This window comes from Enhygromyxa salina (genome assembly GCF_002994635.1).
Classification (GTDB): Bacteria; Myxococcota_A; Polyangia; order Nannocystales; family Nannocystaceae; genus Plesiocystis; species Plesiocystis salina_B.
Genome location: NZ_PVNL01000046.1, coordinates 1 through 57671 on the forward strand (window position 1 = coordinate 1; position 57671 = coordinate 57671).

Below are 57671 nucleotides of genomic sequence, written 5' to 3' on the forward strand. Positions count from 1 at the left end.
GGGGGGCCCCATGACGACTTCGTCGGCATGGGGGGAGGGGCTGCGAAGCCCCTCCATCAAAACCAGAGTAGTTCCCTGCATCTGGGTTCCGCAGGAACCCAGATTCAGTGAACTACGGATAGGTGCACAGGCCGACGCCTGGCTGGTTCGGGACGTCCTTGCAGGTCGCGCCGGGCGAGCAGGCGTCGTTGGCCGGATCACACACGAGCGCGCAGTAGGTCATCATGTCGGGGGTCTGCAGCGCGCAGGCGGGGTTCGTGCCCTGCGGACCGCCGGGGCAGTCGCCGTCGACGGTGCACGGCTCCGAGCAGAACGAACCCTCGATGCCGTCGACACCGATCGGCTGACCGGGCGGCGCGCACATGTTCGGGTCCCACGCATCGCCATCGCCGCCGGTGGGATCACCGTCGCCGTCGCCGTCGCCGTCGCCACCGAGACCGCAGATGTCGTTGGCGTCACAGGTCAGGCCGACGTCGCACTCACCGTCGCAGCACGGATCACCGATGCCACCGGGCGTGCAGCCCGTCGGATCGCCATCGCCGTCGCCGTCGCCGTCGCCGTCGCCAGCGGGGTCGCCGTCGCCGTCGCCCGTGGTGTCACCGGTGTCCGCCGGATCGCCGTCGCCGTCGCCTTCGGCGGATGCGTTGGTGGTCGGGCCCAGGGAGGTCAGCGTGTCGAATGGATCGCCGGGGTCTACCGTGCAGCCGATGAGTCCGGCGGTGAGCGTGAGAGTCGCGCAGGCAAGCAAGCTGGAAAAGGTTCGCATCATGGGTTCTCCAAAATTCTGGGTTGGGTCCGGTCGTGGCCGAACAGGCGTCATGTGACTGTTACATGAGCGAACCCCGTGCGGTCAAACAGCGCAAATGGCTCCCGGAGCCACGCCTGGAGCCTACTGTGGCGCTGCAGCGAAACGGGTCGCACAGCGGTACCGGCTGGACGCAGCCGGCCAGATCGGTCAATGCTGCGCGTGGACCGTGGATATTCGCTGCTTCACCGTCGGCCTGTTTCAGGTCAACACCTATCTGATCACGGATCCGGCCACGGGCGCGGCGGCGATCGTCGACACGGGTGAGTCGGCCGAGCTCGCCGAGCGCCTCGCGGCCCTAGATCCTGCCCCGGACGTGCGCGCGATCTTGCTGACCCACGGTCACGTCGACCACGCGGGCGCGCTCGGGCTGCTGCAGGCGCGCTACGACGTGCCAACCTACCTTCCGCGGGCCGAGCTGCCGCTGTTCGAGGCGCTGCCCCAGCAGGGTGATTGGTTCGGCATGCCCGAGCTCAACCGGCCGTGCGGGCGCATCGATCACCTGCTCGACGACGGTGATCATGTCCGCGTGGGTGAGCTCGAGCTGCGCTTCCTCGCGACGCCGGGCCACACCCCGGGCCAGGGCTGTTACTACGACGACACCGACATCATCGTCGGCGACACGCTGTTCGCCGGCAGCGTCGGCCGCACGGATTTTCCCATGAGCGACCCCGATCTCGCCCGCCGCAGCCTCCGACGACTGCTCGATCTCCCTGGCCAGCTGCGTGTCCACAGCGGCCACGGACCGGTCACGACGCTCGCGGCGGAGCTTCGCAGCAACCCGTTCTTGGGGTTCTTGCGGATCGAGCGGGGGATGCTGCGATCATGACTCAGCGGCGACCGTGCACGGCGCTGGTGTTGTCGGGCGGTGGCGCCCGCGGTGCCTACGAGGTCGGGGTGCTTCGCTATGTCCGTGAGCGGCTCGGCGCCGCCGACACCCGGTTCGACGTGATCACCGGGACCTCGGTCGGCGCGCTCAACGGGGCCTATATCGCGGCCACCTGCGACCGGCCCAAGGCCCAGGCGCGCGCGCTGCAAAAAATTTGGTCGCAGTTGACCGTCGACCGCGTCTACGACTTTGGCTGGACGCAGCTGCGCTCGCTCCCCCGTGTGCTGTTTGGGCGCAGCTTGCCCAAGACACCTCACGGTGGTCGGGTCGGCGGCCTCGTCGACTCGTCGGCGTTCGAGCAGCTCGTGCGCAAGCAGATCCCGTGGCGGGGGCTCACCGAGAACCTCGCGACCGGCAAGCTCGCGGCGTTCTCGGTGACCGCGACCGAGGTCGCAACGGGGATCTCCACGGTCTTCATTCAGTCGGGTCGACGCCGGGTCGAGCCGTGGCCCGAGGGCCCGAACGAGACGGTGGTGCGCACGGGGATCACGGCGGCGCACACCCTGGCTTCGGCGGCGATCCCAGTGTTGTTTCCGGCGGTCAAGATCGGGGATCAGTTCTTCGTCGACGGGGCGCTGCGCCAGAACACGCCGCTGCGTCCGGCGATCCGGCTGGGCGCCAAGCGGATGTTGGTGATCGGCCTGCGCCACAGCGAGACGCCCGCGCAGCGGCGGGTCCGGCAGCGCGCCGAGGCCGAGACCGCCTACCCCAACGCGTTCTTCTTGCTCGGCAAGCTCATGAACTCGCTGATGCTCGACAAGGTCGAGACCGACCTCGAGCGGATCGAGCAGACCAACCGGATCTTGCGGGCGGGGGCGCTCGAGTTCGGGCCGGACTTCGCCCAGCGGCTCAGCGACGCGGTCGGTCGCGAGGCGCCGTGGCAGCCGGTCGAGACCCTGGTGATCCAGCCCAGCGAAGACCTCGGGCGGATCGCGTGGGAGGTGGCCCGCGACGCCCGAGTGCGCGGCTACGACGGGATCATCCCCAGCTTGCTTCGGCGCTCGGTCGAGGCCGACGAGCGGACCGAAGGTGGCGAGAGCGACCTCGCGTCGTACCTGCTGTTCGAGCCCGAGTTCATCAACCGCCTGATCGAGCTTGGCTACGCCGACGCCGCGCGGCACCACACGCAGCTCATGCACCTGTTCCGAGACTGACTCGACGTCGGGTCGTACTGAAGTGGGCAAGCTCACCCGCGAGGGGGGTCCTGCGCGTCGCGCCATTAACTAACGTCGAGCTGATGCCCTACAAGCTCGTCACGCTCGGTGGAGACGGAACTGGTCCCGAAGTCATGGCCGAAGGCCTGAAGGTCCTGCGCGCGGTCTCGGTGCCGCTCGGGATCGAGTGGGACGTCGACGACATCCCCTGCGGCGGGCAGTACTACCTCGAGCACGGCGACCTCGACTGGCCGGCGGACTCGCCCGAGCGCTGCAAGGCGTCGGATCTGATCTTGCTCGGCGCGGTCGGCTGGCCCGACCCCAAGGGCACGGGCGGACCCGTGCTCATGCGTGACGGCAAAATGGCCGGGTTCTCGCCGGTGATCGGCAACCGCATGCGCCTCAACCTCTACGCCAACGTGCGGCCGATCAAGCTGTACCCCGGCGTTCAGCACCGCATCCACGGCGGCCACAAGCAGGTCTGGGAGCCCGGCAAGGTCGACATGGTGATCATCCGCGAGAACACCGAGGGCCTGTACGCGCCGACCGGCGGCAAGCTCAGCCCAGGTGGCGTCGCCGACGTCGCGATCGACACCCGCGTGATCACCCGGCGCGCCTCGATGCAGGTGATCCGCCACGCGTTCGAGCTGTGCAAGCGCCGGGGCGAGCTGGGCACCGGTGGCGCGCCCAAGGACGGCAAGCTGCGCGTGACCGCGATCATCAAGGACAACGTGCTGCACGGCTGCCAGCTGTTCCGCGACGTGTTCTTCGAGATCGGCGCCGAGTACCCGGAGATCGAGAAGGACACGGCGATCGTCGACGCGTTCACGCAGTGGCTGATCGGCCAGCCCGAGTACTACGACGTGTGCGTGACCACCAACATGTTCGGCGACATCGTCACCGACCTGGCCTCGACGCTGCAGGGCGGCATGGGCATGGCCGTGGGGGCCAACACGGGCAAGCACCACGCGATGTTCGAGCCGATCCACGGCAGCGCGCCCAAGCACGCTGGCAAGGACAAGGTCAACCCGATCGCAATGATCCTCTCGGTCAAAGAGGGGCTCGAGTGGCTGGGCGGGCAAAAGAGCGACCCGCGGCTCAACAAGGCCGCCGCCGCGGTCGAGGGCGCCGTCATCGAGGTGCTCGAGGCCGGCAAGCCGCTGACCTACGACCTGGTCGGCAACGAGGCCGCCGCCGCGTGCAGCGAGGTCGGCTCGGCGATCGCCGAGGCCGCCGGGCGCCGCGTGGGGTGAGCGCCCGCGACGATCCGCGTCTGCGTCCGTATCGCAACCTGCAGGCGGGCGCCGACCCCGATCGCTTCATCGTCGAGGGCGCGCTCGCGGTCGCGCGGCTGCTCGCGACCGGTGGCGTCCGCACGCCCGGCGTCGCGGCGCTGGAGGTCGAGTCGGTGGTGTGCACGCCCAGTCAGCGCGCGAGGCTCGAGCTGCCTGCTGGGCTGCCCGTGGTCGAGCTTTCAAAGCCCGAGATGGCCCAGCTGGTCGGCTTCGCGTTTCACCGCGGGGTGCTGGCCTGCGCGCGACGACCTCGGCCGAACCGGGAGCTCGACCCTGCGCTCGTCGAGCAGCTGCGCGCGCGCGAGCGGGTGACGGTGGTGGTCGCCGAGGGCCTCGCGGACCCGCGCAACCTCGGGGCGCTGATCCGCAACGTCGCCGGGTTCTCGGCGGATCTGCTGATCGCCGACGCGCGCGGGGCCGACCTGTACTCGCGGCTCGCGATTCGGGCCAGCGTCGGCAACGTGTTTCGGGTGCCGTGCGTGGTCAGCGACGCGCTGCCCAGCATGATCGCTTCGCTGGCCCGCGAGCTGCCAGCGGAGATCATCGCCGCGACCCCCGAGCCCACCGCCGAGCTCGTCCAGCGGTTCGAGCCGCCAGCCAAACAAGTCCTGTTGGTCGGCAACGAGGGCGCCGGGCTCTCGCCCGAGCTGCTCGCGTGCGCGGATCATCGCGTGCGGATCCCCGTCGCGCACGGATCAGACTCGCTCAACGTGGCCGCCGCCACGGCGGTGCTGTTGTACGCGCTCACCTGCGCGCGTGGCTGAGACTTCCAAGCGAGCCCGCGGGCGTGCACTATTAAAACTCTCACGGAGCCAATTCGATGTTCGAGCAAGCCAAAGACCACTACGCCCAGATCCTGACCGAGATTGAACAGGCCGGCCTGTACAAGCACGAGCGGATCATCAACTCCCCGCAGGGCGCCGAGATCTCGGTCGCTGGTGATGGTCAGCAAGTCCTCAACTTTTGCGCGAACAATTATCTGGGCCTGTCCAGCCACCCCGACACGATCGCGGCCGCGCGCGCGGCCCTCGACGAGCGCGGCTACGGGATGTCGAGCGTGCGCTTCATCTGCGGCACGCTCGACAAGCACAAGCAGCTCGAGGACGCGCTGACCAGCTTCTTGGGCACCGAGGACACGATCCTCTACAGCTCCTGCTTCGACGCCAACGGCGGGCTGTTCGAGACCCTGCTGACCAACGAGGACGCGATCATCTCCGACGCCCTCAACCACGCGTCGATCATCGACGGGATCCGGCTGTGTAAGGCCGAGCGGCACCGCTACGCCAACTCCGACATGGGCGAGCTCGAGCAGGCGCTGAAGGCCACGCAGGGCAAGCGCCTGCGCATGATCGCGACCGACGGCGTGTTCAGCATGGACGGCAACATCGCCAAGCTCGATCAGATCTGTGATCTCGCCGACAAGTACCAGGCCATGGTCATGGTCGACGACAGCCACGCGACTGGCTTCATCGGCAAGACCGGCCGCGGGACCCACGAGTACAACCGGGTCATGGGTCGGGTCGACGTGATCACCTCGACGCTCGGCAAGGCGCTCGGCGGGGCCTCGGGCGGGTTCACCTCGGGCCGCAAGCAGATCGTCGAGCTGCTCCGCAACCGCTCGCGGCCGTACCTGTTCTCGAACTCGCTCGCGCCGATGATCGTCTCGGCCAGCCTCGCGGTCATGCAGACCCTCAGCGCCAGCACCGAGCTGCGCGACAAGCTCGAGGCCAACACCAAGCAGTTCCGCGAGGGGGTCACCGCGGCCGGGTTTGCGCTACAGCCAGGTGACACCCCGATCGTCCCGATCATGCTCGGCGAGGCCCGGCTCGCGGTCGAGTTCGCCGACAAGCTGCTCGGCGAGGGCATCTACGTGATCGGGTTCTGCTACCCGGTGGTCCCCAAGGGCCAGGCCCGGATCCGCGTGCAGCTGTCGGCCGGGCACTCGAGCGCACAGATCGACCGGGCGGTCGCCGCCTTCACCAAGATCGGCCGCCAGCTCGGCGTGATCTCCTGACCCGCGCTCGTGGTCCGAAGCCAGCGTCGCGCCCGCAAAGCGGCTCTGGGGGGTGCCAGGTGCTATTCTGCGCGCGTGGGACTGCTCGACTCAGTGCTCTCGGCGCTCGGCCTCCGCAAGGGCGCGTCGGCGTCCGACGACCCGTCCGCGCCCGTGGATCCCGAGCGCGACCCGGCGCTCGAGCAGCGAGATGGCGCCGGCAGCTTCGACTTCGAAGCCGACATCGCCCGCTACTTCACGGCCGAGTTTCGGATCGACACACTGTGGGCCAACCTCGAGCGGCGCGACGAGTTGTTCGTCGAGTACGCGATCCGCGACGTGGCGCACTGGTACCAGATCAAGGCCACTTTCGAGCGCTGGCTCGAGACGCCTGCAGGCAAGGCCAGGTTCGCGACCCCCGCGGCGCTCATGCAGGCGCGGATGACCACGACCCAGACCATCAGGCTCGACGATCTCGAGCGACCTCCGTGATGGCAGGATTGGGCGGCTCGTTGGTCCCGGATGAGCGCTGAACATATCAAGCCTCACGGTGGGTGAGCGCCCGCCATCGCGGTCGGTGTGCGTGCCCGCGCCTCAAAAAACTCGACGTTTGCGAGCACGCGACTGTGCTAGTTTCCGAATTGATGAATAGGACGATCTCTAGCTTGAGTGTGTTGAGTTTGGCCCTTTCGCTCGGCTGCTCGGACAGCGGCAAGAGCGAGGAGAGCGGCTTCATGTCGGTCGGCGGGACCGAGACCGGCGAAGAGACCACCACCACCATGGGCGACGGCGACGGCGACGGTGATGGCGACGGAGACGGAGACGGCGACGGAGACGGCGACGGTGATGGCGATCCTGCGGGAGACGGCGACGGCGATCCGACTGGCGACGGCGACGGCGATCCAACCGGCGACGGTGACGGCGATCCAACCGGCGACGGCGACGGCGAACCCGAAGGCCCGATCCCCTGTCAGATCCCCGAGGCCAACCTCGCCCCCGCGATCCCCCAGGTCATGTTGGTGCTCGACAAGTCGGGCAGCATGCTGACGACCTGGAACCACGACAACAACAACAACACCCCCCAGATCACGCGCTGGCGCAGCCTCCACAACGTCGTCACGTTCATCATCAACAACTTCGACGACAAGATGGACTTTGGCGCGATGCTGTTCCCGTCGACCCAGGCGGTCGCGTCGTACAGCGCGGCTGGCTGTGTGACCTCGAACGAGCCCGAGATCCCCGTGGGCGTCGACGGCCAGGCCGTGCTCGATGGGATCCCGGCGGCCAACACCAACAGCATCGCTGGGGGCACACCAGGCGAGGACGCGGTCGATGTCTCCGGCGCGCACCTCATGACCCTCGATCCAAATCGGCCGCGGGCGATCATCTACATCAGCGACGGCGCCGCCAACTGTGGCGACGACGCCATCAACGCTTCGCAGCTGTTCGAGAACTACGATCTCAAGCTGCCCCAGACCATCCAGGGGCTGTGGGACAACGCGGGGATCTCGACCTACGCGGTCGGCATCGACATGAGCACCGAGCTGTCCAGCGGCACGCCGGACGGCTCGCCCAACAACATCGTCCCGTGGTGCAAGATGGACGAGGTCGGCGAGCTCGGCGGCAAGCCCAAGGACCAGGCGCCGGGCATGGCGTGCATGGAGACCAGCACCGAGAACCAGGACTTCTACTCGGCCAGCAACGAGATCGAGCTGCAGGCCGCGCTGCAGGCGATCATCGAGGACGCCGTCAGCTGCGTGGTGTTGCTCGATCCGGTCCCGCCGTTCCCGGAGCTGCTCGCGGTCGAGGTCGACGGCGTGGACGTCCCCAAGGTCGACGACTGTGAGACCGAAGACGGCTGGGTGTACGTCAACCCCAACGGTCCCTTCGACGCGATCGAGCTGTGCGGGCAGTCCTGCGATGAGCTCAAGGTGTTCGGCACCGCAGACGTGAAGTACTTCTGCGATCCCGGCTAGAAGCGGATGAAGCCCCCTAGACGGGGGCTCTCAACCCATCTGGGCAAGCTTGGGCTGCGCTAGAAAGTTCGCTGCCCAACGGTGAACCAGTCTACCAATGGCGCCTGCAAGCGGGTCAGAAGCCTGACCCGAGCTGAAAATAGATCTGGCGCAGGTCCCAGGCGTCGGCGGCTTCGAGGTCGAGCTCGCCGAGCGGCGCGCCGCTGTCGAGACCCTGGAGCGCGCCGCCCAGCAGCGGCTCGTCGGCGGCGAGATCCTCGAGCGAGTCGTCGACGTCTTGCGGATCGATGACCCAGTCCTTGCGGCTGTACATGGTCATGCTGCGGCCGTTCTTGTTGGTCACCTTCATGCACAGCTCGAACGGCTGCGGGGCTTCGCCTTCGCAGGCCCAGGTCTCGATCTCGACCTGGCCGCGGGTCCGCTCTTGCGGGAAGTACATGCGCAGGTCGCTGCCCTGCAGCTGCCACCGGAACACCTCGACGCCGATGCGCCACTGTGACGAGCGGCCGATCACACCGAACTGGCCATCTCGATGGTCGACCAGCACGAAGTGGGTGACCATGTCGCGGTCGTCGGTCGGCACGTGGTCGATCCAGACCTGGTTCACCGCGTGCTTCGTGCCCTGCGCTTCATCTCCGAACAGCGCGTCTGCGGCCTTCCAGACTCCGAAGCTACAGGCGCCCACGAGGGCCAGTGCGATCAGCTTGCTCTGTGTTTTGGACATCACGCGAAGTGTGTCAGGTGCGCGCAGCCACGTCACGCGGCAGCGCGCGAGCGCCGAAAACCCGTGAAATTCCGCGCGGCCGAGGGAGTATGCTGCGCGGGTGTCCGGCCCTGTCGAGCATCTGCGTCGAGCCCATACCAGGCTGCTCGCCTCGCTCCGCCAGAATTTTCGCGCCGATCTGCTCGCCGGAATCACGGTGATGGTCGTGCTGGTCCCCCAGGCGTTGGCCTACGCGATGCTGGCGGGGGTTCCGCCAGTCTACGGGCTCTACGCGGCCACGATCCCGCCGCTGCTGTACGCCTTCGTTGGGAGCAGCCGGTTCATTGCGATCGGCCCGGTCGCGCTCACGGCCCTGATGATCGCGTCGGGGCTCGAGAGCTTGGCCGAGCCGGGCAGCTCGGAGTGGGCGGAGCTGGCGATCTTGCTGAGCTTCGAGGTCGGCGTGCTGTTCGTGCTGCTGGGCATGGTTCGCGCCGGGTTCGTCGTCAACTTTCTCGGCCACCCGACGATCCTCGGCTTCAACGCGGCGGCGGGGTTGATCACGGTCGGCAGTCAGCTGCGGCCGTTCCTGGGCATCCCTCGCGAGCTGCTCGTGGATCTGTCGGCGACCAAGCCGTGGCCGGTCCTGATGCACCTCGGCTCGGTCCACCTGCCGACCTTGGCGGTGGCGTCTGGGTCGTTGCTCGCGCTGGTGTTGATGCGTCGCTACGCCGAGCGCTGGCCCAACTATTTGCTCGTCTGCGTCGCTGGGATCGTGCTCGCTTGGGCGCTGGATCTGCCGGGCCACGGCGTCGAGGTCGTCGGTGAGGTCCCGCGTGGGCTGCCGATGCCGACGATCCCCCAGTTCGAGCTCGACACGATGGTCTCGCTGCTTCCGGCGGCGCTGTCGATCCTGGTGGTCGGCTACGCGTCGTCGATGACGGTGGTCAAGGCGCTCGAGGCCAAGGCGCGGGGCACGGTCGAGCCCAACCGCGAGCTGCTCGCGTTCGGCGTGGCCAACCTCGCGAGCGGGCTGTTCGGCAGCTTTCCGGTCAGCTCTGGGCTCGCGCGCTCGACGGTCGTCGCCCAGGCCGGCGCGCGGACCCGCATGACCGGGTTGATCGCCGCGCTCGGGGTGCTGTTCGCGTTGCTCGTGATCGGCGGCGTGTTCGCGTGGCTGCCGCGCTCGGTGCTCGCCGCGATCGTCATGCTCGCGGCGTCCAGCTTGATCGACGTGAGCGGCGTGCGCGAGGTGTTTCGGGTCAAGCGGGCCGACGGGGTGACCGCGGCGTTGACCTTCTTGGCGACCCTGGTGATCGGCCTCGAGGTCGGCTTGTTCATCGGGGTCATCGCTGCGCTGGTGTTCTTCGTCGGTCGGACCATGCGACCGCACACCGCCGAGCTCGGGCGGATCCCCGGGACCTCCGTGTACCGCAACGTGGATCGGGTCGAGGTCGCGCAGACCTGCCCACAGGCGGGGCTGCTGCGGATCGACGCGCCGCTCTACTACGCCAACGCCCGGTTCCTCGAGGATCGCATCGCGGCCATGATGGCGACGCACGAGTCCATGAAGCTGCTCGCGCTCGACTTCGCCGCGGTCAGCGACATGGACGCGACCGCGGTGATGTCGTTGGAGCGGCTGATCGAGGCGCTGCGCGCTGGTGGCAACGATCTCCACATCATCGGCGCGATCGGGCCGGTTCGGGATCTGTTCGTCCGCAGCCGCTTGCACGAGCTGCTGGGCCAGGATCACCTGCATCGCAACCTCGCCGAGGCCGCGCCCAAGCTGGTCGAGGCCGTGGATCGCCGCTACTGCGAGGGCAGCTGTCGGGTGTCCGCGTTTCCGAGCTGCACGCTGATCCCCCGCGCGGCGCTGGTCCGCGAGCAGGGCAAGGCCGCCCGGTTCACTCCGCAGATCTAACAGGGAGACCGGTCTTCGCGTCCGCAGGCGGCGATGTGTAAAATGTGGTGTGGGGGTCGGGACCAACCCTGGGCTTCGGGTCGTGGTCTTGCTGATCGCGCTCTCGGTGCCGATCATGCTGGGCGTCGAGACGCTGCTGCGTGTGTACGTGCTGGGGCCGGTGTACGGGCCGCTGATCGCCGAGCTGCGCGGGATCTACTGGCCCGAGCTGACCGACGAGGTGATCGCGGGGCGGACCACCAACGCGGCGTGGATCCTGATCGGCGTGACCGTGGTGGCGGGCTGCGTGGGCCTCGTGTTGCTGCGCGGCGTGATTCGGCGGGCGTCGGCGGCGACCGGCGAGCGACCCACAGCCGACAAGATCCGCGACACCCTGCTGCTCATGACCTCGATCCCCCAGGTGCCTGGCTTGCTCAGCACGCTGTGCCTCGCTGGCGGCGCCGAGCTGATGCCTGTGTTGATCTGTGTGGGGGTGTCGACCTCGTTCGTGGTCCTGCAGGGGTTCATGGGTGAGCGCGCGATCGAGGGCATGGGGTAGCGGGTAGCCGTCGCGGCGCGTGCTAAGATCGCGGCCGAACGTGACCCAGGGCCCTCTCATGCGCAGTGTCGGTGAGCTGCTCGACGCGCTCGATCCAGCGCTGCGCGCCGAGGCCGTCGGCTGCGATGCCGACACCGTGATCGGCTCGCCCAAGATCGACTCGCGGGCGGTCGAGCCCGGCGACTGCTTCATCGCGATGCCCGGGCTCACGGCCGACGGTCACGACTTCATCGATCGAGCGGTGGCCGCGGGCGCCAGCTTGTTGGTCGTCCGTCGTGATCGCGCGGTCGCAGGCCCATGCCCAAGGATCATCGTCAATGACGTCGCCCGGTTGCTGCCGACCTTGGCGGCGGGCTGGTACGGCTGGCCCGGCGAGCGCCTGCAGCTCGCGGGCGTCACCGGCACCAACGGCAAGACCAGCACGGCTCACCTCGTCGCGTCGGTGCTGCAGCAGGCGGGGCATCGGCACCTGCGGCTCGGTACGACGGGCGACTGGATCGTCGATCACGAGTCGTCGGCGAGCTTCACCACCCCGTTCCCCATTGATCTGCAGCGGCTGTTGGCCGACGCGTGCGCACGCGGGGCCACCCACGGCGTCATGGAGGTCTCGTCACACGGGCTCGACCAGGGCCGAATCGCCCCGCTGAGCTTCGCGGCCGTGGCCCTGACAAGCTTCAGCCAGGACCACCTCGACTACCACTCGAGCATGGCGACGTACCTGCAGGCCAAGTGTCTGCTCGCGGGCGCGCACTGTGACGCGTCGGGCGTGGCCATGGCGCCGCTCGATCAGGGGCAGGGCCACGCTCAGGCCGTCGCCGCGTTCTTGCGCGCGGCGGCGGAGGCCGGGGTCGAGCGGCGCTGGCGAAGCTCGCGTGTGCCGGTCGCCGAGCGCGACGCCGAGATCTGTGTGATCGAGCGTGACCCCAGCGCGGTTGGCCTGGCGGCGCAGCTGCGGACGCCCGTCGGCCCGCTCGCGCTGCGCTCGCCGTTGGTCGGTGAGTTCAACCTCGACAACTTGATGGCCGCCGTCGGTCTCTCGATCGGGCTGGGGGTCGCGCTCGAGCACATCGAGGCCGCGCTCGCGCAGGCCCGCGGCGCGCCCGGGCGGCTCGAGGCGGTGAGGTCCGACGGGCACGCGGGTCCGGCGGTCTACGTCGACTACGCCCATACCCCAGACGCGGTTGCGCGGTCGATCGAGGCGTTGCGCCCGAGCGCGGCTCGAGCTGGCGGCAAGCTGATCGTGGTGCTCGGCTGTGGTGGCGACCGAGACACGAGCAAGCGACCGCTGATGGGCGAGGTCGCCAGCCGCGGGGCGGATCGCTTCATCGCTACCTCCGACAACCCCCGGACCGAGGAGCCCGAGGCGATCCTCGATCAGATGATCGCGGGCGTCGTCGACCAACACGGCGGCGGAGCCGAGCTGATCCGCGAGGTCGATCGAGCCCGCGCGATCAGCCTCGCGATCGGCGAAGCCGGCGAGCACGACGTGGTGCTCTTGGCCGGCAAAGGTCACGAAAATTATCAGGTGCTTGGCACCACGAAGATCCACTTTGACGATCGCGAGCAGGCCGAGCTCGCGCTGCGTGCACGAGCTCGGTCTGGGTGACGCGCGTGCTTACTTCTTCTTGGCCGCAGCTTTTTTCTTGGCGGCCGCGGGGGCGGGCTTGGCCGCGGATGCTTTCTTGGCCGCAGCTTTTTTCTTGGCGGCCGCGGGGGCGGGCTTGGCCGCGGATGCTTTCTTGGCCGCGGGCTTCTTGGCCGCAGCGGGGGCGGGCTTGGCCGCGGAGGCTTTCTTGGCCGCGGGCTTCTTGGCCGCAGCGGGGGCGGGCTTGGCAACTGGCGCCTGCTTGGCAGCCGACGCCTTCTTGGCGGGGGTCTTCTTGGCGGGGGTCTTCTTGGCGGTCGCCTTCTGGGCGCTGCTGCCCTCCGCTGGTGTCGGCGCGGCCTCCCATGCGGCACACACGGCGCCGGTTGGATCGGTGAAGACCGCCAGCGTACCCATGCCGGCCACCTCGGTCGCGGGGACCAGGATGCGACCCCCGTGCTTCTTGATGGCGGCGATCGTCTTGGTGATCGACGCGACGCCAACGTAGCCAACCCAGCTGCTGGGTGCGTCGGGCATCGGGTTCTTGTCGATGCCCCCGATTCCTCCGGTCGGGGTCAGGATCATCGAATAGGCGCCGTCGGGCATTGGGACGTCTTGGTACGTCCACCCGAACACAGCCGCGTAGAATTTTTTCGCGGCCGCGGGGTCGGAAGTGTTCAGCTCCATGTGGACGAAGTTGCTCATCTTGCGTGGTCCTCCTTCATGAGCCGTCGCGGCTCCGGCGAAATATCGCAGCAAAGCTCGCCGGTGGGGCGACAATCAGCGGACCGGACCACGCTTTCGTAGGTGCAAGAGCCTCAACCCCTCGAGCATCAGGTTGTCGTCGACGACGTCGATCGAGCTGGTCTCGTGGGCGACCTTGCGGGCCAGACCCCCCGTTGCGATCACCCGGGCCTCCCAGCTCAGCTCCCCCCGGATCCGGGTCAAGAGACCTTCGACCAGACCGACGTAGCCATAGAACAACCCCGACTGGATCGCGCCGACGGTGTTGCGCCCGACCACCGAGGCCGGCTTGGCCACGTCGACTCGGGGTAGCTTGGCTGCGCGCCTGAACAGCGCGTCGGCGCTGATCCCCACGCCCGGGGCGATCACCCCACCGAGGTACTCGGGCGTCGGCGAGACCACGTCGAAGGTGGTCGCGGTTCCAAAGTCGACGATGATGATCGCCGTGGTCTGTGGTCCGGTCCCCGCCACCGCGTCCGGACCCGCGTCAAGTCGCGCGTAGCGCTCGTGGGCCGCGATCGCGGCCACGATCCGGTCAGCGCCCACGTCCTGAGGCGGCTCATAGAGGACCGGCATCCCGGTCTCGAGCGCGGGGGTCACTACCAGCGCCTCGACGCCCACATAGCGGGCGAGCGCAGCCACGATCGGCTCTGTCACCGGGGGCACCACGGAGGCCAGGACCGCGTCGTGAATGCCCGCGAAGCCCATCCCCTGCAGCGCGAGCGCGCGCTCGAGCTTGATCGCAAACTCGTCACGGGTCCAGTCGCGGTGGGTTGCGAGGCGCAGCTCGCAGCGCAGGTGTTCACCTTCGAACACGCCGATCGAGCTATTGGAGTTGCCGACATCGATCGCGAGCAGCATCACGCGGGACTGTACCGCGCCCGCTGCTAAATCCCACTGTCGCCGACCAGCATCTGCTACCGTGGCGGCCCGTGACCGAGGGTCCGCAGCCAGGTGATCACGCCGAAGATCGGCCCAAAGATCTTGCCAGGGATGGGGTCGAGTCTCGGGGCCGAGCGGGCCGCGGCTGGACGCCCCCGGTCCGCCCCGACCCCGTGTCGCTGATCGAGCAACGCCAGAAGGACCTCCGCCTGCCGCTGCGGGGCTGGGTGGTTCCGTTTGCGGCCCTCGGCACGGTCGCGGGGCTGTTCTTCGCGCTCTCCACGGTCTTCGATCTGCTGCTCGGCGCCAATTTTACGGGTCGTGGTCTGGTCGACGCCCTGCTGTCGATCGAGCCCAGCCAGGCCACCAACACCCTGGGCAGCCTCGGCGAGATCATGGCCGCGGTCTTGGGGCTGGCGCTCACGGTCTCGAGCATCATCGTGCAGTTGGCGGCGACCCGGTTCACGCCGATCGTGACCTCGCTGTTCTTGCGCGACCGCACCAACCAGCGGGTCCTGAGCTTCTTCGTGGTCTGCAACATCTACGTGCTGTGGATCAACTTCGTCGTCGGCCCGGCGTCGGTCCCCAGCTGGGGCGTGCTCGTCTCGATGCTGCTGATGACGGCCAGCCTGCTGCTGCTGTTTCCGTACTTCGTGTTCGTGTTCAACTTCCTCGAGCCCGACTCGATCATCTCGCGGATCACCACCGACGGCCTGGCCGCGTCAACCCCGTACCGCGGTCGCGGCCGGTCCTCGATCGGCACCCGCCAGCGCGAGGCGACCCAGGGTGTCGAGCACCTCGCCAACATCGGCCTCAACGCGGTCCAGCAGCAAGACAAGAACATCGCCTCCAGCGCGACCAACGCCCTGTCCAACTACGCCATTTATTACGGCGACACCAAGGCGGGGATGGTCAATACCTGGCACTCGATCCCCGACTGGAACCGCCAGAGCCCCGACTTCGTCAGCCTCTCCGACGAAGCCGTCGATGATCTGCGCAACCGCGGGATCTGGCTCGAGTGGAAGATCCTGCGCCAGTACCAGATGTTGTACGGCGAGGGTCTCGAGCGCATGAAGGACCTGTGCTACCTGATTGCGATCAACACCCGGCGGCTCGGTGAGGCCGCGGCCCGGCATGGGGACCTGCCGGCGTTGGATCTGTCGATCAAGTTCTTCAACACCTATCTGCGCGCGACGATCAACGCCAACGACATTCGCACCTGCTACAACATCCTGCATCAGTATCGGCAGCTCGGGGAGTTCGTCATCGAGCACCTCGACACCAACCCCGAGGATCTGATCCTCGATGAGCCGATGAGCATGACGTCCACGCTGACGGTCACGATCGGGGCGCCGGCCGGGGATCTGAGCGAGCTCGAGCGCCGCGGCCTCGAGATCGCCCGCTACATGCGCTACTACAGCGGCATCGCGTTTGGCCGCAACATGGCGTTCATCACCGAGGTGATCGCCCATGATGTGGGTGCCCTGTGCGCCAAGGCGTTTCACACCGACTCGCAATTTCATGACGAGCTGCTCGCCACCTTCTTGCGGGTCGACGACAGCACCGAGACCGCCGCGTCCGACACCACCTTGCAGGGTGTGCGACGGGCCCAGGTCAAGCTCGCCACCACCTACATGCTCAACGGCGCCGAGTCGCTGGCGCGCCGGATCCAGGCCGACATGAAGGACGAGCCGGCCGAGCGCATGATGGGGATCTGGCAGCTGCTGGCGGCCCTGCGTACCCGTGAATTTTGGGAGGTCAACGATCGGGGCTCGAACTTCGACTACCTGACCGATGAGCAAAAGGGCCAGCTCCCCGTGTTCTTCTCGTGGTTCCCGGCCCTCAACAAGGTCGCCCTCGAGGCCCTGCGCACCGGCGCCTTCGAGCCGCCCGGCGCCCCGAAGATCGTCGCTAATACGCCCTGAGCTTGGCCCTGAGTTTGGCCCCTGAGTTTGCCCCTGAGCGTGCGTTGGTCTGGAGCTCGGAGCGCTTGCCTCGAGTTCGAGCAGAGCTAGCTGACGACTCAGCCCTGCTCGAACAGCTGCGTGGGCGCCTGTACGTCGCGCGCGAGTCGAGCCCATCGCTCGAGGGTGCCGAGGTGGTTGCAGCTGCGAACCTGCGCCTCCTGCTGGTCATTCAGGCGAACGCCGCGGACGTCGAACACCGTGAGGATCAGCTCGACGAGGGTCGTGCGCCGACCCTCTGCCCGACCTTCTTCCCGACCAACCAAAAATGTTCCGCTGCGTCGCTCGATGTCCCAGAGTTCATCTTGATGTTCCATGTTCATCTCTCCGATCAGTGTGTGCCTGTGTGGCTCGTGGAGCGCCGACAAGATGGTCGCCCGATACGAGACCCGCCGCTCCACAGGCAGCCCCAGTGTAGCGCAGATGCCCATTCGAGCCGCCTCAATATCGCCCCGGCATCCGTGCACGGTAGCAGCCAGCACCGATGCGGTAGGCCACTGTCGCGCTCGCTCGAGATCAACCATACGCGGAACGGTCTTGGCGTTGAGCACCAACGCGTTCACGAGCGGCGGCGCTCCGATCTCCCACGCCGCCAGCGCCGCGGACATCCGGTCGCAGTACGAGACCACCACGAGCCAGGTCGGGAGCTTGTGGTCTTTGGCCACGGCCGCCTGGTAGTAGGGGAGCATCCAGCGCTTGAGGCGATCGAGCTTGCCCTGGGCCTCGACACAAATGACGACGCCACCGAGGGGATCCTCGTGGACCAGGACCAGGTCCGGGTAGTTTGACTCGACTTGACCCGGTCGCGCTGGATCGCCTCGCTCGACCTCTGCGCGACGATCGATGGGTGTCCCCGCGACCGGCCGCTCGATACCGAGCAGATCAAACGCGAGCCAGGGATCGTGTCGAAACAGTTCGAGCGTTCCTTGATGGAGCGTACCGGGCATGCACACGGTGTCGGCCCGCGACGAGCCGGTTTGCAGCCAGCTCGCAGAAAAGATCAGCGTGGCTCGAGCGCCGCGATCTCCCGCCACCATGGATCGACCTGCTCGGCCCGCGCGGGCTCGACGGCGGCGCCGAGCTTGGGCATGAGCAAGCGCAGATCACGGCTCGGCGCGAGCTCGATCAAGCGCTCGGCTGGCTCGTCCCACGGGTGCAGGCCCAGATCGAAGGTGCCCCAGTGGACCGGCAAGAAGCAGCCGCCCCCGAGCATGGCCAGGGCCTCGACGGCGTTGTCGGGACCGAGGTGGATCTGCCCCCAGGCCGGATGAAACGCGCCGACCTCCAGCATCACCAGATCAAAGGGGCCGAGCCGAGCTGCGATCTCGCGGTACTCCGGCGTCAGCCCGGTGTCGCCGCTGAAGAACACGGCGTGTCGTGGCCCCTGCAGCGCGAACGCTGACCACAGCGACGCGTTGCGATCGGTCAGCCCCCGCCCTGAGAAGTGCTGCGAGGGCGCGGCGGTGATCCGCAGCCCCGTGCGCGGGAGCTCGACGCTGTCCCACCAGTCAAACTCGATCACGCGCTCGGGCGGGATCCCCCAGGACTCGAGGTACGCGCCCACACCCAGCGACGTATAAAAGTTGACGTCGCGCTTGCCGAGCTCGACGACGGCCCCGCGGTCGAGGTGATCGTAGTGATTGTGGGAGATCACCACCGCGTCGAGGTCCGGCAGCGCGTCAATGCTGATCGGCACCGGTGAGAAGCGCTTGGGCCCGATCAGCTGCGAAGGCGACGCCCGACCCCAGACCGGGTCGGTCAGCACCCGGCTGCCGTCGATCTCCAGCAGCATCGTGGAGTGGCCCAGCCACGTCACCCGCAGCCCAGTCTCTGCCGGCCTCGCCCACCCCGGCCGCGGATCCACGGCTGGCAGCGGCGCCGCCGGAGCTCGTCGTTCGCGCCCAAACAAGAACTCGCGCAGCACCGTATTGGTGGTGCCCGGCTGCAGCGTTGACCCGATCGGCGCGGTGTTGCGAAACGCTCCGTCGATCCAGCGCGGCGACGCCTCGATCCGTTCTTTTCGAGCTGGGTTAGCTACCCGCATACGACCTGCACTTTGCCATGCAAGGTCGTCTGAGGCCGGAGCTAAAACCGAATGCCGAGCTGGGCCTGGACCGACTGCGCGGCCCGGGCGTCGAGGCGGCGGATCAGCGGATCATTGTTGGAGTCGACGCCCTCGATCTCCGGGTTCCACGCGCCGAACGGGAACATCGCGCCGTACTGCAGCTGGAAGAAGATCGGCTCTTCGGCGTCGTGATAGCGGACCGCGCCCGCGATCTCGAGGCCCCACAGCGAGCGGTCGCCCGACAGCGTCCCGCGTGGGTCGACGGCCCCGGCGAACTCGACGTCGGCGCGGGCGCTGACGTTGTTCTGGAAGAAGTAGAACGCGGCCCAGGGCTTGACGTAGGACGCGTTGGCAACGGTCCCCAGCAGCTCCTTGAACAGCAGCAGGTCCTGCATGTACGCCGGGTTGAAGCGGAACGTGCCGAACCCCGCGTAGTCGCCACCGTTCGTGGTCGGCAGCGGCGACTGGTACTGGTTTTGATAGGGCTGCGAGCTATCGCCGCTGGCGAACCCATGATCGATGCCGATGTGGAAGCGATCTTTGAACAGCCCGTACTTGAACTCGAGCGCGTAGCCGAACTGCAAGACTCGGGTGAGATCGCTAGCGACCGCGGCGTTGACGTTGAAGTCGTCGGAGCTGCGATCCTCGTTGAGGTCACGATGGCGGAAGTTGCCGACGACCAGCGCGCCCTCGGCCTCGATCCGCATGGTCCGCCAGTTGATGCGCAGCCACAGGTCCGGGGTCAGCAACCAGCCGCGGCGATGGACCAAGCTGGCGGAGTAGTTGTTGAGCCCGCTGTTGCCGTCCTCATCGAGCAGGCCGTTGCCGAGCGGCACGCCAGCGTGGGTGAGGCCGTCGAGATCACCGACGGGATCGGTGTCGTCCAGCGAGGGGTTGCCGCCGAGCCCGTCACCGAGCCCCGGGGTCCCGATCGCGCGACCGATCGTCTGCCACCGCAGCCAGGTCTTGAGCCCGTAGTTGACGACTGGCGTGCCGGACGACAGCTTGCGCTGCAGCATCCCGGCGTCGTCGTGGCGCTCGATCCACACGCCGAACTGGTGGACGTTGTCGTAGAGCTCGGCCGAGAGGGTCTGGGCCACGAGGTTGCCGCTCTCCCACTGCGGGCCGAGCAGCTGGGCGGTGGTCGGCCCGCTGGCGGCCCAGTCGTAGCTGACGCCGAGCGTGATCGCGTTGCGCTTGTCGGGCCCAAAGTCGAAGGACAGCCGCACGCTGTCGCTCGAGTCGCCGTAGTCGGTGTCGACCATGCGAACGATGTCGGCTTTCTCGCCGCGCGCGTAGCCGTTGCCGTCGTTTTGGACGATGCCGAGGCCCCAGTGGTTGGGCATGCGACCGAACTCGAGGGTCATGCCGAAGCCGAACCGGATCTCACCCCAGGCGCGCTTGACCGTGATGCTGTCGTTGAACGAGTTGACGCCGTCTTGCGGCGCGAACTGGGTCCGCGTGAACAGATCCGTGGGCGCCCACGGGGTCTCGCCCGCGAAGCTGTCGGGGGTGCTGCCGAGCACCAGGTTGTCGAGCAGATCCACCTGCGAGTGGATCTTGACCGTGTCGGTCACGTGAATGGTGGGCTCGAGCCGCAGGCGCATGTTGCCCCCGGCGATGCCCCGACGGCGCTTGCACAGCGTGGCCTGCCGGGCCGGCGAGACCCCGCGGGCCGACAGCTGGGCCGCGCACCCGGCGTCGTTGGCCCGCAGCGCGCCGGTCTCGGAGAACTCGTCCATCTCCGAGGGCGGCACGAAAAATTTGTTGTCGAGGCCGTCGTCTTCGGTGAAGAACAAGTCGAGATCGAGGCGGTGAAAGAAGTCCGCCCGCATGCGCAGGTTGCCGTGCAGCTCGAACAGCTGCAGGCGCCGGCGCCCCTCGGGCTGGGCCGGCACGGGGACCACGGGAGCGAGCGCGCCCTTGTCCTTCGGCGCGGCCTCGGCCGGGCCCTCTTTGTCTTTGTCGCCGCCAGTTGGCGGGGCAGGAGCACCGCCCCCAGGCATGCCCCCTCCGCCCATGCCACCCGGAGGTGGCTGCATGGCAGACGCGGTCGCAGGGATGCCGACCGCAAGCGACAGCGCGAGGACCGGTCCACCGAGGGTGAGGAGTCGCCGTGGTTGGGGCATGAAAGCGGGGCACGATAGCCATCGGGCCTAGCAGCGTCAACTCGGCTCAAATGGTCTAGAACCGCCAAAATCTGCGTGTTTCTTGGAAATTTCATGATTCGGACAGGCGGTGAAAGCGGGCTTGGGGCGCTGCGTTGGCAGCTCTTGGTCACCGGTTGACGTAGAGTCTCGCGGGTGAGCGCCAGCACGTGGCAGCCGGGTCAGCTGTTGTTCGTCGGGTTCGCGGGACTGCAGGTCCCGCCGGATCTTCGCCAGCGGATCCGCGAGGGCCGAGTCGGCGGGGTCGTGTTGTTCAAGCGCAACATCAGTGATCCCAAGCAGCTGCGCGCGCTGACCCGCACGCTGCACGAGCTCGCGCCGGCCGACGCTCCGCTCACGATCGCAATCGATCAAGAGGGCGGTCGGGTCCAACGCCTGCGGGATCCGTGGACCGAGTGGCCAGCGATGCGCACGCTCGGCGGCCAGCGCCCGGAGGACACGGCCGCGTTCGCCCGCGCGCTCGCCCTCGAGCTGCTCGACGCCGGGCTCGACCTCGACTTCGCCCCGGTCGTCGATGTCGACAGCAACCCCGACAACCCGGTGATCGGCGATCGCAGCTTCGCCCGCGACCCGGCCACCGTTGGCCGCCACGCCGCCGCGTTCATCACGGCGATGCAAGAGCGCGGGGTCGCAACCTGTGCCAAGCACTTCCCCGGTCACGGCGACACCGATCTCGACAGCCACCTCGCGCTCCCGCGGCTCGAGCTCGAGCGCGACCGGCTCGAGCGGACCGAGCTGCCGCCGTTTCGAGCCGCGATCGCAGCCGAGGTCGCGTCGATCATGACCGCCCACGTGCTGTTCCCCAAGCTCGATCCCAAGCGCCCAGCCACGCTCTCGCCCGAGGTCATGGGCATGCTGCGCAGCGAGCTGCGCTACGACGGCCTGGTGTTCTCGGACGACATCGAGATGAAGGCCGTCGCAGACCACTTCTCCGTCGAAGATCGCAGCCTCGGGGTCCTCCGCGCCGGGGTCGACGTGATCTTGGCCTGCTCACAGGCGGATCTACGCGACGAGGTGCTCGCCAAGCTCGAGCGCGCCCCCGATGATCTGCTCGAGCATGGCCTGCGCCGGCTCGCGGCGTTCAAGCAGCGCTACGGCAAGGCTGTCCACGTGGTCCCGCTCACCGAGGTTGGGCCCCCGTTCGCCAGCCACCAGGCCCTGGCCGAGCGCCTGCGGGCCGACGTCGGGAGCGCGCAGGACCAAGCTGACCCGACCGAGCGCGCGTGAGGCTCGTGGCTCGGTCGCCGGGGTCACACGTGGTGCTTGGGGTCGACGGGCTTGACCAACGCGTTCGCCACCAGCGCCAGCACCAGCAGCCCCGCCATCAGGAACATCGTCGAGTTGTACAGCCCGGCAGTGGGATCCTGGGTCCCCGGCGGCGCGATCGCCATCAGCTTCGCCAGCGTCACGGTCTTGGCGTCGACCAGCGTGGGCAGCTGCTCGAGCCCCGCGCCAAAGCTCTGCTCGAACTGCGCGGGGTCGACCTTCGCAGCCAGCTCGCTGATCCCGTCTTGGACCGCCCGGGCGCGCAGCGAGGTGATCGCCAGCGGCCCCAGGATCCCCGCGGTGCTCCACGCGGTCAGCAGTCGGCCATGAATGCCGCCGACGTACTTGGTCCCAAAGATGTCCGCGAGGTAGGCCGGGATCGTGGCGAAGCCGCCCCCGTACATCGTGAAGATCAGCATCGTCGCCGCGTAGAACACGATCAGCCAGACCAGCTCGGGCGAGGCGCTGACCCGCGCGGCCGCCAGCGGGATCGACAGATACAGCGCGACCCCGAGGGTGAAGAACACGTAGTATGTGTTCTTGCGCCCGATCTTGTCCGACGCGCTCGCCCACATGAACCGGCCGGCCATGTTGAACACGCTGATCATCGTCACGTAGGTGGCCGCGAACGCGCCGTCGACGATCGTTGGCAAGGTCGTGCCAAAGATCTCGGTGATCATGGTCTTGGCCACGCCGATCACCCCGATCCCCGCCGTCACGTTCAAGCACAGCACGATCCACAGCAGGTAAAATTGCGGGGTCTTGTGGGCCTGATCAATGTGCACGTCGTGCGTGGTGATCATGCGCTCGGTCGCGGTCGACTCGTCGGGGGGCGTCCAGCCCTCGGGTTTCCAGCCCGGCGCAGGCACCCGATACGAGAACGCCGCGATCAGCATGATCACGAAGTACACGGCCCCCAGCGCAAAGAAAGTCTCGGCCACCCCGGTGCTGCCGGTCCCGACCTGGTAGACACCCGCGTCGGCGTGGACGAGCAGCTTGGCGCCCTCGTCGGCGCTGATGACCACGACCTCGCGCAGCTCTCCCCTGAACTCTCCGCTGAACTCTCCCCCGAACTCTCCGCTGATCCGGGCGAGCCGGCGCCCAGCCTGGGTGACGAGCTCGAGATCGGCGACCGCCCCGAGTCGCTCGGGCGCGCGGTAGAACAGTTTTAGCAGCGCCTCTTTCATCGGCGCGGCGATCATGGCGCCGCCGCCGAAGCCCATGATCGCCATCCCGGCGGCCATGCCCCGGCGATCCGGGAACCACCGGATCAGCGTGCTGACCGGCGACACGTAGCCGAGCCCGAGCCCACAGCCGCCGAGCACCCCATAGCCGACGTAGACCAGCCACAGCTGATGCGTCAGGATCCCAAGCCCGCCAACCGCGAAGCCGCCGCCCCACAGGCACGCCGCCACGACCCCGACCATGCGGGGCCCGACCTCCTCGAGCCACTTGCCCGCGATCGCGGCCGACAGGCCCAGGAACACGATCGCCACCGAGAAGATCCGCGTGACGTCCTCGAGCGCCCAGTCGCCGGCCGCCGCCCCGACCACGCCGAGCGCCTTGGTCAGCGGCGGATTGAAGATGCTCCACGCGTAGACCGAGCCAATGCACAGGTGGATGGCGATCGACGCTGGCGGCACGCGCCAGCGGTTGAACCCCGGCGCGGCGACGATGTGGTCCTTGTTCAGGCGGAGGCGGGCCATCCCGACGGCACGCTAACACGCGCGCGGCGGCCGAGCTTGCGTCAGCCCCACTTGACCGGCAGTCCCTGGGTCAGCACGACCGTGGGGAACTGCTTTTGGGTCGCGAGCATGGCCATGACCACGTCGTTGATCGTCGAGTCGTCGCCGACGTCGATGATGATCGTGCCCTTGTTGGGGTGGCGCTTCTTGATCAGCACCATCTGCGCGGCCAGGTCCTTCCAGCCGACGCCCGAGATGTTGGACCCGAACCGAGGGTGCGCCGCGCTGATCGTGAACGCCTCGCCAGCCTCCAGCGTGACCCGCAGCGCCAGCGCGTTGTCACCCGGAGCCACCCGCATGCCGCCGGGCGGCAGCAGGTAGAACGGTCGCGCGCGCAGGCCCGCGTTGCTGCCGTTGACCAGCAGCGAGAAGTTGGGCGGCTCACCCGGGCGGGTCTCGGCGACCGCGTAGGCCAGCTCGACGAGGGTCTTGGCCGGGACGCTGGCTTCGACCCCGAACAACACCCGGCCGGGGACCTCGAGCACGTAGGTCTGGGCCTCCTCGAGGGCCTCCAGCCACACCCGCCGAAACGGGCTCCACAGCGAGGTCTTGCACCCGCTCTTGCACTCGCGCGAGGCCGGCCCTGGCGGGACGACGCCGTCGCTGAGCGCGAGGAGCTCCTCGTCGAACACCAGCAACTTCTGGGGCGTCACGGTCACGTAGATGCCCGCCTCGACGCTGCCGCCGTTGGCCAGCGGCAGGTTCTCTGAGCCAAACAGCGCGTTGATCTGGGTGAGCACGACCGTGTCGAAGCCCTGCAGGGTCTGGGGCGCGACCTGGGCTTGGATCAGATCCGCGAGCGAGGGCGGCTCGGGCAGCTGGGTCCCGGAATTGTCGAGCTCCACGTCGACGACCGCGGTCGCGTCGATCGTGTTCACCATGTCGATCATGCCGCCGCTGAGGGGACTCGCAGCCAGGAGCGCCGTGGTCAGTATCGCCAGCTTCGCCATGTTAAAATTCCTCGATCGGGATGGGGATCCAGCGGGTGTCGACGGTGCCCTCGCGGATCACCCCGAGCGTCGTCGTGTTGCTGACCGAGCGGTTGCGAATCCGGCCTTCGACGTGCTCGTCGACGAGCGGGCCGCCGTCGAGCCAGGCGGGCAGGCTGGTCAGCATCCCGACCACGACCTGGCGCTCGTCTTCCTTGGCCGTCGCCACCCAGATCTCGTAGGGATCGCCAAAGCAGGTCATGTGCACCAACCAGCCGTCGGCGAGGCCGTCGTCGGCTTCACTGGCCAACCCGTTCACCAGTTGCTCGAACTCGTCGCGCCACAGGCCGAGGCTCTTCATCCGGGTCTGCACATGGCTGACCACCCGCGGCAGCAGCTCGGCGATCGGCCGGGCCGACTCCGGGCTGCACTCGGCGCCACGCAGTGGTTCGCGGTAGCGCGCGGTCACGTTCACGAACCGATTTTGGACGGCGTAGGGATCACGGTGATGCTCGAGCTCGCGGCGCAGAGCCTGCAAGATCGAGGTTGGGGACCCCGCGCCGAGCCAGTGCAGCAGCGCGAACGCGTCCCACGAGCCCAGCTTGGGATCCAGGGTCACGCACCCGCCGCCCTCGCTCTCGACGCAGTGGACGAACGACGTGGCGGCCCGCTGGGCAGGCTCGGCCGGTCCGACGGTCTGGACCTCGCCGGTTTTGGGTTGACAGGCGGTGGTTGCCACCGCAGCGGCAACCACCAGGCCCATCGTGAGATGGTTTCGAGCTCGCCGCGCGAACCTATGCATGCTTCCTCCAGCCGCGTGAGCGGCTCCGTTCACGAGTAACAGCCGCACCCCAAATCCAGCAACAAAAGTGCTTTCAGGCTGGGTCCTTGGCGGGCCGCGAGCGGGTAGCCGTTGCTAGCCCATGAAGGGGTAGCGCCAGTCTCGCGGGGGGGCGAAGTTCTCTTTGATGGTCCGGGGTGACACCCAGCGGATCAGGTTCCACATGCTGCCGGCCTTGTCGTTGGTCCCGCTGGCCCGGCCGCCGCCGAACGGCTGCTGACCGACGACGGCGCCGGTCGGCTTGTCGTTGATGTAGAAGTTGCCGGCCGCGAACCGGAGCTGCTCGACCGCGGTGACCACGGCCGCCCGATCCTGAGCGAAGATCGCCCCGGTCAACGCGTAGGGGCTGCTCTCGTCACACAGCTGCAGGGTCTGCTCGAACTCGGCCTCGGGGTAGACGTAGATCGTCAAGATCGGACCGAACAGCTCCTCGACCATGGTCGGGTAGTCCGGCTCGTTGGCGACGATGATCGTGGGGCGCACGAAGTAGCCCTCGGAGTCGTCGTACTCGCCGCCGAGCACCTCTTTGACCTCGGAGCCGACGGCGGCCTTGGCCGCGTCGATCGCCGCTTTGTGATCCGCGAACGCGTTCTTGTCGATCACCGCGCCCATGAAATTCGAGAAGTCGCGGATATCGCCCATCGTCAGCTCGGCGATCCCGGCCGCGAGCCGCTCGCGCAGCGCTGGCCACAGGTTGTCGGGGATGTACGCGCGCGAGGCCGCCGAGCACTTTTGGCCCTGGTACTCGAACGCCCCGCGCAGCAGCGCCACGCTCAGGGTCTCGAGCTCGGCGCTGGGGTGGGCGACGACGAAGTCCTTGCCGCCGGTCTCCCCGACCAGCCGCGGGTACGCGCGGTAGCGATCGAGGTTGTCGCTGGCCTGGCGCCACAGGGTCTTGAAGGTGCTCGTCGAGCCCGTGAAGTGGATCCCGCCGAGCCGCGCGTCGCCCATGATGGTCGGCCCGACCACGCTCGACGAACCGGGCAGAAAGTTGATGACGCCCGGGGGCAGCCCCGCGGCCTCGAGCAGCTCCATGATGTAGTGACCCGAGAGGATCGCGGTCGAGGCTGGCTTCCAGATCACCGTGTTGCCGCACAAGGCGGGCGCGGACGGGAGGTTGCCGGCGATCGAGGTGAAGTTGAACGGCGTGATCGCAAACACGAAGCCGTCGAGCGGGCGGTACTCGGCGCGGTTCCAGACCGCCGACCCCGGCGAGTTCGGCTGCTCGGCGTAGATGCGCTCGAGGTAGTGGACGTTGAAGCGGAAGAAGTCGATGAGCTCGCAGGCCGAGTCGATCTCCGCCTGGTACACGGTCTTGCTCTGCCCGAGCATGGTCGAGGCGTTGAGCTGGTCGCGGAATTCGTCCTCGAGCAGCCGCGCCGCTCGCAAGAAGATCGCCGCGCGGTCCTCGAAGGGCAGCGCCGCCCACGGGCCGCGAGCGAGCTCGGCCTCGTGCAGGGCCTTGGCGACGTCGGCCTCGCCAGCCTGGTGGGCCAGCCCCGTCACGTGACTGTGACGGTGGGGCAGGACCATCTCGCGGGTGTTGCCGGTCCTGACCTTCTCGCCGCCGATCACCAGCGGGACTTCGATCTGCGTGGCGAGCTGCCGATCGAGCTCAATCTCGATGCGCGCGCGCTCGCGGCTGCCGGGAGCATAGTCACGCACCGGTTCATTGGCGGGCGTGGGGATCGGGGAAGAGCCGAACGACGACATACCCCCATGTACCAGGGTTTGACGCCCGCAGACACCTCGGTGGGCGTCGTTCAGCTACAGCTCGAGCTACCGCTACCGCTTCCGGCGGCGGGAGAACGCGAGCAGCAGGCCCAGGCCGAGCAGTGAGGCGAGGCCACCGCCGTGTGAGTCGGACACCGAGCAGCCCTTCTTGCCAGGGTGGATTGGGCCGGGCTCGGCTGGCTCGGGGCCGTTGGTGGCTGGCTCGACCGGCTGGATCGGCTCGGGCTCGGGATCGGCGGGGCCCGGGTCGGTGGTGGGCGTCTCTTCGTTGGGTTGATCGAGGGTGTCCGCGTTGGCGTCGAGCAAGGCGATGTCGTCGGCCGCGTCGGCCAACGCGGTGGTCCGCGAGCACAGGTTGTCGCGGGCCTGGCCCTGGTCGTCGATCCGCGCGTAGATCAACCACTCGCTGCCGGGATCTCCATACGCGCGGCCACACGCCGCGCTGTTGTCGGCGGTGTCGATGTTGATCTTCGCGTCGAGCTGGCCCTTGAAGGTGCGGATGACCTCGAACGTGAACACCTTGGTCTTCATCGCGTGTGGGCCCCCCTGGGGTCCGTCGGCGACGGCGAGCAGCTTGGCAGTGAACACCGCGTCCGAGTCGCGCGCGGCCTCGAGCGCGCCGGGCGTGCGAATGCAGGAGCAAGCCGTCGCCTCGGCTGGGGCCAGCAACAACGCGGGCGGGATCAGAGCGAGGGCGAGCACGCTAGCAGCGAAGAGTCGGCGCAGACGCATGACGGCAACCTACCACCTCCATGGCGAGCAGGCCCGATCTCCGGGCGGATCGTGGCCTGCGCCGGGATCGAGATCCGCGCGGACCGCCGTGAGCTGGCGCGGCACCACAGCGGTCCAGAACGAAGGGGCCCATGTGTTCGGCCTCGCCGGGCCTCGCGCGGCGGGGGGCGCCTTGAAACCGGTCGCGCCTTGACCTAAACAGGCCCCCGCGTGGACCCGCCGCGCACGAATGTCGTCCGCACGCGGGCCAGAGATCTGGTCTGCGCCGACAACAGAGTGAATTACTATGCTCACGGTTTCCGAAGTCACTAAGGCCTACGGCGGCAAGACCCTGTTCGAGGAGGTCTCCACGACCTTCGATCCGGGCAATCGTTACGGCCTGACCGGGGCCAACGGCGCCGGCAAGTCGACGTTCATGAAGATCCTCTCGGGCGACGTCGACCCGGACAAGGGCCACATCTCCGTGCCCCACAACGCGCGCATGAGCGTGCTGCACCAGGACCACTTCAAGTTCGAGGACTTCAGGGTTCGCGACGTGGTGATCATGGGCAACGACGTGCTGTGGAAGGCCCTGTCCGAGAAGGAGCAGCTGCTTCAGACCGTCGACTACGACAACCTGTCGGAAGAAGACGGCATGAAGCTGGCCACGCTCGAGATGACGATCGCCGAGCAAGAGGGCTACGACGCCGAGAACCGGGCCGAGGAGCTGCTGACCGGGCTCGGGATCCCCGCGGAAGATCACACCAACACCCTCGCGCAGGTCCAGGGCGGCCTGCGCCTGCGCGTGTTGCTGGCCCAGGCGCTGTTCGGCGATCCCGACATCCTGCTGCTCGACGAGCCCACCAACCACCTCGACATCGAGTCGATCCGGTGGCTCGAGGGCTTCTTGCTCAGCTACTCCGGCGTGCTGATCGTGATCTCGCACGATCGCCACTTCCTCAACCGCGTGTGCACCCACACCGCCGACGTCGACTACGAGAACATCATCCTCTACCCCGGCGGCTACGACCGGATGATGCAGCAAAAGGTCGCCTACCGGATCGCCGAAGAGAAGCAAAACGCCAGCAAGGCCAAGAAGATCGGCGACCTGCAGGAGTTCATTCGTCGGTTCGGCGCCAACGCCAAGAAGGCTTCGCAGGCCAGCTCGCGCAAGCGCGAGGTCTCGAAGATCAAGGTGTCGATGGCCGACCTCAAGCGCTCCAACATCGCGCGGCCGTTCATCCGGTTCGAGGTCGCCCGGCCCTCGGGCAAGCTCGTGCTCGAGGTCGAGCGCCTGTCCAAGAGCTTCGACGACCAGGTCGTGTTCAGCGACGTCTCGTTCACGCTGATGCGCGGCGACAAGCTCGCCGTCGTCGGCCCCAACGGCGTCGGCAAGTCGACCATGCTCAAGTGCCTGGCCTCGTTCTACGAGCCCGACCGCGGCAAGATCCGCCTGGGTCACGAGGTCACCGTCGGCTACATGCCGCAGGACCACGAGGACGGCCTGCAAAACGCCGAGGGCAAGACCGCCTACGAGTGGCTGCACCAGTGGGACATCAAGGCCTCCGTCGAGGAGGTTCGCGGGCTGCTCGGGCGCATGCTGTTCCCCAGCGAGGACGCCGAGAAGCCCGTCAGCGCGCTCTCGGGCGGCGAGACCGTGCGGCTGTTGATGTCAAAGCTGACCTTGACGCGCGACAACCTGTTGTTGCTCGACGAGCCGACCAACCACCTCGACCTCGAGTCGATCCGCGCGCTCGAGGAGTCGCTGGTCAAGTACGAGGGCACCCTGATCTTCGTGGCCCACGACCAGTCGCTGCTCGAAGAGGTCGCAACCTGCGTGCTGGACCTGCGACCCGACGGCAGCTGGGACTTCTTCCCCGGCGGCTACGCAGACTTCCTGCGCAAGACCGGCAAGGGCTAGGCTACTTTACCCCCAGACGGACCCGACTCGACACGTGCTCGGCTTCGCCTCCGCGCGCGTCGCCACCCTCGCTGCGCTCGGGTCCGTCTGGGGGTCTCACAACTCGCAGACGCTGAGCTGGTTGGTGAAGCCCTGCACGACCGGGGGCGTGCGCCGGACCTCGAAGGCCAGCCCGCAGCGGGCGGTCAGCGGGGTGCCATCACTGGCGTCGAGCACCACGCCGCCGCCGAGCGTCGCCGGGATCGCGAGCGCCTCGCTGGCGTCGGACCACGACATCCCGTTGATCGCGGGGATCGGCTGGGCCCACGCGGGCTGCAGACTACTGGCGTCGTAGACCGTGATCACCTGGCCGGGATCGCGCTGCTGGACGATCGCGATCCGCCGACCATCGCGGCTGGGGACCATCATCGTCACGAATCCGGCGGGCAGCTGCAGCTCCTCGCTGGTCTCGCCGCGCTCGATGTGCAGGGTGGGTCGGGAGCCGGTCGTGCGCACCCAGTAGACGGTCTCGTCCGCACCCACGCTGAACTGCTCGGGTACTCCGAAGCTCAGGGCCTCGCCGGTCGCCAGCGCAGCTTCGGTGTCGAGGCCGGGCCGCAGCTCGGCCAGGGTGAAATTGCGAAGCTTGCCGCTGCCGTCGATCGTCCACGCGCCCCAGCTGTCGAGCGGCTCACCGCGTGGCGCGAGCAGCCCAGCGAGGTTGGCGCTCGCGTGGGTGAGGTAGCGACCCCCAAACCGCCCGTCGGTGAGCTCGACGACGCTCGGGTTCTGCCACAGGTTGGTGCGGACGAACATCACGCCGTCGCCCTCGCCGTTGCGCCCGAGCTCCGCGAGCTGGATGTTGTTCCCGAGATCTGCCGCGCTGATGATCTCACCATCGCGCCAGCGCACGACCTGGGCGCCACCTGCCCAGTCGAGCATGACCAGCCGCTCTTCGTCGAGGAACTCGATGAAGCGCTGACCGAGCCCGCGGGTGCGGGGGATCTCCACGACCACGCGATCGCCCTGGCGGGTCTGCTCGACCGCGACGCGGTCGGTCAGCGCCCACGCCACGGTCAGCGCCGAGGGTGAGAGCGCGGCATCGGTCACGCTGATCTGCTCGTAGCCGAGGTAGGCGAGGTCGTCGGTGTCGAGCTGGTGGACCGCCAGCCAGTTGCTCGCAGGCGCGACCCTCAGGCCGGCCACGAAGGTCGCGGCGAGGTGATTGATCGTCGGGGTGCTGCGCAGGGCGACCAGCTCGACGTTGCGGTCTTGCAGATCCACGACGCGGCCGAGCCCGGTGCCGTCGTCGAGCAGCACCCGACCGCGGGGCAGCAGCCCAAACCGCGGCTGCACGCCGTTTGGGATCTGGCTGTTGACCGAGACCTGGCGGCCGTCCTCGAGCTGGATCGCGATCACCGTCCAGGTCGCGCCGCCGAGCCGCTGGCGCTGGATGAACACGGCCGCGCGCCCGTCGGGGGACACGCTGGGGTTGTCGCTCGTCGGCGGGGAGTCGAGGTGGATGGTCTGGCGGGGGCCCGCGAGCGCGAGCTTACCGTCGGTGATCGACAGCGGGAGCAGCTCGACGGCGAACCGGCCCTCGGCGCGGTCGAACTCGCCAGCGGTCAGCGCGATGACCTGCGGACCGCCCTCGGCGTGGGGGGCGATCCGCAGCGCGGCCGGCCGCAGCGAGGGCTGATCGAGGCGCGCGAGCTCGGTGCCGTGGTGGTCGAGCAGGCGCAGGACGTGGTCTCCGCCGACCGCGACGAGCTGCTTGCCACCCGGCATCACCACGATCTCCGTGATCGGATCTGTCGGCGTCAGGCTGGCCAGCGGCTGCATCTTGCCGGCCTTGTCGACGCCGACGATCCGCCCGCCGCCCGCCGCGTCGAGCAGCGCGAGCGTCCACCCACCCGCGCCGTCGGACGCCACCGCCATCGACCGTGGATCCTGGATGGGCACGATCAGGGGCTCGCGCGAGCCATCGAGGGCCGGCCACAGGCGCACGCCGCCGGTCGCGTCACGCGTGATCGCGGCGCCGCCGAGCGGATCGACGGCGACCATGGTGATCGCGGCGCCGTGCGGGACCCCGACGCTGGCGAACACGATCGGATCGCCGGTCGGCTCGGGCAGGTTCGCGTCTGGATCAGCGCCGTCGGGTGTGGACGCGTCGTCGGGATGCCGGCTCGCGCCGTCGCGCTTGCAGCCGCCGAGCAGGGTGGTCGCGGTCAGGGCCATGCAAGCCAGGCGAGCCAGGCGTGCGCGTGTGCGGACAGACGTCGAGGTCATCGTGGATCTCCGAGGATAGCGGCGCGCTCGCGGGCGCCCCAGCGTACCGGAGCGTCAGCCAGCGGAGAAAGCCAGGTCCCGGACCGGATCCCAGCCCAAGTCCCGGACCAGTTCCCAGCCGGGGATCGAGTCCCGCTCAGAGGCTCTCGAGGTAGGCGATCAGATCACCGAGCTGCCGCTCGTTCAGGTGGGCGGTCTGGCCCATGTCGTGGACGCTGCCCTTGTCGGTCAACAGCGCCCGCAGGGTTCGCGCGCTGCCATCGTGATAGTAGGGGGCGGTGTGGGCCAGCCCGATCAGCGACGGCGTGTCGACGCTGCCGATGTTGGTGGCGAGATCGTGCAGCTGTCCGTCGGCGAACTTGGGGCCGTCGTGGCAGGCCGAGCAGGCTGCCTCGGCGCTCTCGAACACCTCTTTGCCGCGCGCGATGGTCTTGGCGTCGTCGGCCGCGGGCGGCACCGGCTGCGGCAGGCTCTCGAGGAAGGCCTGCAGATCCGCGACCTCGCGGGGCCCGAGCCCCGAGCCGCCGAGCCGCCCGACGGTGTTGCTGAGGCTGGTCGGCAGGTCCGAGTCTTTGCCGTCCCACTTGAACGGATGTGAGCCCGCGACCCGGCCGGCGAGCAGCGGCGTCTGCAGGTTGTGCCCCTCGATCCGCCACGACAGCCCGTCGGTGCGACCCTCGGCGTGGCAGCTGGCGCAGGCCATGACCCCACCGGTGGAGATCCGGTGATCCTGGCCGCGGCGGAACAGCTCGGCGCCACGCTGGGCCGCCGCCGAGCGTGAGCTGGGCCCGAGCGAGTCCCCGAGCGGCATCGACGAGGGCACGCCCACGCTCTCGACCGTCGACAGATCCACGCGGACCAGCGAGCGATCGAGCTCGCAGTGAACGAACAGCTCCGCGCCGTCGACCGCAAGCCCGTCGGGCCCACACGCCCCATTCGCGCTCTGGGCGACGGTGATCCAGCTCATGTGGATCGACGACTGCGAGACCTCGGCGACCGCCATGATCTGATCGTTGCCGTAGCCGGCCAGGAACAGGGTGTCGGAGCCAGCGTCATAGGCGAGCGCGCGGGGCTGGTGCACGCCGATCTCGGCGAACGCGAGGCTGGGGGCGAAGCTGTTCTCGGCGTCGATCATCGCCATGCGGTGGGTGATCGGGGCCGTGAACCCGCCGCCGCCGCCGTAGGATCCGGTGTCTTCAAACCCATTGGACGGCAGGTGCGGGGTGCTGAGCTGGTGGGGCGCGATCGCCAGGTCGTTGCCGATGTAGCCGACCGCGTAGGTGTTGCGAGCGAAGCGAAGCCCCACGTCCTTCAGATCCGCGAGCGAGGGATCACCACCCATGAAGCGCGGCGCCTCGAAGCCTGCGTCGGCGTTCATGAACTCACCCGAGAACGGATCGGTGCCGACCCGGTGGGCCGGATCCAGGGTCACGTAGTCGACGCTGGGGCTGGTCCCGAGATCGACGCTCGCGACCGCGCCCGTGGTCAAGAACCCGACGATCGCGTGCTTGCCATCGGCTGCGACCGCGACCCCGCGGGGCTCGGCCGCCAGCGCGACGCGCCAGCGCGGGTGCATGGTCTGGGTGTCGAGCGCGACGAGCTCGTGATTGGCGACCGACGTGATGTAGATCGTCGCGCCGTCGGGGCTGAGCGCGAGGCCGTGCGGCTCGCGAACCGCCGCGCTGTCGAGCACCTCGAAGCTGCGCGCCCCGGCCCGCACTCGCACGACCTTGTTGGCCTGCCGATCCGCCACGTAGACCAGCTCGTGCTTGGGATCCGAGACCAGCTCGCCCGCGCCAACGCCAAACTCGAGGCTCGCGAGCTGCTCACCCGCGCGAGTGGTCCGAACCAGCTTGCCGCTGTCACGGTCGAGGGCCAGGACACCGTGCGCGTCGAGGGCCAAGGTGCCCCCGTGGCTGCCCGCGTGCGGCGTGACCGTGGGTGCCGTGGTCCCGCCGAGCGGCATGTCATCGAGGCGGAACTGCGCAACGCTGAACCCGAACCCTCCGTGGTCCATGAACGGCTCCTCGAACATCATGTCGTCGAATTCGACGTTCTGCATCGGCATCCGGCGACCCTGGGCCTCGTCGGGGTGGCCCAGGCCAAAGCCAAACGCGAGCGCGGCGAGGGAGAGGAGCGACACCGAGACCAGGGGCTTGCGCAGACTCATCGAGGCCCGTTGACGCTCCTGTGGCCGGTTTGTTTTCAGTTGTTGGTGCAAACTTGCACAGACAATTTGCGAGTTTTACACGCCCGTTACCGCGGACGCGCGAAACCGCGCAAAACCGCGTGGATCTCGTGATCGCGAGATCGGGGGCGCGTGAATTGCGGGCTGCGAAAGCGCGTTCGCGGGTGACCGCGGCAGGGGCATCGGGCAGGCTTTCGCGGTGGCAGACAAGGACGACGAGGCGGCACCGAGCGGGGGTCCACTGGCGTGGCTGAGCAAGCGCGCCGGACTGGTGATCCTGGTCATCATTGGCGCGATCGTCGGGCTGCGCCTGATGTCCTCGTGGATCAAGTGGCTGTTGATCGCGATGGTCGTCGGCGCGCTGGTCTATCTGGTCAAGAGCGCCATGGGTGACGAGTCGAGCTCGGATCAGTCCGAGTAGTCTGATCAGGTCTGATCAGGTCTGATCAAATCTGATCTGATCAGGGCTGATTCGGCAGCGCGCGCTGGATCGCAATGTGGGTCCCGACCGCCGCGGCCGCGGGTACACCCCACAAGATATTGCCGCGGAAGCCGACGAACACCTGCCCGCCCGCAGACACGCGAAATTTCTCGGGGATCTCCTCGCGGGCGAGCGGCGAGTCGTACTGACCGCCCACGATGATCGCCCCCCAGCCACCAATGTTGAGGCCGATGTCAGCCGTGATGCCGACCGGCGAGCGCCGGGTGCTGGTGATGTCGTTGTCTTCGCCAACGAGCTTGAAGCTGAGCGCCGAGCTGAACTCGAGCGCGGGCGACCACTTGCCGGTCCCAAACCAGTAGCGCAGCGCGACGCCCATGTTGCCCCACAGATCCTGGTTGTCGCTGGCGACGATCGCGACCTTGGGACCCAGGCTCAGGCGCGTGAATTTGTAGCTGCCGAGCGTCTGCACGTGGGCCGGGAAGTTGAGCCACAGATCGTAGGCGACGCGGGCCGAGTTCCAGTCGAAGAAGGCGCCGTTGACCGAGATGTTGCCCTGCCGCGCTCGGTAGGCGTAGGCCGTGGTCGCGACCAGCTCGACGCCGAATCCACAGCTGGGATCGGGGATCAGGCAGCGCCACTTGGGCTTGCGGGGCTCGACGCGTGGATCCGGCGGGACGCCGTAGCGCTCACGCAGCCGATCGATGTCGGCCTCGGTGTAGTAGGGCGGGCCGCTCGGACCCTCCACCGGGGTCACCGTCGCCGAGACGGCCGGCTCGTCGGGGGGCTCGTCGGGGGGCTCGGCGGCCGGCTCGGCGGCCGGCTCGACTGACGTCGGCGGCTCTGGTTGATCGAGCGGCTCGGGGGCGTCGGCAGGCGCGGCGTCGGAGGGCGTCGCGTCGGCAGGCGTCGCGTCGGCAGGCGGCGCGAGGCTGAGCCACAGCGGCAGCAGCCAGCCGATCACAGCGCCACCCCCCCAGCCACGAGGCCCAGCACGATCAGGGCGATCATGGGCCCGGTCGCGATCGCGTGACCACGCATGCCCATGAACACGCGGGTGTCACCGTCGAAGAAGTCGCCCGCCAGGTACACGCCACCCCAACCGCCAAAGCCGAGGCCGAGCTCGGCCTGCGTGCCCCAGTAGCGCCCCGTGAAGTCGAGCACCGAGCTGTTGGCGGCGCCGAGCGTGAAGTCCACGTGCAGCGCGTTGCGTTTTTGCGAGAGCCACAGCTGGTTGATCAGCCCCACGCGGTAGGTTCGGATCGCGTCGGTCTCGGCCACGCCGACGTTTGGATCTTCGGGATCGCGGTTGGTCGCGGTGATCGAGCCGGACGCCAGCGACCAGCTGCCGACCGCGCCGACGCCCCACTTGTGCCAGCGCTTCTTGGCCAGCACGACCGGGCGGAACGTGAACCCGCCGCGGACCCGGAACTGGGTGTAGGGCACGTCGAAGCCGCGCGCGCTGGTGATGACGTTGAGGCCGACGCCGACGTCGGCGTCGGCGATCAGCGAGGCCCCGCAGGCGCTGTCTTCGACGAAGCAAAACGTGCCGCCTGCGACCGACGCAAACGGGCGGTCGCGATCGGGCCGGTGGGCGTCGCCGGGGAATCGGACCTCGCTGACCGGCTCGGGCTCGTAGAACGGCCCGAAATCTTCGGGGACGATGAAGCCGACCTCTGGCTTTGGCCGGGGCGCGACGACGACGGGCGGCGGCCCGGACTCGTCTTCGGGCGGCGGCGCCTCGGTGTGGGTTGGGAGCGGCGCGAGGGCCCCGAATCCACCCGACGATCCGTCGTTGGGATCAGGCTCGGCGTTGGGGTCGACCTCGAGCTCACCGAACTCGCTGTCACTCGGCTGGTCTCTCGAGCTTGGCTCGACCGGCGTCTCCGGCGGAGCGAGCATGAGCGAGAGGCTGAGCAGTGGCGCGAGCAAGATCGTGGTCCCCCGATCGGGTCGGATCCGAGCGGCCGGGGGATACTACAGGATCTGGCGGCTCTGGGCACAGCCGGTCGAGATCCCGACCCCTGTCGAGCGCGGGCCAGGTCTCGAAGCTCGCGCGTGAGCGGCCCATCGAGCTCAGATCAGCGCGACGGCGAGCAACACGCCCCCGCCGGACTCGAGCGCCTGAGCGCTGGCCTGGTCGGCGCGGTCGATCGCGGCGCTGCCGGGCTCCTCGCCGCCAACTTGGGCCACGCCGAGGCCGACGCGGTTCAGCTCGATGCCCGCGAGCCGGGTCCGCACTCGGGTCGCCACGATCTCGCCGCCCGCGAGCGGGGTGTGGGGGAGCACGAAGATCCAGTGCCGCAGGTCCGCGCAGCCGAGATCGTCGACGCCGCGGACACAGCCGATCAAGGTCTCACCGACCGTCTGAACCAGCTCGTCGTCGTGCGCCTCGGATCCCGCTGGCATCTCGATCTGGACCGAGATGCACGACACGTCGTGCTTGTAGCGGCGGCCTCGCATCAGGGCTTCTTCGAGCCGGCCGTTGAGCTCGGGCATCGAGCGGATCCTCGAGCGCTGGGGCTGGCGTTGGCGCTGGGCCAGCTGGGCTTCGAGGTCGTCGATCTCGCGGTTGAGACGAACCTGCCCGCGACGCAGCCGGGCCTCGCTGCTGCGGTCGACGAGGACCAGCACGCCGCCAGCTGCACCGCCGACGTCGGGCACGTAGGCAGCGGCGAGCTCGTGGCCGACTCCATCGGCGCCGACGTGGCGAAACACGGGCGTCTGCGCGTCGACGGCCGCGCGCAGCTGATCGAGGGCCGGGAGCTCCTCGATCAACGCGGACGGCAGCTGCCCCGCGACACGCGGGGGCGCGCCAGCCAGGGCCAAGAACCCAGGCGACGCCGCGTCGATCGTGCCGTCCGCACGGATCACGCAGCACCCCCCTCCGGTCGCATCGATTAGCCTGTGCAGCTCTGCGCTCATGGCCGGCAGCGTAGCCCAGACGAGCGGGCCTTGGCGCGATCCATTACGCGCCCGCGCGAACTCGCGCCACGCTTCTGAATCACTCGGCGTCGGCCGACTCGCGCCTGTCGAGGTGCGGCACGAACGGGATCAACACCATCATCGGGATCGTGGCCAGGAACGTGAACCCGAAGTAGGTCGCAAACCCGAGCGCGTCGGCCAAAAACCCGCTGAGCACCCCGGCGACCGTGAAGCTCACGCTCATCAGCGCGCTGACGATCGCAAAGTGGCCAGCCTTGTGGCGAGGGTCGCAGGTCCGCATCAGGTAGACCATGAACGCCGCGGTCCCCAGCCCGGAGCCGAAATTCTCGGCGGCCAGCACCGCGGTCACGATCGTATCGGAGGTGGCGCCCGGGTCGGTGCTCATCGCCAGGCCCATGTACAGCAGGTTGAGCAAATTTTGCGCGAGCACGAACGGCCAGATCCACCGGCGGAGTCCGTCGCGGGCGATCAGGCGACCGCCGATGATCGTCCCCAGCAGCATCGCGATGGTCCCGGCCCCGCCCTGCATGGCCGCGTAGGACTCGAGCTCGAGCCCGACGACGTCGTCGAAGAACGGCCAGCTCATCTTGAGCAGGAACGACTCGCCGGTTCGAAACAGCAGCACGAAGGCCAGCATCAAGCCGATCTTGGGTTGCTCGAGGAAGCTGACGAAGGTGCTGGCGTAGCTCGACAGCCCCGCCTCGCCCGCCTCGCCCGCGGTCCTCATGCGCCGACGCAGGGCCGGGAGCGCGGCGAGCAAGGCCAACAAGCTCGCGAGCAGGGCGATCCCGATCCACCCGCCGACGCTGATCTTGGTCAGCCACGCGGGCGCGAGGCTCCGCCAGGCAGCCAGCAGCTGGGTGCCCACCGCCCACGAGCGCTCGAGCCCGTACAGGAGCGTCGCCGCGAGCAAGAACGGCAGCGTCCGCCAGCTCGCGAGCTTGGCCAGGGTCGTCCACGGCCGCCGCCGGGTCTCGCGATCGGGCAACAACCAGGTGTGGATCCCCAGCAGCAGCGCCATCACCAGCGCAGCCCCGAGCAGCCCCGCCGTCCATCCGAGCAGCGCACACAGGGCGATCAGCGGCCCCTTGACCAGCAGCCCGGCCACCTTGTAGGCGGCCGCGCGGTAGCCGACGAAGGTCGACTGATCCCGCTCGGACAGCAGCTCGAGGTAGTAGCCGTCGATCGCAATGTCGTGGGTGGCCGACAGCACGGCCAGCAGCAAGAACCCGGCCGCGAGCGCGGGCAGCGACGCCGAGCCGGCTGCGGCGAGCAGCCCGAGCAGCACGATCACGATCGTGATCGCGACCTCGCTCGCCAGCAGCCAGCGACGCTTGGTCTCGTAGTCGTCGACGAACGGACCCCACAAGAATTTGAGGTTCCACGGCAAGTGAAACAGCGAGGTCAGCCCCACCACCTGCAGCGACGCGCCGAGCTCCTTGAACAGGATGTCGGCCAGGTTGTTGACGATCGAGTAGGGGTAGCCCTCGGCGAAGTAGGTCGTCGACACCCACGCGTGCGCGCGACGCAAGCCGGTGGGCGCGGGCGCGGGTGCCTGTCCTGAACCTGTGAGCTCGTCGTTCACGCCCTCCGCGGGGGCTCGCACCCCTCGCAGGGGCTACCACGAAGCTCAACCGGCTCGTAGTTTCCGGCGCAGCGCGGCCTGTCCCGCGGCGATCGCCAGGACCAGCGCGGCGGCGGCGGCTCCGAGCGCGGGCCGATCAAAGGCTGGGGCCTCGTGCCAGGCCAGGAAGTGCCGCCAGACCAACAGCGTCGAGGCCAGCGCCAGCGCGGCAAGGGCCCCGCGGACCAGCGGGGTCGCGCGGGCCCAGGCGAGCCCGAGCCCGAGCGCGGCGAACGGGAGCAGCGGGATCAAGTAGCGGTGGTCTTCGGTGTTGCCACCAAACGGCGTGCGGTGCAGGGCCAGCATCACGATCCACGGCGAGAAGCCTGCGAGCGCGCGGATGACCGCGACCCGGGTCCGCGCCGTCGGGTCGCTCGAGCCGCGCTCGCGCCAGGCGATCAGCGGCACCGCGAGCAGCCCCGCCAGCGCGATCGGTGACTGGGCGAGCAGCCCCGCGCCGCGGCCGAGGCCCCACAGCGTCCAGATCCCGTCGAAGAAATTACCCGAGAAGGTCGAGCCGCGCTCGCGCGCGAACTCGAAGTTTTGCTGGTGGTCGTAGCCAACCTCGAGCACGCCGCCGAACGCCGCGTGGTGGTACGCGAGGGTCGCGACCACGACCGGGGCGGTGCCAAGCAACACCGCTGGCCACGCGCGGAAGTTGATCGCCAGCAAGCTCGCGGGGACGATCGCCAGCAGCAGCAGGTAGTCACACGAGATCGCCCACGCGCCCGCGAACCCGGTCAGCGCGCCGATCACCGCACGGCGTCGCGCGGCCCCGGCCGCGGGTCGGTCGTGGTCCGCGGCGAGCACCACGACGCCCAGCAAGAACCCCGCGACCGCCGTCGCGGCGCTGACGTGAGAGTAGAGCGCGCTCGAGTAGGGGCCCCACGCCGAGCCCAGGCCCAGGCACGACAGCGCGAACAGTCGCGGGCCGAGCCCCGCGAGCGACTCGTCAAACCGGCGCAGCATGGCCGCGACGAACAGCAGCCCGACCACCCCCACCAGCGCCGCGTGGATCGAGATCGCCAGCGAGGTCCCGATCAGCTTGGCGAGCTGCGGGCCGGCGACCCGAGCTCCCGCGCTCCGCTTCGCGTAGGTCGCGATGTAGGGGCCGGCGGCGGGCAGCGGCTCGACCGGACGGTTGGCCTGGGCCTGTCGCATCGCTCGCTCGAACATCGCGGGGTCGAGCTGGTCGCCGATGAAGACCCCAGCCAGGGCCGCGAAGGCCGTGCCGGGAGGACGGTCGGAGTAGGTGTGACCGCCGCGTTGGGCGAGATCGACCTCCAGCGTCAGCGCGCGATCGGGATCGATCTGCGTGTGTCCGCGGAGCACCAGCGCGCGGGCCAGGGCCAGGTGTGATCCGTCGTTGCTGCTCAGCAGGCCCGAGCTGTTGGCGAGCCACACGAACACCAGCAGCGCGAGCAGGGCTGGCAGGCGCCACGGTCGATCGAGATCTGGTTGGTCTGCGTTCATCGGCCGCGCTCGCAGATCTGTCACAGGCCGCTCGCGGTGCTCACCGGCCCCAGTATGCCTGCGAAAATTGAGCGTTTTTGTCCTGGAGACTTGGCGTGACCTGCGGACCCTCGCGCGGCTCACAATTCGGTCGGCTCGCGCAAATTTTTTTTCGAGCGCGAGCTCGCGGACGCCTGACCAAGCGTCCCGGATCGACCCACTAGAGGGCGTCGCAAACCTCCCCAGTCCGCGCTCGGTCCCCGCGCAGCCCCGTCGAGCGGCGCGGGAGCTGGCGCGATGGGTTTAATCGCTGCGCGACGGCGAAGATCGTTATCGTGCTCGCGTGACCGAGGGAGCCGACGCGCGAGCCCCAGCGATCCGGACCAGCGACGCCGAGGCTCGCTTCGATCGCACCCGCGCGAGGGTGGGGTTGGTGCTCGCGCCGCTGGCGCTGATCGTCCTGCTGTCGGTCCCGATGCCCGGCTCGAGCCCGGCCGCCCAGCGCGTGCTCGCGATCGCCGGCATGACCGTCGTGCTGTGGATCTCCGAGGCGATCCCGCTCGCGGTCTCAGCCCTGCTCGCGCCCGCGCTCGCGGTGATGATGGACGTGGCTCCGGCGCAGCAGGTCTTCGCCCCGTTCGCGCATCCGCTGATCTTCATGTTCATCGGCGGCTTCATCCTGGCCGAGGCGCTGTCCGTGCACGGCTTCGACCGACGTGCGGCGCTGTGGCTGCTGACGCGGAAATTCGTGCGGGGATCGCCTGCACGATCGATGGTCGTCGTCGCAGTCACCGCGTTCGGGTTCTCGATGTGGATCAACAACACGGCGACCACGGCCATGATGATCCCGATCGCGGTCGGCTTGTGCACGAGCATTCGCAAGCTGTGCCCCGCGGACCCCGAGGTCCTCGCCAAGCAGCGCCGGTTCGAAGAGGGCATGTTGATCTCGCTGGCCAGCGCCGCCTCGATTGGGGGTCTGTGCACCCCAATCGGCACGGCCCCCAACATGATCGCGGTCGCCGAGCTCGAGCACTTCGCCGGCGTGCGCATCGATTTTCTGCAGTGGATGAGCTTCGCCGTGCCGGTCAGCGTCGCGTCGCTGATCGTCATGCTGATCCTCGCGCGGCGCCGATGGCCGCCCGCGCTCGACTACGTGGAGGGCCTGACCGACTCGGTCGCGCGCGAGCTGGCCGCGCTGGGCCCGATGAGCCGAGCCGAGCGGCGGGCGGTCTGTGTATTTGGTGTTGCGCTGATCGGGTGGTTGACGCCTTCGTTGCTCAGGCTCGCGCTCGGCGAAGCCGCGCTGGCGACGGCCTGGGCCCAGCGGGCCTTGCCCGAAGGTGTTGTCGCCATGATCGCGGCCAGTTTGTTGTTTGTGGTCCCGTCGGACCCGCGCGCACGAGGCGACGCACCCGCGCTGATGACCTGGGCGAGCGCGACCAAGATCGACTGGGGAACCGTGTTCTTGTTGGGGGGTGGGCTGGCGCTCGGCGGCTTGGCGACCGACACGGGGCTCGCGGGCTCGATCGGGACCGCGGTCGACGCGGGGCTCGGTCAGAACGCCGCTCCGTTCCTGGTGCTGCTGGTGATCACGGCGGTCGTCATCACCCTCACCGAGCTGGTCAGCAACACGGCGACGGTCAGCATGCTGCTGCCGATCATCATCCCGCTCGGTGCTCAGGCTGGCGGAGATCCGGTCCCGTTGGTGCTCACGGCCACGTTCGCCGCGAGCTTCGCGTTCATGCTCCCCGTTGCGACGCCACCCAACGCGATCGCGTATGGCACCGGGCTCGTGCGACTGCCGAGCATGGTCAGCTTCGGCGCGCGCCTCAACCTCCTGGGTCTGGTGCTGCTCGTCGCCGCTGGGGCTTGGTTGCTGCCCGCGATCCGGATGTTGTGAGTGACGCGTCGCCACGCTCGATTTCGATCTGCGCGGTCGCGAAGTGCGACTCTGAACACACACCAGCGCCGAAGGTCCTACACCATAAAATGTGGTCAATGCAGGTGTGGCGATTTGCCCCACGCGAACAGTTGCTGGTCATTCCCAACAGAAAGCGATAGCATCCCGATATCCGGCGCGTAGCGGCAACCTGTGGCCGTACAGTCGCCTGGTCGCGTAAGGACGGAGAGATCCGATGAGTATCAATTCCTCCCACAAATTCGTGCCGCGAGCGGTACCCGCACAACGGGAGACCCGAGTTGCCGACCAGATCGCCGAGGTCCTGCTTCGTCACCGGATTGACCGTGTGTTCGGAATCCCGGGAGGCACCATTTCTCCGGTATTCGACGCCCTGTACGGTGCTGGCATCGAAATGGTGACTTGCCAGCACGAGACCATGGCCGTGTACGCAGCGGCCGGATACGCGCGGGCGACTGGCAGCCCCGGGGTCGTCGCGGTGACATCGGGCCCAGGTGCTCTCAATGCACTCACTGGTCTCGCATCCGCGGGTCGCGATGAGCTCCCAGTGATGGTGCTCTCGGGTGAGTCGGACATGGGAAATTTCGGGCGCTCACCGCTGCAAGATGGCAGCGCGTCGGGCCTCGATCTGATGACAATGGTCCGGCCGCTCACCAAGTTCGCCGAGCTCGCGCTGCGGCCCGAGCGGGCCCCGACGGTCGTCGATCAGGGGCTCTCGGTGATCAGTCAGCAACCGCACGGCGCCGCGTTCGTCAGCCTGCCCGTCAACCTCACGCACTCCTCGGTGCTGCCCTCGCGCATGCCCGCGCTGATCAGCCGCGGGCTCGAGCCAGACCTCGCCACGTGTCGTCAGATCGCCAACATGCTCGGCGGTACGGCCGACAGCGCGACCCGTCCGGCGATCATGCTGGGCATCGGCGCCAAGCGGGCCGGGGTCGGCCAGCTGGTGCTCGAGATCGCCGAGACCCTGCGGATCCCGGTGTTCACGGATATCGAGGGCAAGGGCGTGTTCCCCGAGAGCCACCCGCTGTCACTCGGTGTGTTCGGTGTCGGCAATCGCGGCAACGCCCACGCGTACATGTCCGAGCCGGTCGACTTGCTGCTCACGATCGGCTGTCGGTTCGACGACACCACGACCGCGGGCTACGCCGAGGTGCTGCGGCCCGAGTACGGCCAGATGATCCAGCTCGACCACGACCCGCATCGCATGGGTCGGTCCTACGCGCCGGACCTCGCAATGTGTGCAGACCTCGGTCGCACGCTCCAGCTGATTCAAGAATTACTTCCCACCCCGACGCCGCAGCTGATCTTGCAGCGCGATCGCGGGGCGCGGATGTTCCGGCCGCGACCCGAGCCGCCCGCAACCTTCGACAGCAAGGCGCCCCACGATCCCCGCATCATCGCGCCCGCGCTCAAAGAGGTCATCGGCCCCGACGCGGCCTACTGCTGCGACATCGGCAACCACATGTTGTTCACCGCGCAGAACCTCGCGGTCGAGCGGCCCGACGCGTTTTGGGTCTCGCTCGGGCTCGGCGGCATGGGCTCGGGCATCGGCACCGCGATCGGCATGCAGCTGGCGTACGGTCACCTCAGCCAGGTCGTGTGCGTGTGCGGCGACGGCAGCATGATGATGTGCGGCAACGAGCTGGCCACCTGTGCGCGCTACGGGATCCCGCTGATCGTCATCGTGTTCAACGATCGGCACCTCGGCATGGTCGACCAGGGCTTCCGCAGCCTCTACGGTCGCTCGCCCAACTTCCAGAACCCGGACATCGACTTCTCGTCCTACGGCCGCTCGCTCGGGCTCAACGCGGAGCGCCTGAACGACCTCGCGGATCTGCGCGGGATCATCGAGCAGTACCAGGGCAAGCCGCTGCTGATCGACGTGCCGATCGATCCGAACATCAGCACCTCGAACCCGCGGGTCGACATCCTCAGCAGCGGGCATGACTGAGCGGCCCGCCGCCAACAAGCCGTTCGAGGACGGCCCCGCCCAGCTGCTCCCGGCCCCCGACACGCTCGCCGGCCACGTGGTCGACTGGCGCGACGGGGGAGCGATCCACGGGGTCGGTGTGCTCGACGATCTCGCGGTCCACTACGCGCCGCACGAGGTGCTGCTGCTCGGGCTGACCGGCACCGAGCCCTCGAAGATCCACGGCCGGGCGTTTGGCGTCGCGCTCACGCTGATCTCGGCGAGCCACGTCGGCACCGCGCCCACGCACTCGGCGGTCCTCGCCCGGGTGTCGGGCGCCCCGACCTCCGGGATCATCGCAACCGCAGGGCTGGTCGCCGCGCGCGAGGCTGAGCACGTGCTCACGACCCACGAGGCGTTGATCACGTGGCTCGATCAGCACGATGGCCAGCTCGACCGCACGCCCGGCAGCTTCAGCGGCTGGGCGCAGCGCGACCCAAGCTGGCGGCGGCGTGTGCTCGACGCGAGCGGGCTCGATCTCCCCGCGCTGGATGTCGCGCGCGACGAGGCCTCGGCCGCGCTGATCGTGTTTCACCAGCTGGGCTTGCGAAGGCCGGCGCAGCTGGTCGCCGCCTGGTCGTGGGCACGGATGATCGGCTCGCTGGCCGAGTCGCTGGCCGAGCAGGGTCTGGACATTCGCAGCTACCCGCTGCGGCTCCCACACTATGACTACATTGAGGACGACACTGAGGACGTCATTGCGGACTCCACCCCAACCGACACCGACGACATTGGTGATTGCGCCGAGGTACCATGAGTCGACTTCCCACGCGGGTAGCGAAGACCGGTTGGGGTGACCATCGCTTTCAGGGCTACGCCGTGTATGCCGAGCTGCTGGGGCACACCTCGATCGGTCAGGTGCTGGCGCTGTGCATGGGCGTGCGGCTAGACGCCGAGCAGGGCGCGGTGCTCGACGAGATGTTCGTGAGCAGCTTGCTCGCTGACCCACACATCTGGCCGCTGAAGCTGTCTCGCGTGGCCGGGGCGCACGGCGGCTCGACGATGACCGGCCTCGCGGCCGGTCTGCTCGCCCTCGAGGGCAAGGTGACAGGCTCCGGGCCGGCCGGCCCCATGTCGGCGTGGCTGCACCGGCTCGTCGAGCTCGAGCCCAGCGCGGCGCGTGACGAGATCCAGGCGAGCGTGAGCTCGGGCCAGCGGCTGCCGGGCTTCGGGGTCCCGGCGCGAAAGGCTGACGAGCGAGTCATCGCGCTCACGCGTTGCCTGGTCGCGCGTGGACGCCACACGATGCCACATTGGGCGATGTGGGCGCAGATCGCCGAGCTCAGCCGCACGCGCGGCGTCGAGCCAAATATCGCCAGTGCCTTCAGCGCGGCCGCGCTCGATCTCGGTATACCCCCCGGTCGGGTCGAGCCGTTGTTTGCGATGGCGCTGCTGCCCTGTTTCTTGCCCAACGCCGTCGAGGGTGCCGAGCAACAGCCAGAGATCTTGCGCGAGGTCCCGCGTGAGGATCTCGAGTATCGGGGGGCACCCCGGCGACCAAGCCTTCGGGCCGCCGCGACGGGTGACCCAACATTGGATCCGCGAGTGTGAACACCACGCGCCTCGCAACATTGTCACCGCGGTCTGGGAATTTGGTAGCTATATACCAACCTGCAGGCTAAGGTGGATTCCCGTGGGCCCCGTGACCATGTGCCTCACGGGTCACGCTCATCGAGTCGGGGTTCGGTGTTGGTGTGCGCAATCTAAACCAGAAAGTCATCGTACTCACCGGAGCGAGCTCTGGCATTGGTCGCGCGACTGCCCTCGCGCTGGCAGCTGAGGGCGCCGTGCTGCATCTGGTCGCGCGGCGTGAGCAGCGGCTCGCAGAGGTCTGCAGCGAAGCGAACGCGCGAGGTGGCACCGCGACCGCGCACGCCTTTGATGTCCGCGACACCGAAGCGTTCGCGCGCATGGCCAGTCGAGTTCACGCCGACCATGGCCGGGTCGACGTATTGATCAACAACGCGGGGGTCGGCGCGACCAAGGCATTCCTGGAGACCACCGACGACGACTGGGCGTGGACCTTCGACACGAACTTCCACGCCGTCGTCCGAGGGATTCGCATGTTCCTTCCCACCATGATTGAGCATGGAGGCGGGACGATCGTGAACGTGGCCTCGCTCGCCGGGGTCATGGCCAACACCCTGGCAGCCTACTCCGCGTCCAAGTTCGCCGTCGTGGGCATGTCCGAGTCGCTGCTGCTCGAATACGGCGACAAGGGACTGAACGTCGTGGTCGTGTGCCCTGGTGTCATCTCCACGGAGATCGCCACCGCGTCAATCGACGCGGGGCGGACCAACGGCGTGATCGGGCCGTCGTTGCAGAAGTTGCTGGCCGCGCATGGAGCGGCGCCCGAGCAGGTCGCTCGGGATCTGGTCCGGGCGATCCGGCACCCACGCTTCATCGTTCCCACGCCGATGCATGCGACCGTGCTGCGCAGGGTTCACCGCATGTTCCCAGACCTGGCCCGGATGTTGACGCGCCGCCTGAGCTAGCGCGTCAGAGCTGCTAGAGCGCCGATCAGTTTGGAGTCGCGTCGTCAGGTGCGTCTGGGGCCGTTCCTGCCTAGGAGCGAGGCCGAAGCTGTATCCGGCATACTGCAAGCGCCGAGTCGACAACGGCAGGAGCGGCCCCAGATGTGCCTGGCGTCGTGAATTCAAACTGGTCGGTGCTCTAGAGCACGTACGAGCCGAGTGCGTCTTCGAGATCGGACGGCGAGCACGGCACCCGCAGCGTCGCGTACTCGTAGCTGGCCGGCTCAGCGCCATGCTTGACGAGCTCCACGATGTGCAGGTTGAGCAGCGGCTCGAGCACGGTGACCGGCTCGATCGAGGTGCCGTCGGCCAGCAACACCGCGTTTTGCTCGAGCTTCGTCGAATTGAACTGGTCCGGGTCGAACACGCTGTAGTTCGCGCCCAACTCGTCGAGCGCCGTGGCGATCGAGGCACGGACCTCGGTGTCGGGGTGAACGACCACGACGCGACGCGCGGACTCGGCCTGCGACGCGGGCTTTTGCCCGAGCGGGAGTCGAGCACGCAGCGCGACCTGCTTGCGGTCCGCGTTGGCGTTGAGCTGACCGCCAAAGCTCTGGACCAGTCGCTCGCAGGTGGAGAACGCGCCCAGGACCGGCATGCGAGAGACCGGACTCGGCGCGGAGACGCGGATCATCAAGTGGCTGCCCGGCGTGGGTCCGGCGGCGTCGGCAAATCCGGCGTGTGACTTGTTGCCGACCGACAGCTCCGCTGCCTCGGCGTCGACGGCGATGACCGCGGTGATCGGGGCGTCCGGGCCGACCGCGTCGTGGCACGCGAGCACGAGGTTGATCAGCACGACCTCGAGATCCGCGGACGCGATCGGGACCGAGAGCGTGGGGTCGATGCAGCGAATCTCGAGTGACTCGTCGCTGATCGACCCGCTGACGGCGTCGCGCACGGGAGCGATGAGCTGACCCAAGATCGTGTGGGGCGAGGCGGTCGAACCCAGGTCCCAGGCCTCGAGGACGTCAGTCTGGCTGGCGAGGGTCGGCGCGGTGGAGCGACGTCGCCGGGGCTTGCTGCCGACCGCGGAGGTCAGCATCCCGGCCGCGGGGATCTCGTAGCCCGAGTCTTCGAGCTTGTTCCGCGACCCGGTGTCGATCGCCAGCAAGCTGTCTTCTTCTTCGATCTCGGTGAAGTCGCTGAGCAGCACTTGGTCCTGCAGCCCAAGTCGACGGCCAAGGTTGCGGGCGACGCGATCGTGCTCGGCGGCGGCGAGCACGTTCTCGCCGGTCTGCAGGCGCGACAGCGCCACGTGGGCCTGTCGGGCGATGTAGAGGTTCTCGTGGGTCTCGAAGTCGGCGACGATCTTCGCGGCGATCGTGCGGGCGTGCTCGTTGTTCCCGGCCTGCAGCGCGAGCCGGACCTCGAGCAGCTCGCCGTGGACGCGCAGCCGCGGCGACTGCTTGGCGGCGGCCCGGGACTTGCGAATTGCCTGGCGCAGGTACTTCTGGTCCTGGACGCTCGTCGGCGGCCACTCGAGCATGATCCAGACCGTGACGAAGTGGATCTCCGAGCAGTACTCGGGCACCCCCGGCAGCTCGCCGAGGATCGCCTTCGCGGCGCTGACCTGTGCCGTCGCGATCTTGCGAGACTTGTGCTCGAGCGCCGCGTAGGCCAGGTGCACGCGGGCCATCAGGCGCTCGACGCCAGTCATGTCGGCGGTGTCGAGCTGCGCCGAGAGGGCGATGAGCCGAGGCTGGAGATCGGTCCGACCCTGCCGCGCGAGCACGTGGAGCTTGAGCGCCTCGAGCGTGGCCGTTGCGACGAACTTGCCGTTGCGGCGGGCGGTCGCCGTGGCCTCGTCGAACCACCCGAGCACCATCTCGGCGGGCTCGCGATCGCGCCCGTAGAGGCCCTTGAAGGTGATCGAGAGGATCGAGATGGACACGTCGCCGGTCTCGCGGAACGCCGCGATCGCGTCGTCGAGCATGTCCTGACCCTCTTCATAGCGGTCCGACGGCAACAGGCTGACGTGGCCCCACATGTGCTTGGCCCAGCCCTGCGCCCAGTGGTCCTTGGCCTTGACCGCGATCTCGAAGGCGAGCCCGAACAGCTCGTTGCCACGCTGGTACCGGCCGAGCGAGGCCCACATCGCAGCCTCGACGCTGTGCACCATCGAGGCGGGTCCGCTGTCGAGGCCCTTGGCGATCCAGTGCCCGCGCGCGATGTACATGGGCATGCCGGCGACGTCGTCGACGAGGCTCATGATCGCCATGAACGGGTACAGGCGACACAGCGCCTCGCGAACCTCGACGCTCATCTTGGTCGGCTTTGGCGGGCCGAACCACGATCGCAGCATCGCGCCAAGCATGGCGGCGAGCTTGCCCAGCGGGCTGGCTGGGGTGGGCTCGGCGACGACCTCGAGCGCCATGTTGCCGAGCTGTCGGGCCTCGATGTTCGCGGCCTTCGAGAACAGGAACGAGACCGCCTTGGCGCCGGTCTGGACAGCCCGGGGGCCGTCGCTCGTTGCGATGATAGCGGTGTAGAGCGAGACCGCGGTGTCGAGGTCGTCGCTGAGCAGGCAGATGTCCGCGAGCCCCTCGGCGGCCTGGCTGCGCTGCTCGGCGTCGCGGCTGTGCTCGAGGGCGCGCTCGAGGTGCCAGCGGGCGCGCTCGAGGTCATAGACGGCGAGCCGCTCGCGGCCGGCGTCGACGTGCAGACGCGAGAGCCGATCGAAGCTCTCGGGGTTGGTGTCGCCGCTGGGATCGAGGGCGAGATCGCGGTGGTAGGCGATCTGGGCGACCGGGGCGTTGCGGGCGGCGACGAGCACGGCGACCGCGGCGTGGGCAGCACGCCGCTCCGCTTCGGTGAACGAGTCCAGGACCAGCTCGCGGATCGTGTCGTGGGGAAACCGGACGCCCTGGGCATCCTGGGCGCCCGGCCCGGTCTGGGCCAGGATCCCGCGCTTGATCAGATCCGCCAAGCTGGTCTCGAGGTCGTCGGTCTCGAGCTCGCGGATGGTCTCGATGTCGACCTCGGCGCCCATGACGGCGATCCGCAGCGCGAGCTCGCGAACCCCCGACTCGGCGGCCGCGAGCCGAACGCCAAACACATCCTCGATCTCGACGCCGCCGTCGCGTCGGTCACGGAGCGACCGGCGTGCGCGCCAGACCCCGTCCTCGGTGTTGCGCGCGAGCTGGCCCTGGTCGATCCAGGCCCGAAGGTTGTTCCACGCGGCGAGCGGCAGGCCCTTGCTCATTGACCACAGGGTGTGGCTGAGCGCGTCGGCCTCGACGATCCCACCGGTCAGCGTCTGCGCCAACAGCTGGCCGATCTCGGGCTCCGAGAGCGGGTTGAGATCGACCGGCTCAAACTCGAAGTCGGGGGTGAACCCGCCGCTCTTGCTGCGCAGGCCCATGACCAGCAGCGTGTGGTGGGCCGGGCGACGCTGGGCGAGGATCTTGAGCACGATCGCCGAGCTGCCGTCGATGGTCTCGAGGTTGTCGAGCACCAGCACCAGCGGGCGCTTGGAGGTGCCGATCGAGCGGAGCAGATCCGCGATCACGGCGGTGTGACGGCTGAAGTCTTCGCCGAGCTCGAGCCGCGGCAGCTCTTCGACGTTGCGCAGGACCTCGCCGAGCGACGGCGCGCTGCGAGTGACGATTGCGCCGAGGTGCCGGGTCGCGCGGTTGATCCGACGCCGAACGTCATCTCGCTCGTCCGCGTTGAGCCTGGCGAGCGCCTGCGGGAGCTGCTCGAGGGCGTTGAGCAGGCCACCGCGGCTGTCGGCGCTGTGCTCTTGCCACGCACCCGTGAGCACGATCGCGTCGTCACTGTGCGCGCGGGCGTCGACGAATTCGGCCATCAAGCGCGACTTGCCGACGCCGCGGGGGCCCTTGATGATGATCGCGGTGGGCTGGGCGATCTGGGCCTGGTCGAGCCCACGCCGGAGCTCGACCAGCGCGACCGCACGCCCAATGAAGGGCGGATCAGCGGGCAGCGCGGGGTCTGTATTCGCGCCGCCGGCCTGCGCGAGCGCCTGCAGCCGCTCGCGCAGCTCGAGCGCGGTGGCGGGCGGATCGACGAGCGCGGCGGTCATGGCCTCGTCGCCGAACTCGCGGACGAGCTCGCACAGCGCGTCGATGTCAGCCTGCGCGCTGGCGGGGCCTTCGGTGGTCTCGCCGAGCAGGTGCGTGAACGAGTCGAGGAAGAAGAACAGGTCGTCCTCGACACAGATCCGCTGACGGTCGAACCGGACCCCGTGGACCCGGGCCGCGTGGAGCTGCGTCAACAAGCTGGCGTGCTCGTACGCGAGGGCCCACAGCTTGCGCTGTCCGACCGCTGACGCGAGCGCCGGGGAGCTGGCCGCTTGCTCGACGGTGACCTGGCAGGCCAGCACGATCCACGCCGGGGTCCGACCGATCGCGACGGCCCGCGGCTGAAACCGGCTCTCGACCCGGAACGCGCGGACCAGTCGCGCGTCGGCGTCAGGCCCGGCGGGGGCGGGGAGCAGGTGCAGCTCGAAGCCGCGGGCGACGGGAGCACCCAACGACTTCTCGAGATCCTTGACCGCGACGACGACCGTCTCACCGAGCGCGCGTGGCTTACCCGTGACATGGAAGCGGTCCCACAGGATCGCGCCTTGCTCGAGTGTGCTCGGGTCGACGTCCGCGAGACGTCCGAGGTCCCTGAGCGCGGTGGTTCCTGTCGCCATGATCTAACAGCTTGACAGTTCTACGGCTCGGCGAGGACTGCCGATCAAGCTCGCGGGACTCCGAAGGTGAAGCGCGTGCCTTGGCCCATGATCGATTGCAGCTGGAGGTTGCCGCCCCACCCCTCGACGAGGCGGCGGCAGGTCGGGAGCCCGACGCCCGATCCTTTGGCTTTGGTCGTGAAGAACAGATCGAAGATCTTCGCCTGAAGCTCGGGCGGGATGCCAGGGCCATTGTCGGCGACCTGCACGAACACGTCATCGGTCGCGACCCAAGCCGAGAGCGTGATGCGGCCCTCGGGGCCGTCGGGGATCACGTCGATGGCGTTGTTGATGAGGTTCGCGAGCACGCGGAGCAGCGCCCCGCGGGGGGCGAGCACGTCGGTGCGCGGCGGGTCTTCGAGGCGCAGGCGGCCCTTGGAGACCCGTCGGTGCATTCGCGCGGTGGTCTTGAGCAGGTCCGGCAGATCCACGACGGTCCCGGCGCCGGCCCCTCGCTGGACCGCGACGCCATCGCGGGTGATGTTGGCCATCGTGACGGCGACCAGGCGGAGCTCGTCGATACTCCGCAGCACCCCGGTGACCTTCTCGGGCTCGGAGGCGGTCGCGGCCATGCCCAGCAGGCCGTGGCGCGAGTGATCGATGTGGGCGATGAGGACCTGCAACAGCGAGCGTAGATCGTGCATCGCCCCGGCCGCGAGCGTGGCCGTGGAGGCTCGATCGAGCTGCTCGGCGAGCAGCTCCACGAACGAGGTCGCGCCCTTGTCCTCGGCGGTGAGTCGCTGCGCCTGCGAGTCCAGGAACCCCAGCAGGCAGCGCCCGAACTCGTCGGGGTCGCCCGACTCGGCGTAGAGTCGTTCGAGTTCGGCCGTGAGGTTCACGCCGCCCTTGCTGTGCGCCGGTGTTGTCATCCTGTGGTTGGCGCGGCTCGTTCTTTGGTGCAGTGATTGGTCGCCCGACCAAGCCCAGACGACCAGGTGCACTGTACAAAAGAACGATACGTGAGCGCTACTACGGGGCTGTATGCTTGTTGCGCGGGTCTGGCTGCCACTTGCGCCTGTTCGATCGAGCAGCGAACGATCCACCCTGCTGAATTGACCACCGTGCGCGGATCACAACATCTGATGATCGCGCAGCCATCGGACCGTGTCTTCGAGGCCCTGCTCGAGCGGAAAAGTGGGCGACCAGTCGAGGTCGGCGCGGGCCCGGCTGTCGTCGCACCACCAGCCGCTCGACAGGCTCCCGCGGGCCTTGTCGAGCGTCAGCGCGGGGACCTGCCCGCGCAGTCGCCCCAATCCCTGATTGAGCAGACCGACGGACCGAACGGCGAATCCTGGCAGCGGGATCGTCAACGCGCGACGCCCGAGCGCCGCCGCTGCGACCTGCCCGAACTGCGCGACGCTCGAGCGCTGGCCATCGGTCAAGTAGTAGAGGCCGGCGCCGCGGGGGTCGTGGGGGTCACCGAGGACCTCGGGGTCACCGCCACCCCCGGCGTGGACATGACCGGCCGTACCCTCGCTCGGGATCGGTGTGCCGCGCTCACCCGCGAGCGCGATACCCAGCGCGAGATCTCGCCCGTGAATCGCGGACATCCACGTGGGGCGCAGGCCCGGCTGCGCGACGACCCGCATCGCGGCCGACTTGATCATGTGCAGGACGTCCTCGTCGCGGGGTCCGTAGACCAGGGGCGGTCGCACGATCACCAGCTCGACGCCCCCGCGGCGGGCCGACGCGACCGCGAGCTGCTCGCCCGCGAGCTTCGAGTCGCCGTAGTCCGTGAAGTTGCGCTCGTGTCGGTGGTGCTCACGTCGAGGGCTGCGCGGGTGCGAGGGCCCGGCGGCCATCAGCGACGAGATGTGGACGACCCGACGCGGACCCTGGCCCGCGGCCCTCGCTCGCGCGATCGCGGCGTAGAGGTTGCCCACGCCCTCGACGTTGGCGCGGTCGAAGCCGACCCGGTCGAACGCCGCGGTCGTGCCAGCCACGTGGTAGACGAGCTCGACGTTGGCCATGGCCTGGGCCAGCGAGTCGATGTCGTCGAGGCTCGCGTAGGCGAGCGTGAACGGAGACCCGCCCGCGCCGAGCTCGAGCTTGTCGAGCCGCGAGCTGCGGCGGACCATCGCGCGCACGTCGTGGCCCCGCTCGCGCAGGACCTCGCACAGGTGGCTGCCGATGAACCCGCTGGCCCCGGTGACCAGCGCGGTGTGTCGCGGCGCGCTCATGCTGCCCCCTTGGCGAACACCTGCTCGTAGATCCGGTAGTGGGCGACGGGGTCGCAGCCAAAGTTGCTGATCGCTCGGTTGACCAGCTCGTTGTCTTCGAGGGTCCAGCCGATCTCGCCGCCCCACCAGCCGAGCGCCCGGCACCGCTCGGCCATCTCGAGGAACAAGATCGAGTCGAGCCCGCGGCGTCGAAAGCCCTCGCGAATGCCCAGCAAGATCAGCCGCCCGGAGTTGACGGTGTTGGCGATCTCCAGATCCCAGACCAGCTGCAGCACCCCAAACGGAAACAGCTTGCCGTCGAGCTTCTTGAGCACCGGGTTGACGTTCATGATCGTCAGCGCGAACGCGACCGGCTCGCCGTCGACCTCGGCGATCAGCGGCAGCGAGGGGTGCAGGACCAGCTTGAGATCCTTGGCGATGTGGCGAAATTCTTTCTCGCCGACCGGCACGAACCCCCAGTTGTTCTCCCACGCGCCGTTGTAGACCTCGAGCGCGCGGCTGACCTCGGTGTCCCAGTCGTCGAAGCTCATCGCGCGCACCCGCACGTTCTCGCGCTCCCGCATCTTCTTGGCGATGCGGACGACCCGGGGCGGGATCGGCGTGCTCAGCTCGATGCCCCACTGGACCAGATCCTTGGCCTGGCGCAGGCCCTGGCCGGTCAGCAGCGAGTCGTACCAGGGCGGGTTGTAGGGCATGTTGATGCCCGGATCCCGATCGAAGGCGTCGAGCAACACGCCGCACACGTAGTTGGTCGAGAAGTCCATCGGGCCGATCATCTTGTCGAGCCCGCGACGCTCGAGCCACGCGCGCGCGCGACCCAGCAGCGCCGACGCGACCTCGGGATCATCGGGGGATTCGAACATCCCGAAGTGCCCGGTCTTGTCGGTATGGAACGCGCGCCAGTCGCGATCTTCGATCGCCGCGATCCGCCCGACGTCGCGCCCGTGCTTGCGCGCGATCCACAGCGACACGTCGGCGTGCTCGAGGAACGGGTTCTTGCGCGGGTTCAGGTAGTCCCTGCGATCCATCAGCAGCGGCGGGACCCAGTGATCGTTTGGGTAGAGCTCGCGGTGGATGTGCCAGGGCACCCGAATGAAGCGCTCGACCAACTTGCGATCGGTCAGCGGGACTTCGACGATCTCGAGCGTGGACATCGGCAGGCCGCCATAGCACACCTGTTTTCAGCGTGGGCCAGGCTTGTGACCTGGACCCGCAAAGAGTGAATGCCTTTCGCCTTTCGGAGCGCCGGGTGGTTGCGAGTCGCGCGCACAGAGTGTCAAGAAAAACGAGTGAAATCATGCGCTTGCGAACTACGTGGCGCGGGTCGCTCGACAGCGATTTTGAAGCATCGCATGAAGGTCTCTCGAGCGATCAGTAGCCTGGCCAGAGCTGCCAACCGGCACTTCAGTGCGCAGAACTTCAGTGCGCACAGGCGCGAACGAGCCGACGCAGCCTCGCGAAAGATGATCCATGTTCACGTCGCAACACTCACGCGCGTCATCTCTAGCCGGGCTGTACCTGCGTGGGCTCAGTCTGCAAGATGCCGCCACCACTCGGGCACCGTTGCAAGCTGCAACGCCGTCCCCTGGCACCGCCAGCGCCCGCCAGACCCCACAAAACGGCGCGTTTGGGTTTTTCCGTGACAGGCCCACGCCTTTGACGGTACTGAGCCCCCCCGTCACTCCCCCGTTCCAAGCATGAGCAGCGAAGCCCAGTATAGCCTCGCGGACTTCTACTTCACCGACACCGAGGATCCCTTGGTTCCACCGCCGGAATTCGGCGACTGGCACAAGGCTGGATCCTGGGCGTTTGCGCTGTTTGAGCCCGAGATGCAAGGTGCCGTCGAGCCGGTGATGAAAATCAACCGGGGCGGCAAGTCGCGGACCGTCGTCAACCTGTCCTCCTACAATTACCTGGGCCTGGCCGCCCACCCGGAGGTCATCGAGGCCGGCAAGCGGGCGCTGTCCAAGTACGGCACTGGCGCGTGCGGCTCCCCGATGCTGTCGGGCATGACGGACCTGCACCGCGAGCTCGAGGCCGAGCTGATCAAGTTCACCGGCCACGAGGACGTGATGCTGTTCAACAGCGGCTTCGGTGGCGGGCTCGGCACCCTGACCGGGGTGCTGCGCAAGGGCGACGTCGCGCTGCTCGATGACAAGTGTCACCTGTGCCTGATTGACGGCGTGAAGCTCGCCAAGGCGAAGCTGCAGTTCTTCGCGCACAACGACCCGCAGTCACTCGAGGACCTGCTCAACAAGACCGGCGGCCGGCGTCGGCTGATCGTCATCGAGGGCGTGTACTCGATGGACGGCGACACCGCCAAGCTCCCGCAGATCATCGAGATCGCCAACCGCCACGGCGTCGGCATCATGATCGACGAGGCCCACTCGATCCTGGCCCTCGGCGAGCGTGGGCGCGGCTGCGCCGAGCACTACGGCCTGCCGCCCAGCGCGATCGGCCTGCAGTACGCGACCTTCTCCAAGTCGTTCGCGCACGCGGGCAGCTTCGTCGCGGGCAACGCGGACCTGATCCGATACCTGCGCTTCTACATCAACGGCTACGCGTTCTCGTGCGCGCTGCCGCCGGTCGTCGTCGGCGGGCTGCTCAAGGGGCTCGAGCTCGCGACCCGCGACAACTCGCTGCGCGAGAAGCTGTGGGCCAACGTCAACTACTTCCGTGACGGGGCCGAGTCGCTCGGCCTCAACCTCGGCGACAGCGACTCGCAGGTGTTCCCGATCATCATTGGCGGCGATCGCCAGATGCTCTACGAGCAGTGCCGCGCCATGAACGACGCGGGGCTGTTCCTCGCGCCCGTCGACTACCCCTCGGTGTCCGAGGACTCGCTGCGCTACCGCGTGGCCGTGACCGCCGCCCACGAGACCGTGGATCTGGATCGCGCCCTGCAGATCCTCGAGGACACCGTGGTCAAGGCCATGCGCGACGCGGGCACGCTCGGCGCCAACACGGCCGCGGCCGAGGCCGCCAAGGCGCGCCGCGAGGGCCAGGCCAACGCCAAGGCCGCCGACAGCACCATGGCCGACTGGCAGACCATGGCGAAGTTCTTGTTGAGACAGGCCAGCGCGATCGCGAACTCGTCCAACAAACGAGCTCGTATCGCGCAGCTATCTTCGATGGCCTACGACCACTTCGTCGAGCGCGCGCACGACCCAGCTTCAGCCTACGACCGGCTGCTGCGGGCCTATGGCGAGCTGGATCTGCGCGACGGCGTCAGCTCGCTGATGAACGCCCGCGAAAAGTTGCGCAAGGATCGCCGATGACGCCCCTCGACTCTTCCGCTCTCGATCTTGGTGGTGCCACCAGCCTGCACGCTGGGGCCAGTGATCGGGCCAGTGATCGGGCCACTATCGATCCGCCGCTGGTCTTCATGTTTCCGGGTCAGAGCTCGCGCTACCCCGGCATGCTCGATCGCCTCGTCGACCTGCACCGGCCCAACGCGAACCTGCTCGCGTGGGCCTCGGACCTGCTCGGTCGCGACCTCGCGGCCCAGTACCACGTCGACGCGGGCGAGGCTGCGTTCGCGCGCAACGTCGACGTCCAGGTCGGGGTGTTCCTGGCCAATCACATGTTCCTCGCCACGCTCGAGGCCGCGGGCATCGAGGCCGAG

44 protein-coding genes (1 of these 44 running past the window's edge) are annotated in these 57671 nt (G+C 68.4%); 21 read left to right on the plus strand and 23 right to left on the minus strand.

Annotated features, from left to right (window positions below):
- Nucleotides 1–112 precede the first annotated feature (112 nt).
- Entirely contained in the window at nucleotides 113–766 is a 654-nt protein-coding gene (locus ENSA7_RS43525; RefSeq protein ID WP_181233645.1) for a hypothetical protein, read from the minus strand.
- A gap of 208 nt (nucleotides 767–974) precedes the next feature.
- Between ENSA7_RS43525 and ENSA7_RS11380 the strand changes: the two genes are divergently transcribed.
- The 7 genes from ENSA7_RS11380 (at nucleotide 975) to ENSA7_RS43530 (ending at nucleotide 8112) form a co-directional block, all read left to right on the plus strand.
- The gene (locus ENSA7_RS11380) at nucleotides 975–1634 is read left to right on the plus strand and encodes an MBL fold metallo-hydrolase (protein ID WP_106089281.1); all 660 of its coding nucleotides are present in this window, start codon (nucleotides 975–977) and stop codon (nucleotides 1632–1634) included.
- A complete protein-coding gene (locus tag ENSA7_RS11385) occupies nucleotides 1631–2848 on the plus strand; it encodes a patatin-like phospholipase family protein (protein WP_106089282.1) in 1218 nt (405 codons plus the stop codon). The genes ENSA7_RS11380 and ENSA7_RS11385 overlap by 4 nt, the downstream gene beginning before the upstream one ends.
- Nucleotides 2849–2931: 83 nt before the next feature.
- Nucleotides 2932–4101 carry an isocitrate/isopropylmalate dehydrogenase family protein gene (locus tag ENSA7_RS11390; RefSeq protein ID WP_106089283.1) on the plus strand — a complete coding sequence of 390 codons (1170 nt, stop codon included), beginning with the start codon at nucleotides 2932–2934 and terminating at the stop codon, nucleotides 4099–4101.
- Entirely contained in the window at nucleotides 4098–4907 is an 810-nt protein-coding gene (locus ENSA7_RS11395) for a TrmH family RNA methyltransferase (RefSeq protein ID WP_146157581.1), read from the plus strand. The genes ENSA7_RS11390 and ENSA7_RS11395 overlap by 4 nt, the downstream gene beginning before the upstream one ends.
- Nucleotides 4908–4963: 56 nt before the next feature.
- A complete protein-coding gene (gene kbl / locus ENSA7_RS11400; protein ID WP_106089285.1) occupies nucleotides 4964–6157 on the plus strand; it encodes a glycine C-acetyltransferase in 1194 nt (397 codons plus the stop codon).
- A gap of 75 nt (nucleotides 6158–6232) precedes the next feature.
- On the plus strand, nucleotides 6233–6628 hold the full coding sequence (locus tag ENSA7_RS11405; RefSeq protein WP_146157582.1) for a hypothetical protein: 396 nt from the start codon (nucleotides 6233–6235) through the stop codon (nucleotides 6626–6628).
- Between the two features lie 182 nt (nucleotides 6629–6810).
- A complete protein-coding gene (locus ENSA7_RS43530) occupies nucleotides 6811–8112 on the plus strand; it encodes a vWA domain-containing protein (RefSeq protein WP_181233646.1) in 1302 nt (433 codons plus the stop codon).
- 115 nt (nucleotides 8113–8227) lie between these two features.
- On the opposite strand, the gene ENSA7_RS11415 is transcribed toward ENSA7_RS43530, so the two are convergent.
- Entirely contained in the window at nucleotides 8228–8836 is a 609-nt protein-coding gene (locus ENSA7_RS11415) for a hypothetical protein (RefSeq protein WP_106089287.1), read from the minus strand.
- Between the two features lie 100 nt (nucleotides 8837–8936).
- Between ENSA7_RS11415 and ENSA7_RS11420 the strand changes: the two genes are divergently transcribed.
- Genes ENSA7_RS11420 through ENSA7_RS11430 form a run of 3 tightly spaced genes read left to right on the plus strand, consistent with a single transcriptional unit; the run spans nucleotide 8937 to nucleotide 12880 of the window.
- A complete protein-coding gene (locus ENSA7_RS11420; RefSeq protein WP_106089288.1) occupies nucleotides 8937–10736 on the plus strand; it encodes a SulP family inorganic anion transporter in 1800 nt (599 codons plus the stop codon).
- Between the two features lie 49 nt (nucleotides 10737–10785).
- A complete protein-coding gene (locus ENSA7_RS11425; protein WP_106089289.1) occupies nucleotides 10786–11274 on the plus strand; it encodes a hypothetical protein in 489 nt (162 codons plus the stop codon).
- 58 nt (nucleotides 11275–11332) lie between these two features.
- Nucleotides 11333–12880 carry a UDP-N-acetylmuramoyl-L-alanyl-D-glutamate--2,6-diaminopimelate ligase gene (locus ENSA7_RS11430; RefSeq protein ID WP_106089290.1) on the plus strand — a complete coding sequence of 516 codons (1548 nt, stop codon included), beginning with the start codon at nucleotides 11333–11335 and terminating at the stop codon, nucleotides 12878–12880.
- Between the two features lie 9 nt (nucleotides 12881–12889).
- On the opposite strand, the gene ENSA7_RS42220 is transcribed toward ENSA7_RS11430, so the two are convergent.
- Entirely contained in the window at nucleotides 12890–13564 is a 675-nt protein-coding gene (locus ENSA7_RS42220; RefSeq protein ID WP_146157583.1) for a VOC family protein, read from the minus strand.
- 75 nt (nucleotides 13565–13639) lie between these two features.
- On the minus strand, nucleotides 13640–14464 hold the full coding sequence (locus ENSA7_RS11440; RefSeq protein WP_106089350.1) for a type III pantothenate kinase: 825 nt from the start codon (nucleotides 14462–14464) through the stop codon (nucleotides 13640–13642).
- Between the two features lie 71 nt (nucleotides 14465–14535).
- Here ENSA7_RS11440 and ENSA7_RS11445 point away from each other — a divergent pair, with 71 nt between their 5' ends.
- On the plus strand, nucleotides 14536–16410 hold the full coding sequence (locus ENSA7_RS11445; protein WP_181233647.1) for a DUF2254 family protein: 1875 nt from the start codon (nucleotides 14536–14538) through the stop codon (nucleotides 16408–16410).
- 98 nt (nucleotides 16411–16508) lie between these two features.
- Here the strand turns inward: ENSA7_RS11445 and ENSA7_RS11450 are convergent, their stop codons facing one another.
- The 3 genes from ENSA7_RS11450 to ENSA7_RS11460 are packed head-to-tail and all read right to left on the minus strand — an operon-like array spanning nucleotide 16509 to nucleotide 20643.
- Nucleotides 16509–17396, minus strand: coding sequence for a hypothetical protein (locus ENSA7_RS11450; RefSeq protein WP_146157584.1), 888 nt, complete (start codon nucleotides 17394–17396; stop codon nucleotides 16509–16511).
- A 53-nt stretch (nucleotides 17397–17449) separates the two neighbouring features.
- A complete protein-coding gene (locus ENSA7_RS11455; RefSeq protein WP_106089293.1) occupies nucleotides 17450–18493 on the minus strand; it encodes an MBL fold metallo-hydrolase in 1044 nt (347 codons plus the stop codon).
- A gap of 41 nt (nucleotides 18494–18534) precedes the next feature.
- Entirely contained in the window at nucleotides 18535–20643 is a 2109-nt protein-coding gene (locus ENSA7_RS11460) for a TIGR04551 family protein (protein ID WP_106089294.1), read from the minus strand.
- A gap of 174 nt (nucleotides 20644–20817) precedes the next feature.
- Here ENSA7_RS11460 and nagZ point away from each other — a divergent pair, with 174 nt between their 5' ends.
- Nucleotides 20818–21909, plus strand: coding sequence for a beta-N-acetylhexosaminidase (gene nagZ / locus ENSA7_RS11465; RefSeq protein ID WP_106089295.1), 1092 nt, complete (start codon nucleotides 20818–20820; stop codon nucleotides 21907–21909).
- Between the two features lie 23 nt (nucleotides 21910–21932).
- On the opposite strand, the gene ENSA7_RS11470 is transcribed toward nagZ, so the two are convergent.
- The 5 genes from ENSA7_RS11470 to ENSA7_RS11490 all read right to left on the minus strand — a co-directional run bounded on the left by ENSA7_RS11470 (nucleotide 21933) and on the right by ENSA7_RS11490 (nucleotide 27929).
- On the minus strand, nucleotides 21933–23654 hold the full coding sequence (locus ENSA7_RS11470; protein WP_106089296.1) for an OFA family MFS transporter: 1722 nt from the start codon (nucleotides 23652–23654) through the stop codon (nucleotides 21933–21935).
- Between the two features lie 41 nt (nucleotides 23655–23695).
- Nucleotides 23696–24643: a hypothetical protein gene (locus ENSA7_RS11475; protein ID WP_106089297.1), complete on the minus strand. Its 948-nt coding sequence runs from the start codon at nucleotides 24641–24643 to the stop codon at nucleotides 23696–23698.
- Nucleotide 24644: 1 nt separating this feature from the next.
- Nucleotides 24645–25361, minus strand: coding sequence for a hypothetical protein (locus ENSA7_RS11480; RefSeq protein ID WP_146157585.1), 717 nt, complete (start codon nucleotides 25359–25361; stop codon nucleotides 24645–24647).
- A gap of 177 nt (nucleotides 25362–25538) precedes the next feature.
- Nucleotides 25539–27176, minus strand: a complete 1638-nt coding sequence (pruA, locus tag ENSA7_RS11485) for an L-glutamate gamma-semialdehyde dehydrogenase (RefSeq protein ID WP_106089299.1) — start codon at nucleotides 27174–27176, stop codon at nucleotides 25539–25541.
- Between the two features lie 72 nt (nucleotides 27177–27248).
- Nucleotides 27249–27929, minus strand: coding sequence for an MYXO-CTERM sorting domain-containing protein (locus ENSA7_RS11490; protein ID WP_146157586.1), 681 nt, complete (start codon nucleotides 27927–27929; stop codon nucleotides 27249–27251).
- A 286-nt stretch (nucleotides 27930–28215) separates the two neighbouring features.
- Here ENSA7_RS11490 and ENSA7_RS11495 point away from each other — a divergent pair, with 286 nt between their 5' ends.
- Nucleotides 28216–29829: an ABC-F family ATP-binding cassette domain-containing protein gene (locus ENSA7_RS11495; protein ID WP_106089301.1), complete on the plus strand. Its 1614-nt coding sequence runs from the start codon at nucleotides 28216–28218 to the stop codon at nucleotides 29827–29829.
- Nucleotides 29830–29925: 96 nt separating this feature from the next.
- On the opposite strand, the gene ENSA7_RS11500 is transcribed toward ENSA7_RS11495, so the two are convergent.
- Nucleotides 29926–32097: a hypothetical protein gene (locus ENSA7_RS11500; RefSeq protein ID WP_146157587.1), complete on the minus strand. Its 2172-nt coding sequence runs from the start codon at nucleotides 32095–32097 to the stop codon at nucleotides 29926–29928.
- Between the two features lie 136 nt (nucleotides 32098–32233).
- Nucleotides 32234–34267, minus strand: coding sequence for a c-type cytochrome (locus ENSA7_RS11505; RefSeq protein ID WP_106089303.1), 2034 nt, complete (start codon nucleotides 34265–34267; stop codon nucleotides 32234–32236).
- Between the two features lie 217 nt (nucleotides 34268–34484).
- On the opposite strand from ENSA7_RS11505, the gene ENSA7_RS11510 reads away from it, so the two are divergent.
- Nucleotides 34485–34706: a hypothetical protein gene (locus tag ENSA7_RS11510; RefSeq protein ID WP_106089304.1), complete on the plus strand. Its 222-nt coding sequence runs from the start codon at nucleotides 34485–34487 to the stop codon at nucleotides 34704–34706.
- Between the two features lie 40 nt (nucleotides 34707–34746).
- Here the strand turns inward: ENSA7_RS11510 and ENSA7_RS11515 are convergent, their stop codons facing one another.
- The 5 genes from ENSA7_RS11515 to ENSA7_RS11535 all read right to left on the minus strand — a co-directional run bounded on the left by ENSA7_RS11515 (nucleotide 34747) and on the right by ENSA7_RS11535 (nucleotide 40767).
- Nucleotides 34747–35688, minus strand: coding sequence for a hypothetical protein (locus ENSA7_RS11515; RefSeq protein WP_106089305.1), 942 nt, complete (start codon nucleotides 35686–35688; stop codon nucleotides 34747–34749).
- Complete coding sequence (locus tag ENSA7_RS11520; protein WP_106089306.1) at nucleotides 35685–36626, minus strand: hypothetical protein; 942 nt, start codon at nucleotides 36624–36626, stop codon at nucleotides 35685–35687. The genes ENSA7_RS11515 and ENSA7_RS11520 overlap by 4 nt, the downstream gene beginning before the upstream one ends.
- Before the next feature lie 174 nt (nucleotides 36627–36800).
- Nucleotides 36801–37649, minus strand: coding sequence for a nucleotidyl cyclase domain-containing protein (locus ENSA7_RS11525; protein WP_146157588.1), 849 nt, complete (start codon nucleotides 37647–37649; stop codon nucleotides 36801–36803).
- A 79-nt stretch (nucleotides 37650–37728) separates the two neighbouring features.
- Entirely contained in the window at nucleotides 37729–39276 is a 1548-nt protein-coding gene (locus ENSA7_RS11530; RefSeq protein WP_181233648.1) for an MFS transporter, read from the minus strand.
- 24 nt (nucleotides 39277–39300) lie between these two features.
- Nucleotides 39301–40767, minus strand: coding sequence for a hypothetical protein (locus tag ENSA7_RS11535; RefSeq protein ID WP_106089309.1), 1467 nt, complete (start codon nucleotides 40765–40767; stop codon nucleotides 39301–39303).
- A 322-nt stretch (nucleotides 40768–41089) separates the two neighbouring features.
- On the opposite strand from ENSA7_RS11535, the gene ENSA7_RS11540 reads away from it, so the two are divergent.
- The 5 genes from ENSA7_RS11540 to ENSA7_RS11560 all read left to right on the plus strand — a co-directional run bounded on the left by ENSA7_RS11540 (nucleotide 41090) and on the right by ENSA7_RS11560 (nucleotide 47131).
- A complete protein-coding gene (locus ENSA7_RS11540) occupies nucleotides 41090–42646 on the plus strand; it encodes an SLC13 family permease (protein WP_106089310.1) in 1557 nt (518 codons plus the stop codon).
- Nucleotides 42647–42881: 235 nt separating this feature from the next.
- A complete protein-coding gene (locus ENSA7_RS11545; protein ID WP_106089311.1) occupies nucleotides 42882–44618 on the plus strand; it encodes a thiamine pyrophosphate-binding protein in 1737 nt (578 codons plus the stop codon).
- Nucleotides 44611–45393 (plus strand): hypothetical protein, encoded by a 783-nt coding sequence (locus tag ENSA7_RS11550; protein ID WP_106089312.1) that lies wholly within the window; start codon nucleotides 44611–44613, stop codon nucleotides 45391–45393. Before ENSA7_RS11545 ends, ENSA7_RS11550 begins: the two co-directional genes overlap by 8 nt.
- Nucleotides 45390–46187 (plus strand): citrate/2-methylcitrate synthase, encoded by a 798-nt coding sequence (locus ENSA7_RS11555; protein WP_146157590.1) that lies wholly within the window; start codon nucleotides 45390–45392, stop codon nucleotides 46185–46187. The genes ENSA7_RS11550 and ENSA7_RS11555 overlap by 4 nt, the downstream gene beginning before the upstream one ends.
- A gap of 143 nt (nucleotides 46188–46330) precedes the next feature.
- On the plus strand, nucleotides 46331–47131 hold the full coding sequence (locus tag ENSA7_RS11560) for an SDR family NAD(P)-dependent oxidoreductase (protein WP_181233649.1): 801 nt from the start codon (nucleotides 46331–46333) through the stop codon (nucleotides 47129–47131).
- Between the two features lie 178 nt (nucleotides 47132–47309).
- On the opposite strand, the gene ENSA7_RS11565 is transcribed toward ENSA7_RS11560, so the two are convergent.
- The 4 genes from ENSA7_RS11565 to ENSA7_RS11580 all read right to left on the minus strand — a co-directional run bounded on the left by ENSA7_RS11565 (nucleotide 47310) and on the right by ENSA7_RS11580 (nucleotide 55200).
- On the minus strand, nucleotides 47310–51827 hold the full coding sequence (locus tag ENSA7_RS11565) for an ATP-binding protein (protein ID WP_106089315.1): 4518 nt from the start codon (nucleotides 51825–51827) through the stop codon (nucleotides 47310–47312).
- 44 nt (nucleotides 51828–51871) lie between these two features.
- Complete coding sequence (locus ENSA7_RS11570; protein WP_106089316.1) at nucleotides 51872–52735, minus strand: sensor histidine kinase; 864 nt, start codon at nucleotides 52733–52735, stop codon at nucleotides 51872–51874.
- Nucleotides 52736–52936: 201 nt separating this feature from the next.
- Entirely contained in the window at nucleotides 52937–54046 is a 1110-nt protein-coding gene (locus tag ENSA7_RS11575; protein WP_106089317.1) for an NAD-dependent epimerase/dehydratase family protein, read from the minus strand.
- A complete protein-coding gene (locus tag ENSA7_RS11580; protein WP_146157591.1) occupies nucleotides 54043–55200 on the minus strand; it encodes a GNAT family N-acetyltransferase in 1158 nt (385 codons plus the stop codon). Before ENSA7_RS11580 ends, ENSA7_RS11575 begins: the two co-directional genes overlap by 4 nt.
- 543 nt (nucleotides 55201–55743) lie before the next feature.
- On the opposite strand from ENSA7_RS11580, the gene ENSA7_RS11585 reads away from it, so the two are divergent.
- Together ENSA7_RS11585 and ENSA7_RS11590 are read left to right on the plus strand one after the other, a co-directional pair.
- Entirely contained in the window at nucleotides 55744–57324 is a 1581-nt protein-coding gene (locus ENSA7_RS11585; protein ID WP_106089319.1) for an aminotransferase class I/II-fold pyridoxal phosphate-dependent enzyme, read from the plus strand.
- A protein-coding gene (locus tag ENSA7_RS11590; protein ID WP_106089320.1) for an ACP S-malonyltransferase crosses the window boundary here: on the plus strand, nucleotides 57321–57671 show its beginning. Its footprint extends 726 nt past the window's final position; the window shows 351 of its 1077 coding nt (coding positions 1–351); the start codon lies at nucleotides 57321–57323; its stop codon lies beyond the right edge, outside the window. Before ENSA7_RS11585 ends, ENSA7_RS11590 begins: the two co-directional genes overlap by 4 nt.

Coding starts and splice junctions, on each gene's coding strand:
- ENSA7_RS11430 (WP_106089290.1), top strand. CDS start 11,333: ATGCGCAGTGTCGGTGAGCTGCTCGACGCGCTCGATCCAGCGCTGCGC.
- ENSA7_RS11385 (WP_106089282.1), top strand. CDS start 1,631: ATGACTCAGCGGCGACCGTGCACGGCGCTGGTGTTGTCGGGCGGTGGC.
- ENSA7_RS11545 (WP_106089311.1), top strand. CDS start 42,882: ATGAGTATCAATTCCTCCCACAAATTCGTGCCGCGAGCGGTACCCGCA.
- ENSA7_RS11500 (WP_146157587.1), bottom strand. CDS start 32,097: ATGACCTCGACGTCTGTCCGCACACGCGCACGCCTGGCTCGCCTGGCT.
- pruA (WP_106089299.1), bottom strand. CDS start 27,176: ATGTCGTCGTTCGGCTCTTCCCCGATCCCCACGCCCGCCAATGAACCG.
- ENSA7_RS11490 (WP_146157586.1), bottom strand. CDS start 27,929: ATGCGTCTGCGCCGACTCTTCGCTGCTAGCGTGCTCGCCCTCGCTCTG.
- ENSA7_RS11475 (WP_106089297.1), bottom strand. CDS start 24,643: ATGGCGAAGCTGGCGATACTGACCACGGCGCTCCTGGCTGCGAGTCCC.
- ENSA7_RS11525 (WP_146157588.1), bottom strand. CDS start 37,649: ATGAGCGCAGAGCTGCACAGGCTAATCGATGCGACCGGAGGGGGGTGC.
- ENSA7_RS11550 (WP_106089312.1), top strand. CDS start 44,611: ATGACTGAGCGGCCCGCCGCCAACAAGCCGTTCGAGGACGGCCCCGCC.
- ENSA7_RS11440 (WP_106089350.1), bottom strand. CDS start 14,464: ATGCTGCTCGCGATCGATGTCGGCAACTCCAATAGCTCGATCGGCGTG.
- ENSA7_RS11520 (WP_106089306.1), bottom strand. CDS start 36,626: ATGCTCGCTCCGCCGGAGACGCCGGTCGAGCCAAGCTCGAGAGACCAG.
- ENSA7_RS11575 (WP_106089317.1), bottom strand. CDS start 54,046: ATGAGCGCGCCGCGACACACCGCGCTGGTCACCGGGGCCAGCGGGTTC.
- ENSA7_RS43525 (WP_181233645.1), bottom strand. CDS start 766: ATGCGAACCTTTTCCAGCTTGCTTGCCTGCGCGACTCTCACGCTCACC.
- ENSA7_RS11585 (WP_106089319.1), top strand. CDS start 55,744: ATGAGCAGCGAAGCCCAGTATAGCCTCGCGGACTTCTACTTCACCGAC.
- ENSA7_RS11570 (WP_106089316.1), bottom strand. CDS start 52,735: ATGACAACACCGGCGCACAGCAAGGGCGGCGTGAACCTCACGGCCGAA.
- ENSA7_RS11565 (WP_106089315.1), bottom strand. CDS start 51,827: ATGGCGACAGGAACCACCGCGCTCAGGGACCTCGGACGTCTCGCGGAC.
- ENSA7_RS11505 (WP_106089303.1), bottom strand. CDS start 34,267: ATGAGTCTGCGCAAGCCCCTGGTCTCGGTGTCGCTCCTCTCCCTCGCC.
- ENSA7_RS11415 (WP_106089287.1), bottom strand. CDS start 8,836: ATGTCCAAAACACAGAGCAAGCTGATCGCACTGGCCCTCGTGGGCGCC.
- ENSA7_RS11580 (WP_146157591.1), bottom strand. CDS start 55,200: ATGTCCACGCTCGAGATCGTCGAAGTCCCGCTGACCGATCGCAAGTTG.
- ENSA7_RS11455 (WP_106089293.1), bottom strand. CDS start 18,493: ATGCGGGTAGCTAACCCAGCTCGAAAAGAACGGATCGAGGCGTCGCCG.
- ENSA7_RS11450 (WP_146157584.1), bottom strand. CDS start 17,396: ATGCCCGGTACGCTCCATCAAGGAACGCTCGAACTGTTTCGACACGAT.
- ENSA7_RS11390 (WP_106089283.1), top strand. CDS start 2,932: ATGCCCTACAAGCTCGTCACGCTCGGTGGAGACGGAACTGGTCCCGAA.
- kbl (WP_106089285.1), top strand. CDS start 4,964: ATGTTCGAGCAAGCCAAAGACCACTACGCCCAGATCCTGACCGAGATT.
- ENSA7_RS11535 (WP_106089309.1), bottom strand. CDS start 40,767: ATGAACGCAGACCAACCAGATCTCGATCGACCGTGGCGCCTGCCAGCC.
- ENSA7_RS11470 (WP_106089296.1), bottom strand. CDS start 23,654: ATGGCCCGCCTCCGCCTGAACAAGGACCACATCGTCGCCGCGCCGGGG.
- ENSA7_RS42220 (WP_146157583.1), bottom strand. CDS start 13,564: ATGAGCAACTTCGTCCACATGGAGCTGAACACTTCCGACCCCGCGGCC.
- ENSA7_RS11495 (WP_106089301.1), top strand. CDS start 28,216: ATGCTCACGGTTTCCGAAGTCACTAAGGCCTACGGCGGCAAGACCCTG.
- ENSA7_RS11460 (WP_106089294.1), bottom strand. CDS start 20,643: ATGCCCCAACCACGGCGACTCCTCACCCTCGGTGGACCGGTCCTCGCG.
- ENSA7_RS11555 (WP_146157590.1), top strand. CDS start 45,390: ATGAGTCGACTTCCCACGCGGGTAGCGAAGACCGGTTGGGGTGACCAT.